This window comes from Nonomuraea sp. NPDC048892 (assembly GCF_040649735.1).
Classification (GTDB): domain Bacteria; phylum Actinomycetota; class Actinomycetes; order Streptosporangiales; family Streptosporangiaceae; genus Nonomuraea; species Nonomuraea maheshkhaliensis.
The window spans coordinates 169,812-219,904 of sequence record NZ_JBEZFZ010000017.1 but is presented as its reverse complement, the minus strand read 5'-3'; the positions used below and the strand labels follow the sequence as shown (position 1 = coordinate 219,904).

General features: G+C 70.3%; 50 protein-coding genes, 2 tRNA genes, 1 rRNA gene and 1 riboswitch (1 of these 54 only partly in view). Of the genes, 26 read left to right on the top strand and 27 right to left on the bottom strand.

The annotated features are described in order from the left end of the window. The 7 genes from AB0C28_RS39970 to AB0C28_RS39940 form a co-directional block, all read right to left on the bottom strand. A 16S ribosomal RNA gene (locus tag AB0C28_RS39970) occupies positions 1 to 97 on the bottom strand; the annotation flags it as partial. A 447-nt stretch (positions 98 to 544) separates the two neighbouring features. Then, positions 545 to 3,109 (bottom strand): valine--tRNA ligase, encoded by a 2,565-nt coding sequence (locus AB0C28_RS39965; RefSeq protein WP_357856366.1) that lies wholly within the window; start codon positions 3,107 to 3,109, stop codon positions 545 to 547. An 83-nt stretch (positions 3,110 to 3,192) separates the two neighbouring features. Further along, positions 3,193 to 4,476, bottom strand: a complete 1,284-nt coding sequence (clpX, locus tag AB0C28_RS39960) for an ATP-dependent Clp protease ATP-binding subunit ClpX (RefSeq protein ID WP_357856363.1) — start codon at positions 4,474 to 4,476, stop codon at positions 3,193 to 3,195. A 188-nt stretch (positions 4,477 to 4,664) separates the two neighbouring features. After that, positions 4,665 to 5,288 carry an ATP-dependent Clp protease proteolytic subunit gene (locus tag AB0C28_RS39955; protein WP_357856360.1) on the bottom strand — a complete coding sequence of 208 codons (624 nt, stop codon included), beginning with the start codon at positions 5,286 to 5,288 and terminating at the stop codon, positions 4,665 to 4,667. A gap of 12 nt (positions 5,289 to 5,300) precedes the next feature. Beyond that, on the bottom strand, positions 5,301 to 5,933 hold the full coding sequence (locus AB0C28_RS39950) for an ATP-dependent Clp protease proteolytic subunit (RefSeq protein WP_357856357.1): 633 nt from the start codon (positions 5,931 to 5,933) through the stop codon (positions 5,301 to 5,303). Positions 5,934 to 6,350: 417 nt separating this feature from the next. Continuing rightward, complete coding sequence (gene tig / locus AB0C28_RS39945; protein WP_358080512.1) at positions 6,351 to 7,751, bottom strand: trigger factor; 1,401 nt, start codon at positions 7,749 to 7,751, stop codon at positions 6,351 to 6,353. Between the two features lie 164 nt (positions 7,752 to 7,915). After that, a complete protein-coding gene (locus AB0C28_RS39940) occupies positions 7,916 to 8,782 on the bottom strand; it encodes a helix-turn-helix transcriptional regulator (protein WP_346108232.1) in 867 nt (288 codons plus the stop codon). Positions 8,783 to 9,015: 233 nt separating this feature from the next. Here AB0C28_RS39940 and AB0C28_RS39935 point away from each other — a divergent pair, with 233 nt between their 5' ends. After that, positions 9,016 to 9,492 (top strand): ATP-binding protein, encoded by a 477-nt coding sequence (locus AB0C28_RS39935; RefSeq protein ID WP_357856350.1) that lies wholly within the window; start codon positions 9,016 to 9,018, stop codon positions 9,490 to 9,492. A gap of 116 nt (positions 9,493 to 9,608) precedes the next feature. Here AB0C28_RS39935 and AB0C28_RS39930 read toward each other — a convergent pair whose 3' ends face one another. From AB0C28_RS39930 to AB0C28_RS39920, 3 genes are read right to left on the bottom strand one after another with little or no spacing between them, the layout of a single operon-like run. Next, positions 9,609 to 10,121 carry a DinB family protein gene (locus AB0C28_RS39930; protein ID WP_357856347.1) on the bottom strand — a complete coding sequence of 171 codons (513 nt, stop codon included), beginning with the start codon at positions 10,119 to 10,121 and terminating at the stop codon, positions 9,609 to 9,611. A gap of 16 nt (positions 10,122 to 10,137) precedes the next feature. Further along, positions 10,138 to 10,890, bottom strand: a complete 753-nt coding sequence (locus AB0C28_RS39925) for a hypothetical protein (RefSeq protein WP_358080511.1) — start codon at positions 10,888 to 10,890, stop codon at positions 10,138 to 10,140. 38 nt (positions 10,891 to 10,928) lie between these two features. Further along, the gene (locus AB0C28_RS39920; RefSeq protein ID WP_358080509.1) at positions 10,929 to 11,330 is read right to left on the bottom strand and encodes a DoxX family protein; all 402 of its coding nucleotides are present in this window, start codon (positions 11,328 to 11,330) and stop codon (positions 10,929 to 10,931) included. A 308-nt stretch (positions 11,331 to 11,638) separates the two neighbouring features. Here AB0C28_RS39920 and AB0C28_RS39915 point away from each other — a divergent pair, with 308 nt between their 5' ends. Further along, the gene (locus AB0C28_RS39915) at positions 11,639 to 11,920 is read left to right on the top strand and encodes a hypothetical protein (protein WP_357856338.1); all 282 of its coding nucleotides are present in this window, start codon (positions 11,639 to 11,641) and stop codon (positions 11,918 to 11,920) included. Positions 11,921 to 12,159: 239 nt separating this feature from the next. On the opposite strand, the gene AB0C28_RS39910 is transcribed toward AB0C28_RS39915, so the two are convergent. Continuing rightward, a tRNA-Pro gene (locus AB0C28_RS39910) sits at positions 12,160 to 12,233 on the bottom strand. A gap of 89 nt (positions 12,234 to 12,322) precedes the next feature. Between AB0C28_RS39910 and AB0C28_RS39905 the strand changes: the two genes are divergently transcribed. After that, positions 12,323 to 12,393, top strand: a tRNA-Gly gene (locus tag AB0C28_RS39905). 31 nt (positions 12,394 to 12,424) lie between these two features. On the opposite strand, the gene AB0C28_RS39900 is transcribed toward AB0C28_RS39905, so the two are convergent. Continuing rightward, on the bottom strand, positions 12,425 to 12,916 hold the full coding sequence (locus tag AB0C28_RS39900; RefSeq protein ID WP_357856336.1) for a DUF5946 family protein: 492 nt from the start codon (positions 12,914 to 12,916) through the stop codon (positions 12,425 to 12,427). 67 nt (positions 12,917 to 12,983) lie between these two features. On the opposite strand from AB0C28_RS39900, the gene AB0C28_RS39895 reads away from it, so the two are divergent. The 4 genes from AB0C28_RS39895 to AB0C28_RS39880 all read left to right on the top strand — a co-directional run bounded on the left by AB0C28_RS39895 (position 12,984) and on the right by AB0C28_RS39880 (position 17,011). Next, positions 12,984 to 13,625, top strand: a complete 642-nt coding sequence (locus AB0C28_RS39895) for a uridine kinase (RefSeq protein WP_358080507.1) — start codon at positions 12,984 to 12,986, stop codon at positions 13,623 to 13,625. A gap of 358 nt (positions 13,626 to 13,983) precedes the next feature. Next, positions 13,984 to 14,763, top strand: a complete 780-nt coding sequence (locus tag AB0C28_RS39890; RefSeq protein ID WP_357856330.1) for a DeoR/GlpR family DNA-binding transcription regulator — start codon at positions 13,984 to 13,986, stop codon at positions 14,761 to 14,763. After that, positions 14,760 to 15,839, top strand: a complete 1,080-nt coding sequence (galT, locus tag AB0C28_RS39885; RefSeq protein WP_357856327.1) for a galactose-1-phosphate uridylyltransferase — start codon at positions 14,760 to 14,762, stop codon at positions 15,837 to 15,839. Before AB0C28_RS39890 ends, galT begins: the two co-directional genes overlap by 4 nt. A gap of 68 nt (positions 15,840 to 15,907) precedes the next feature. Beyond that, a riboswitch (cyclic di-AMP (ydaO/yuaA leader) is annotated at positions 15,908 to 16,049 on the top strand. Positions 16,050 to 16,054: 5 nt separating this feature from the next. Beyond that, complete coding sequence (locus AB0C28_RS39880; RefSeq protein ID WP_357856324.1) at positions 16,055 to 17,011, top strand: hypothetical protein; 957 nt, start codon at positions 16,055 to 16,057, stop codon at positions 17,009 to 17,011. Between the two features lie 68 nt (positions 17,012 to 17,079). On the opposite strand, the gene AB0C28_RS39875 is transcribed toward AB0C28_RS39880, so the two are convergent. Further along, positions 17,080 to 18,384 (bottom strand): site-2 protease family protein, encoded by a 1,305-nt coding sequence (locus AB0C28_RS39875; RefSeq protein ID WP_357856321.1) that lies wholly within the window; start codon positions 18,382 to 18,384, stop codon positions 17,080 to 17,082. A 152-nt stretch (positions 18,385 to 18,536) separates the two neighbouring features. On the opposite strand from AB0C28_RS39875, the gene AB0C28_RS39870 reads away from it, so the two are divergent. Further along, complete coding sequence (locus tag AB0C28_RS39870; protein WP_358080505.1) at positions 18,537 to 19,136, top strand: response regulator transcription factor; 600 nt, start codon at positions 18,537 to 18,539, stop codon at positions 19,134 to 19,136. A 144-nt stretch (positions 19,137 to 19,280) separates the two neighbouring features. On the opposite strand, the gene AB0C28_RS39865 is transcribed toward AB0C28_RS39870, so the two are convergent. Beyond that, on the bottom strand, positions 19,281 to 20,396 hold the full coding sequence (locus AB0C28_RS39865; RefSeq protein ID WP_357856315.1) for a PP2C family protein-serine/threonine phosphatase: 1,116 nt from the start codon (positions 20,394 to 20,396) through the stop codon (positions 19,281 to 19,283). A 118-nt stretch (positions 20,397 to 20,514) separates the two neighbouring features. On the opposite strand from AB0C28_RS39865, the gene AB0C28_RS39860 reads away from it, so the two are divergent. Both AB0C28_RS39860 and AB0C28_RS39855 read left to right on the top strand, forming a co-directional pair. Continuing rightward, on the top strand, positions 20,515 to 21,744 hold the full coding sequence (locus AB0C28_RS39860; protein ID WP_358080503.1) for a GNAT family N-acetyltransferase: 1,230 nt from the start codon (positions 20,515 to 20,517) through the stop codon (positions 21,742 to 21,744). A 30-nt stretch (positions 21,745 to 21,774) separates the two neighbouring features. Further along, the gene (locus tag AB0C28_RS39855; RefSeq protein WP_357856309.1) at positions 21,775 to 21,921 is read left to right on the top strand and encodes a hypothetical protein; all 147 of its coding nucleotides are present in this window, start codon (positions 21,775 to 21,777) and stop codon (positions 21,919 to 21,921) included. Between the two features lie 52 nt (positions 21,922 to 21,973). Here AB0C28_RS39855 and AB0C28_RS39850 read toward each other — a convergent pair whose 3' ends face one another. Next, positions 21,974 to 22,441, bottom strand: coding sequence for a ribose-5-phosphate isomerase (locus tag AB0C28_RS39850; RefSeq protein ID WP_346108204.1), 468 nt, complete (start codon positions 22,439 to 22,441; stop codon positions 21,974 to 21,976). Between the two features lie 96 nt (positions 22,442 to 22,537). On the opposite strand from AB0C28_RS39850, the gene def reads away from it, so the two are divergent. Both def and AB0C28_RS39840 read left to right on the top strand, forming a co-directional pair. Next, entirely contained in the window at positions 22,538 to 23,023 is a 486-nt protein-coding gene (gene def / locus AB0C28_RS39845; protein WP_357856306.1) for a peptide deformylase, read from the top strand. A gap of 9 nt (positions 23,024 to 23,032) precedes the next feature. Next, positions 23,033 to 23,764 (top strand): SDR family oxidoreductase, encoded by a 732-nt coding sequence (locus AB0C28_RS39840; protein WP_357856303.1) that lies wholly within the window; start codon positions 23,033 to 23,035, stop codon positions 23,762 to 23,764. Positions 23,765 to 23,857: 93 nt separating this feature from the next. Here AB0C28_RS39840 and AB0C28_RS39835 read toward each other — a convergent pair whose 3' ends face one another. Both AB0C28_RS39835 and AB0C28_RS39830 read right to left on the bottom strand, forming a co-directional pair. Beyond that, positions 23,858 to 25,261 carry an aldehyde dehydrogenase family protein gene (locus AB0C28_RS39835; protein WP_357856300.1) on the bottom strand — a complete coding sequence of 468 codons (1,404 nt, stop codon included), beginning with the start codon at positions 25,259 to 25,261 and terminating at the stop codon, positions 23,858 to 23,860. A gap of 99 nt (positions 25,262 to 25,360) precedes the next feature. Next, positions 25,361 to 25,981 (bottom strand): DsbA family protein, encoded by a 621-nt coding sequence (locus tag AB0C28_RS39830; RefSeq protein ID WP_357856297.1) that lies wholly within the window; start codon positions 25,979 to 25,981, stop codon positions 25,361 to 25,363. A gap of 89 nt (positions 25,982 to 26,070) precedes the next feature. Here AB0C28_RS39830 and pepN point away from each other — a divergent pair, with 89 nt between their 5' ends. The 3 genes from pepN (at position 26,071) to AB0C28_RS39815 (ending at position 31,216) form a co-directional block, all read left to right on the top strand. Next, a complete protein-coding gene (gene pepN / locus AB0C28_RS39825; RefSeq protein WP_357856294.1) occupies positions 26,071 to 28,635 on the top strand; it encodes an aminopeptidase N in 2,565 nt (854 codons plus the stop codon). A 106-nt stretch (positions 28,636 to 28,741) separates the two neighbouring features. Next, positions 28,742 to 30,040, top strand: coding sequence for a serine/threonine-protein kinase (locus AB0C28_RS39820; protein WP_358080501.1), 1,299 nt, complete (start codon positions 28,742 to 28,744; stop codon positions 30,038 to 30,040). Between the two features lie 225 nt (positions 30,041 to 30,265). Then, positions 30,266 to 31,216, top strand: a complete 951-nt coding sequence (locus AB0C28_RS39815; RefSeq protein ID WP_357856288.1) for a hypothetical protein — start codon at positions 30,266 to 30,268, stop codon at positions 31,214 to 31,216. A 90-nt stretch (positions 31,217 to 31,306) separates the two neighbouring features. Here the strand turns inward: AB0C28_RS39815 and AB0C28_RS39810 are convergent, their stop codons facing one another. Together AB0C28_RS39810 and AB0C28_RS39805 are read right to left on the bottom strand one after the other, a co-directional pair. Continuing rightward, a complete protein-coding gene (locus tag AB0C28_RS39810) occupies positions 31,307 to 31,669 on the bottom strand; it encodes a DUF5130 family protein (RefSeq protein WP_346108189.1) in 363 nt (120 codons plus the stop codon). 7 nt (positions 31,670 to 31,676) lie between these two features. Continuing rightward, positions 31,677 to 31,967 (bottom strand): hypothetical protein, encoded by a 291-nt coding sequence (locus AB0C28_RS39805; protein WP_357856285.1) that lies wholly within the window; start codon positions 31,965 to 31,967, stop codon positions 31,677 to 31,679. A gap of 214 nt (positions 31,968 to 32,181) precedes the next feature. Between AB0C28_RS39805 and AB0C28_RS39800 the strand changes: the two genes are divergently transcribed. Continuing rightward, positions 32,182 to 33,009, top strand: coding sequence for a nuclease-related domain-containing protein (locus AB0C28_RS39800; protein ID WP_357856282.1), 828 nt, complete (start codon positions 32,182 to 32,184; stop codon positions 33,007 to 33,009). Here the strand turns inward: AB0C28_RS39800 and AB0C28_RS39795 are convergent. Continuing rightward, positions 32,994 to 33,713, bottom strand: a complete 720-nt coding sequence (locus tag AB0C28_RS39795; RefSeq protein ID WP_357856279.1) for a TetR/AcrR family transcriptional regulator — start codon at positions 33,711 to 33,713, stop codon at positions 32,994 to 32,996. The two genes, AB0C28_RS39800 and AB0C28_RS39795, sit on opposite strands and share 16 nt — an antisense overlap. Positions 33,714 to 33,808: 95 nt before the next feature. Here AB0C28_RS39795 and AB0C28_RS39790 point away from each other — a divergent pair, with 95 nt between their 5' ends. The 3 genes from AB0C28_RS39790 (at position 33,809) to AB0C28_RS39780 (ending at position 37,269) form a co-directional block, all read left to right on the top strand. Beyond that, positions 33,809 to 34,597, top strand: a complete 789-nt coding sequence (locus tag AB0C28_RS39790; protein ID WP_358080499.1) for a thioesterase family protein — start codon at positions 33,809 to 33,811, stop codon at positions 34,595 to 34,597. 124 nt (positions 34,598 to 34,721) lie between these two features. After that, on the top strand, positions 34,722 to 36,560 hold the full coding sequence (ilvD, locus tag AB0C28_RS39785) for a dihydroxy-acid dehydratase (RefSeq protein WP_357856273.1): 1,839 nt from the start codon (positions 34,722 to 34,724) through the stop codon (positions 36,558 to 36,560). Positions 36,561 to 36,768: 208 nt separating this feature from the next. After that, on the top strand, positions 36,769 to 37,269 hold the full coding sequence (locus AB0C28_RS39780) for a WYL domain-containing protein (RefSeq protein ID WP_357856270.1): 501 nt from the start codon (positions 36,769 to 36,771) through the stop codon (positions 37,267 to 37,269). A gap of 1,276 nt (positions 37,270 to 38,545) precedes the next feature. Here AB0C28_RS39780 and AB0C28_RS39775 read toward each other — a convergent pair. The 3 genes from AB0C28_RS39775 to AB0C28_RS39765 are packed head-to-tail and all read right to left on the bottom strand — an operon-like array spanning position 38,546 to position 40,125. Then, entirely contained in the window at positions 38,546 to 38,755 is a 210-nt protein-coding gene (locus tag AB0C28_RS39775; protein ID WP_346108176.1) for a zinc ribbon domain-containing protein, read from the bottom strand. An 18-nt stretch (positions 38,756 to 38,773) separates the two neighbouring features. Beyond that, positions 38,774 to 39,571, bottom strand: a complete 798-nt coding sequence (locus AB0C28_RS39770; RefSeq protein WP_358080497.1) for a GNAT family N-acetyltransferase — start codon at positions 39,569 to 39,571, stop codon at positions 38,774 to 38,776. A gap of 47 nt (positions 39,572 to 39,618) precedes the next feature. After that, entirely contained in the window at positions 39,619 to 40,125 is a 507-nt protein-coding gene (locus AB0C28_RS39765; RefSeq protein ID WP_139634404.1) for an HNH endonuclease, read from the bottom strand. Positions 40,126 to 40,408: 283 nt separating this feature from the next. On the opposite strand from AB0C28_RS39765, the gene AB0C28_RS39760 reads away from it, so the two are divergent. Genes AB0C28_RS39760 through AB0C28_RS39750 form a run of 3 tightly spaced genes read left to right on the top strand, consistent with a single transcriptional unit; the run spans position 40,409 to position 43,645 of the window. Then, positions 40,409 to 42,466 carry a prolyl oligopeptidase family serine peptidase gene (locus AB0C28_RS39760; RefSeq protein ID WP_357856262.1) on the top strand — a complete coding sequence of 686 codons (2,058 nt, stop codon included), beginning with the start codon at positions 40,409 to 40,411 and terminating at the stop codon, positions 42,464 to 42,466. Between the two features lie 31 nt (positions 42,467 to 42,497). Further along, positions 42,498 to 43,289: an AraC family transcriptional regulator gene (locus AB0C28_RS39755; RefSeq protein ID WP_358080495.1), complete on the top strand. Its 792-nt coding sequence runs from the start codon at positions 42,498 to 42,500 to the stop codon at positions 43,287 to 43,289. A 5-nt stretch (positions 43,290 to 43,294) separates the two neighbouring features. After that, positions 43,295 to 43,645, top strand: a complete 351-nt coding sequence (locus tag AB0C28_RS39750) for a VOC family protein (RefSeq protein ID WP_357856257.1) — start codon at positions 43,295 to 43,297, stop codon at positions 43,643 to 43,645. Here the strand turns inward: AB0C28_RS39750 and AB0C28_RS39745 are convergent, their stop codons facing one another. Further along, positions 43,646 to 44,263, bottom strand: a complete 618-nt coding sequence (locus tag AB0C28_RS39745) for a helix-turn-helix domain-containing protein (protein WP_358080517.1) — start codon at positions 44,261 to 44,263, stop codon at positions 43,646 to 43,648. Positions 44,264 to 44,360: 97 nt separating this feature from the next. Between AB0C28_RS39745 and AB0C28_RS39740 the strand changes: the two genes are divergently transcribed. Then, a complete protein-coding gene (locus AB0C28_RS39740) occupies positions 44,361 to 45,344 on the top strand; it encodes an NADP-dependent oxidoreductase (RefSeq protein WP_358080493.1) in 984 nt (327 codons plus the stop codon). Here the strand turns inward: AB0C28_RS39740 and purU are convergent. Continuing rightward, on the bottom strand, positions 45,341 to 46,195 hold the full coding sequence (purU, locus tag AB0C28_RS39735; RefSeq protein WP_358080491.1) for a formyltetrahydrofolate deformylase: 855 nt from the start codon (positions 46,193 to 46,195) through the stop codon (positions 45,341 to 45,343). The two genes, AB0C28_RS39740 and purU, sit on opposite strands and share 4 nt — an antisense overlap. Positions 46,196 to 46,385: 190 nt before the next feature. On the opposite strand from purU, the gene AB0C28_RS39730 reads away from it, so the two are divergent. Together AB0C28_RS39730 and AB0C28_RS39725 are read left to right on the top strand one after the other, a co-directional pair. Next, the gene (locus tag AB0C28_RS39730) at positions 46,386 to 47,336 is read left to right on the top strand and encodes an inorganic phosphate transporter (protein WP_357856247.1); all 951 of its coding nucleotides are present in this window, start codon (positions 46,386 to 46,388) and stop codon (positions 47,334 to 47,336) included. 13 nt (positions 47,337 to 47,349) lie between these two features. Continuing rightward, the gene (locus tag AB0C28_RS39725; RefSeq protein WP_357856244.1) at positions 47,350 to 47,982 is read left to right on the top strand and encodes a DUF47 family protein; all 633 of its coding nucleotides are present in this window, start codon (positions 47,350 to 47,352) and stop codon (positions 47,980 to 47,982) included. Positions 47,983 to 47,998: 16 nt separating this feature from the next. Here AB0C28_RS39725 and AB0C28_RS39720 read toward each other — a convergent pair whose 3' ends face one another. Both AB0C28_RS39720 and AB0C28_RS39715 read right to left on the bottom strand, forming a co-directional pair. Continuing rightward, a complete protein-coding gene (locus AB0C28_RS39720; protein WP_358080490.1) occupies positions 47,999 to 48,961 on the bottom strand; it encodes an SDR family NAD(P)-dependent oxidoreductase in 963 nt (320 codons plus the stop codon). Between the two features lie 52 nt (positions 48,962 to 49,013). Continuing rightward, entirely contained in the window at positions 49,014 to 49,895 is an 882-nt protein-coding gene (locus AB0C28_RS39715) for a TIGR03620 family F420-dependent LLM class oxidoreductase (protein WP_357856238.1), read from the bottom strand. A 170-nt stretch (positions 49,896 to 50,065) separates the two neighbouring features. On the opposite strand from AB0C28_RS39715, the gene AB0C28_RS39710 reads away from it, so the two are divergent. Next, positions 50,066 to 50,093: the beginning of a DUF523 and DUF1722 domain-containing protein gene (locus AB0C28_RS39710; RefSeq protein WP_357856235.1), read on the top strand. It continues 941 nt past the right edge of the window; 28 of the gene's 969 nt are visible here — the first part of the coding sequence; its start codon is at positions 50,066 to 50,068; the stop codon falls past the right edge of the window.

Here is a 50,093-nt window from a genome sequence, read left to right as displayed (position 1 = left end):
CGCCGCTCGAGTACCCCGAAGGGCCTTTCCGCTCGACTTGCATGTGTTAAGCACGCCGCCAGCGTTCGTCCTGAGCCAGGATCAAACTCTCCAAAAAATGTTTGGAAAAGTGGTTGAATCCCAACCAAAAAGGAATCCGTCTTGGTCCGAAGACCTGACGGGGTTATGCATGTGTTTCATGCACTGGCTTTTAACACACTGTTGAGTTCTCAAGAAACGGACGCGTACATCCGCACCAGAATCTCTTGGAGACCCTGGTGCGCGAGGCGCTCATTTCATTTCCTTCAGTCTACCAGATCTGGACGATCCTTGTCAAACCGCCCGATCCGGGAGCTTCCGGACTCGCCTCTCTTCGAGGCAACCCTGCTAACTTACTCGAACTTTCGGCTCTTGTCCAACCGCGCGGCTGGAGTCGCCCGAAAGTCGGGGTTCGTTCACTGGGATGTCAGGACCTGATCGGCCCCGCGTTGAAAACTCTAGCAGTCTCGCGGGCTTGGAAGGTCCATCTTCGGTAACGAATGGACCTTCCCCTCGTGCGGACTGTTCAAACCCCGAGCGCGGCGAGCTGGGCCTCAAGGCGCGCGATGTCCGCGCCGGCCTGGTCGGCCCTGCCCCTGACCTTGGCCACCACGTCCTGTGGCGCCTTGGCCATGAACTGCTCGTTGCCCAGCTTGGCGGTCGCCTGGGCGGCCTCCTTGCGGGCGGCGGCCAGATCCTTCTCCAGCCGCTTGCGCTCGGCCACGACGTCGATGGCGCCCGCGGTGTCGATCTCCACGGTCACCTCCCCCACCGTGAACCGCGCGGTCGCGTTGAACGACTCCTCCGGCTCCGTGAGCCGGAGCAGGGCCCTGATCGCGCTCTCCTGGCCGGCCAGCGGCGTGCCGCCCAGCCCGAGCCGCGCGGCCACCTTCTGGCCCGGCTTGAGCCCCTGGTCCGAGCGGAACCTGCGGACCTCGGTCACCAGCTCCTGCAGCGCCTCGATCTCCGCCTCGGCACCGGCGTCGGCGTAGCGCGGATCGGCCACCGGCCACGGGGCCACGACGAGCGACTCGCCCCCGGTGACGGCCCGCCACAGCTCCTCGGTCACGAACGGCACCAGCGGATGCAGCAGCCGCAGGATCGCGTCGAGCACGTGCCCGAGCACCAGCCTGGTGTGCTCACGCCCCTCGCCGAGCTGGATCTTCGCCAGCTCCAGATACCAGTCGCAGACCTCGTCCCACGCGAAGTGGTAGAGCAGGTCGGACGCCTTGGCGAACTCGAACTCCTCGAACGCCGCATCGGCCGCCGTGATGACGGTCTGCAGGCGGGACAGGATCCACCGGTCGGCCGCGGTCAGCTCGGCGTCGTCGAGCGCGCCGACGGCCGCGCCGTTCATCAGGGCGAAGCGGGTGGCGTTCCAGATCTTGTTGCAGAAGTTGCGTGAGCCGGCCGCCCATTCCTCGCTCACCGCCACGTCGGCGCCCGGGTTGGCGCCGCGCAGGAGGGTGAACCGGGTGGCGTCGGCGCCGAAGCGCTCGATCCAGTCGAGGGGGTCGACGACGTTGCCGAACGACTTCGACATCTTCTTGCCGTACTGGTCGCGGACCATGCCGTGCAGGGCGACCACGCGGAACGGCGGCTCGCCGTCCATGGCATAGAGCCCGAACATCATCATCCGCGCGACCCAGAAGAACAGGATGTCGTAGCCGGTGACCAGCACCGACGTCGGGTAGAAGCGCTCCAGCTCGGGGGTTCGGTCGGGCCAGCCCATCGTGGAGAACGGCCACAGCCCGGAGGAGAACCAGGTGTCGAGGACGTCGGAGTCCTGGGTGTAGCCCGCGGGCGGCTCCTCGTCGGGCCCCACGCACACGACCTCGCCGCCGGGCCCGTACCAGACCGGGATGCGGTGGCCCCACCACAGTTGCCGGGAGATGCACCAGTCGTGCATGTCGTCGACCCAGTCGAAGTAGCGCTTGGCCAGCTCCGGCGGGTGGATGCGGGTGCGCCCGTCGCGCACGGCGTCGCCCGCGGCCTTGGCCAGCGGCGCGACGTTCACGAACCACTGCAGCGAGAGCCGGGGCTCGACCACGGTCTTGCACCGCGAGCAGTGGCCGACCGAGTGCAGGTAGGGGCGCTTCTCCGCAACGATCCGGCCCTCGGCGCGCAGCGCGGCGACGACGGCGGGTCGGGCCTCGAAGCGGTCGAGCCCCTCGAACGGCCCGTGCGCGGTGATGACGCCGCGCTCGTCCATGACGGTCAGCGACGGCAGCGAATGACGCCGGCCGATCTCGAAGTCGTTGGGGTCGTGGGCGGGGGTGACCTTGACCGCGCCGGTGCCGAACGCCGGATCGACGTGCTCGTCGGCGACGACGGGGATCATGCGCCCGGTGAGCGGGACCTCGACCATCGTGCCGATGAGATGGGCGTAGCGCTCGTCCGAGGGGTGGACGGCCACGGCGGTGTCGCCGAGCATCGTCTCGGCGCGGGTGGTGGCCACCACGATGTCGTCGGAGTAGCGGATGGAGACGAGCTCGCCCTCGTCCTCGCTGTGCTCGACCTCGATGTCGGACAGCGCGGTCAGACACCGGGGGCACCAGTTGATGATCCGCTCGGCGCGGTAGATCAGGCCCTCGTCGAACAGCTTCTTGAAGATGGTCTGCACGGCGCGCGAGAGCCCGGTGTCCATGGTGAACCGCTCGCGCGACCAGTCGACGCCGTCGCCGAGCTTGCGCATCTGGCCGAGGATCCGGCCGCCGGACTCCTCCTTCCACTCCCAGACCCGCTCGACGAACGCTTCGCGCCCGAGGTCGTGCCGCGACTTGCCCTGCTTGGCCAGCTCGCGCTCGACGACGTTCTGCGTGGCGATGCCGGCGTGGTCCATGCCGGGCAGCCAGAGCGTCTCGTGGCCGCGCATGCGGGCGCGGCGGGTCAGGGCGTCCTGGATGGAGTGGTCGAGCGCGTGCCCGATGTGCAGCACGCCCGTCACGTTGGGCGGCGGCAGGACGATGCTGTACGGCTCGCGAGAGCTGCCCGGGTCGGCACGGAAGTAGCCTTCGGACACCCAGCGCTCGTAGCTACGGGTCTCGACGTCGGCCGGGGTGTACTGGGTAGGCAGCTCTGGCGTTGTCACAGTGACCAATTCTAGGGAGACAGGAAAGCGGAACGCCCCATGGTTGGTGACCACGGGGCGTCCGGATGAACAGGCGGGGCCGTTCAGGCCGACTTCTCGCGTGGTGCGCGCTGCTGCTTGGCGGCGAGCTGGTCACGCGGTACGAGCGTGGGGATCGCGTGCTCCAGGACCGACTCGCGGGTGATGACGACGCGGGCGACGTCCTGCCTGGAAGGCACCTCGTACATGACGGACTGGAGCACCTCCTCCAGGATGGCGCGCAGCCCGCGGGCGCCGGTGCCGCGCAGGATGGCCTGGTCGGCGATGGCCTCAAGGGCGCCGTCGGTGAACTCCAGCTCCACGCCGTCGAGCTCGAGCAGCTTGCGGTACTGCTTGACCAGCGCGTTGCGCGGCTCGGTGAGGATCTGGATGAGCGCCTCGCGGTCGAGGTTGTGCACCGAGGTGATGACCGGGAGCCGGCCGACGAACTCGGGGATCATGCCGAACTTGAGCAGGTCTTCCGGCATCACGTCGGAGAAGACGTCGGCCGTGTCGACCTCCTCCTTCGACCGGATGACGGCGTTGAAGCCGATGCCCTTCTTGCCGATGCGCGACTCGATGATCTTTTCCAGGCCGGCGAACGCACCGCCGCAGATGAACAGCACGTTGGTGGTGTCGATCTGGATGAACTCCTGGTGCGGGTGCTTGCGGCCGCCCTGCGGAGGCACCGATGCCGTGGTGCCCTCCAGTATCTTCAGCAGTGCCTGCTGCACGCCTTCGCCGGAGACGTCGCGCGTGATCGACGGGTTTTCACTCTTGCGAGCGATCTTGTCGACCTCGTCGATGTAGATGATGCCGGTCTCGGCCTTCTTGACGTCGTAGTCGGCGGCCTGGATGAGCTTGAGGAGGATGTTCTCGACATCCTCGCCGACGTAGCCGGCCTCGGTCAGCGCGGTGGCGTCGGCGATGGCGAAGGGCACGTTGAGCATCTTCGCCAGGGTCTGCGCCAGCAGCGTCTTGCCCGAGCCGGTCGGACCGAGCAGCAAAATGTTGCTCTTGGCCAGCTCCAGACCGTCGTCTCTGCCCCGGTCACCGGACTGCACCCGCTTGTAGTGGTTGTAGACCGCCACCGAGAGGGCCTTCTTCGCCTTGTCCTGACCGATGACATAGGCGTCGAGGAACTCGTAGATCTCCCTCGGCTTGGGCAGGTTGTCCCACTTGAGCTCGGAGGACTCGGAGAGCTCCTCCTCGATGATCTCGTTGCAGAGATCGATGCACTCATCGCAGATGTAGACGCCTGGACCGGCAATGAGCTTCTTGACTTGCTTCTGACTCTTTCCGCAGAAAGAGCACTTCAGCAGGTCTCCCCCGTCGCCGATGCGTGCCACCCCAGATACTCCTTTGCGTGGGACCGCCCTGCTTGCTCACGCGAGCAGTGTCTCCGGACATTCTCCGGACTAGGCCGAACCGCTCAGGTTTCGACGTTACCGTCTTCTGGGCCCTCAGTGAGCCCCCTAGCGGCGAGTCGCACCGGAACGTGCCCTATTGGGCAGCGCTCCGGCGCGTCACGTCTCGTCTAGGAAGCTACGGCCTGAGCTCGTTTCTTCCTGGACGGGATGATGTCATCGATCAGACCATACGCCTTCGCCTCGTCCGCGTTGAGAATTTTGTCGCGTTCGATGTCCTTGCGGACTTCGGCGGAGGGCTTGCCGGTGTGCCTGGCCACGATGTCCTCCAGCAGCGTGCGCATGCGCAAGATCTCGCGGGCCTGGATCTCGATGTCGCTTCCCTGGCCGCCACCCTCGGTGGACGGCTGGTGGATCAGCACCCGGGCGTTGGGCAGCGCGAAGCGCTTGCCCGGGGTGCCGCCCGACAGCAGCACGGCCGCGGCCGAGGCGGCCTGGCCGAGGCAGACGGTCTGGATCTCCGGCCGGACGAACTGCATCGTGTCGTAGATCGCCGTCATGGCGGTGAAGGAGCCACCCGGCGAGTTGATGTAGATGCTGATGTCACGGTCGGGATCGAGCGACTCCAGCGTGAGCAGCTGGGCCATCACGTCGTTGGCCGACGCGTCGTCGATCTGCACCCCGAGGAAGATGATGCGGTCCTCGAAGAGCTTGTTGTACGGGTTCATCTCCTTCACGCCGTAAGACGTGCGCTCGACGAAGGAGGGGAGAACGTAACGGCTCTGGATGTTCATGTCAGCTCCCCCTTAGGAGACCGGGCCCGCGGAGGGCACCTGCCGCGCGCTGCGCACGACGTGGTCGATGAAGCCGTAGTCCTTGGCCTCCTCGGCCGTGAACCAGCGGTCACGGTCGGAATCGGCCTCGATCTGGTCCAGCGACTGCCCCGTGTGGAAGGCGATCCGCTCGGCCAGCGTCTTCTTCACGTAGAGCATCTGCTCGGCCTGGATGGCGATGTCGGCGGCGGTGCCACCGATGCCACCCGACGGCTGGTGCATCATCACCCGGGCATGCGGCAGGCCGTAACGCTTGCCCGGCGCCCCGGCGGTCAGCAGGAACTGCCCCATGGAGGCGGCCATGCCCATCACCACCGTGGACACGTCGTTGGGCACATATTCCATCATGTCGTAAATCGCCATGCCCGCACTCACCGAGCCCCCCGGCGAGTTGATGTAGAGCGTGATGTCACGCTCTGGATCGTCGGCGGCGAGCAGGAGGAGCTCGGCGCAGATGCGGTTGGCGATCTCGTCGTTGACCTCCTGCCCGAGCACGATGATGCGCTCGCGGAGCAGGCGCTGGTAAAGCTGGTCCTCAAGCCGGAAGGACGAGCCGTTCTCACGGCCTCGCGACTCAGGCTGATAGAAGGTCGGCGGGCTGGTCACAGCGTCACCTTCCGATGCGTCGTAATCGATTGGCTTTGCTTGTGACCTTAACGCGCGCCGCCTACAGCTCATGCCCGCTCACCCGGGCTGTTCGCTGACGGCGCAGGTTCGGGCGAACGTACGGCCGCTGCTCTTTGCGGGGTTTATCCGGCTTTCGTCCTGGGAAGCGCGCCCGCCCTGGGGCGCTCAAGGGGCGGTCCCGCGCACGCGGACGCCGGTCGGCCCCATGGGCCGCCGCCAGGCCCCCGATCCCCTCAGAAGCCGCCTGAGCGCCCCCAGCGCCCTCGCCAGCGCGAGCCGGCTGCGGGGGGTGGCTGCCGGGGTAGCTGCCGGGGTGGCGGAGCGGAGGCGTGCGCGGGAACGACGAAGCCCCCGGACACCGGATCCGGGGGCTCGCGGTGATTTCGGGGCCGGAGGTTACGCCTCGGCCTTGCCGTCGGCGTCGTCGGCCTTCTCCGCGGAGGACTCGTCCTCCTCCTCGACGGGCTCGGCACCGTTGATCTCGGTGTAGATGGCCTTGAGGTCGACCTCGTTGCCGTCGCTGTCGACCACCTTGGCGGCGTCGCCCAGCACCGACTTGGCCTTGTCGCGGACGATCTCGACCATGGCCAGCGTGAGCTGGTCGTTGTCGGCGAGGTGCTTGGCCAGCTCGTTGGGCTGGACGCCCATCTCCATCGCGCGGCGGACCACGAAGTTGGTCAGCTCCTGCTCGGAGACGCCCAGCTCCTCGGCCTTGACGATCTTGTCGAGCACGAAGCCGACCTTGATCGCGCGGGCGGAGTTGGTCTCGAACTCGGCGAAGCGCTCCTCCTCCGTCGTCTGGTAGAGACGGAAGAAGGCGTCACGGCTGAGGCCGCTCTCGGCCACCTGGTGGTCGAGGTTGTGCTTGCGGGCGTCGACCTCGGCCTTGAGCGCGCTGTCGGGCAGCGGGATGTCGATCTTCTCGAGCACCGCGTCGAGCGCGTTTTCGCGGGCCTGGACGACCTGGTCGATCAGCTTGTTGCGGCGGGCCTGCTCGCGGATGCTGTTCTTCAGCTCATCGAGTGTGTCGAACTCGCTGGCCAGCTGGGCGAACTCGTCGTCGAGCTCGGGCAGGACCTTCTCCTTGACCGACTTGACGCTGATGATCACGTCGGCCTCCTCGCCGGCGTTCTCGCCGCCGACGAGCTCGGTCTTGAAGCTCTTCTCCTCGCCCGCGGACATGCCCTCGAGGGCGTCGTCGAGGCCCTGCAGCACGGAGCCGGCGCCGACCTCGTAGGAGACCTCGTTGGCCTGCTGCTCCTCGATGTTCTCGCCGTTGATCTCGGCGCGCAGGTCCATGACGACGAAGTCGCCGCTGGCCGCGGCGCGCTCCACGCCGGTCAGCGTGGCGAAACGCTGGCGCAGGGCGTCGAGCTGGCTGTCCACGTCCTCGTCGGAGACCTCGGCGGAGTCGACCGTGACCTCGAGGCCCGCGTAGTCGGGCACCTCGAAGTTGGGCCGGATGTCGACCTCGGCGGTGAACTCGATCTGCTCGCCGTCGTCGATCCTCGTGACCTCGATGTCGGGCTGGCTGACCGGGAAGACGTCGACCTCGTCGACAGCCTGGCCGTACAGCTTGGGCACGGCGTCGTTGAGGGTCTCCTCCAGCACTACCGCCCGGCCGAAGCGCTGCTCGATGATGCGGGCCGGAACCTTGCCAGGCCGGAACCCGGGGACGCGCACCTGCTGCGCGACCTTCTTGTACGCCGCATCCATGCTCGGGCGCAGCTCGTCGAACGGCACCTCGACAGTGAGCTTGACCCGGGTCGGGCTGAGCTCCTCGACAGCGGTCTTCACGGGAATGGTCTCCTTGATCAAGCTACGAGTGATCGCGGGCGCGTCCATCGGTACGGCTCACGCGCCGCGCCCACATAAAGCGCTGGGCATGCTCCGCCACGGCGGGTTCCAACGCCGATGGCCAGTCTAGGGCAGATGCGTACCCAACCACGACGCCGCCGCGTTCAGAACTCGTCCGCGATCGTCCTCAGCAGCTCGATCGTCTCATCCGGAGTGGTGCTCACGGCGCACAGCCGCTCCATCACCTCGGTGTATCGGTCCACGTCCTCACGCTTGTCCAGGTAGAGCGCGCTCGCGAGCTGTTCCACGTACACCACGTCGGGCAGATCGTTGTCGGGGAAGCGCAGGATGCTGAACGCGCCGCCCTCCGCACTGTGCCCGCCGAAGCTGAACGGCATGATCTGGATCGTGATGCTGGGCTGGCGCATCAGGTCGATGAGGTGCTCCAGCTGGGCCCTCATCACTTCGGCGCCGCCGATGGGCCGCCGCAGCGCGGCCTCGTCGATCACCGCCCAGAAGATCGGCCCGTCCGGCCTGTCCAGCATCCTCTGGCGCTCCAGCCGGAGATCCACCCTTCTGGCGATCTCCTCCGCCGCGATCCCGGCCGAACCGGCGGTCACGACAGCCCTTGCGTACTCCTTGGTCTGCAACAGTCCTGGCACGAACTGGACCTCGTAGGTCCTGATCCTGGCGGCGGCCTCCTCAAGGCCGACGTACGCCTGGAACCACGTGGGCAGGACGTCGTTGAACCGGTGCCACCAGCCAGGCTCGTTGGCGGTGGTCACCAGGTCGAGCACGGCGGAGCGGGCCTGGTCGTCGACGACCCCGTACAGGGTCAGCAGGTCCGCAACGTCGCGTTCTTTGAACCCCACCCGGCCGAGTTCCATTCGGCTGATCTTGGATTCCGACCCCCGGATGAGATGGCCGGCCTCCTCACGAGTGACGTTCTTCGCTTCCCTGAGCTTGCGCAGCTGGGAGCCCAGGAGGATGCGCAGCGCCGTCGGCCCGGAACCCGGCTGGTTCTGCGTCACTTTGCCTCCTATCAAGGTCCGCACACACAGTGACACCACATTGCCGGGTATGACAAGGTCTCAACCTCGTGTCCGATTCGGATACCTATGCGCCAAAACGCCGCTTGCTCCTGCACATTGCAACTGCACGTGCATTTGGGTCTTGCAGGTGCCGCGTTCGTGACCCATGATGGCTTAGTGCATATTGGGCCAAACATGCACTAACCAAGGTTGAACGGGGAGGTATCGGCGGCATGGTGGAGGATCCTCTGGCCACTGCCGACTGCCTCCAGATCACGCGTGACGTGGGCTTCGACCGTCTGCTCATGGGCGGCAAACCCGGTACGACCGCGTGTCCGCTCCCCTTTCAGGCCGACTCGGTCAAGACCGCCAGGGACGTGACCCGCTCGACGCTGCGCGCGTGGGGCCTGCACGACCTGAGCGACGACGCCGCGCTGGTGGTGTCGGAGCTGGTGACGAACGCGGTCAGGTACGCGATGTACGCCGCGGGGCGCCGTGAGATCGAATTGTTGCTGATGCGGGCCGCCCCCCACGTGCTGCTCGCGGTGGCCGACCCCAGCGACGAGGTGCCGCGGCCCAAGGAGCCCGACTTCATCTCCGAGAACGGGCGCGGCCTCTACATCGTCGAGACCTACAGCCAGTGCTGGGGATGGGACCCGCTGGCCCGCGGCGGCAAGGCCGTCTGGGCGCTGTTCCGCGCCGACGGCTGAGGGCTGCTGTTCCGCGCCGACCACTGAAGGCGCTGTTTTGCGCCGACGGCTGAGGCTTGTGCGCTTCGCCGCCGTCGTCCGCACTCGCATCAGCCGCCCTCGCCCTCACCTTCGCATCAGTCGCCCGTCGCGCCGTCGATCCGCTCGCGCAGCAGATCCGCGTGGCCGTTGTGGCGCGCGTACTCCTCGATCACGTGCACCAGGACGTAGCGGTGCGAGCACTCCCGCCCGTTGCGGTCGCCCACCGCGTCCAGCGGCTTGGCCGCCGAGATGGCCCGTGCGCGCTCGATCTCCTCCTGCCACACCTCGAACGCCTCTTTGACCGAGGCGGTGTCCACGTCGTTGAAGTCGGCGTCGTTGTCGCGGTCCTTGTTCCAGAGCTTGGGCAGGTCCTCGCCGTCGAGCACGCGGCGGAACCAGACCTGTTCGACGTGGGCCATGTGCCTGACCAGGCCCAGCAGCGAAAGGGACGAGGGCGGCGCCGAACGCTCGCGCAGTTGCTCGTCCGACAGGCCCGCGCACTTGAAGGCCAGGGTCGCGCGGTGCCATTCGAGCCAGTTGCCGAGCACGGTGCGCTCGTCACCGGTGAGGGGAGGGGGAATCCGGGTGTCGTTCACGGAGTCATTCACGGGATCATTCACGAGGTCATTCACGGGGCCCGACCCTACCGGCGCCGGTCCGGTGATCCGCCTGGAGGATGCGGGTGGCCTCGGCGCGTACGGTGTCGTCCCTGACGTTGTCCACGAAGTCCTCCGGGGTGTCGCCGCATACGTGGCGCAGGGACGGGGAAGCGTCCAGGAGGGACCGGACGAGGGCTCTCTGGGACGTGAGGCGGCGGGGGCGGCCGTTTCCGTCGGCTACGCAGCCGTGCCTGCCCTCGTACACGAAGACTCCTTTCAAGGGCGCGCCCACGACGACCTGAGCGGCCAGGCGGCGGCGTACATAGTTGGGCTCGGTGAGGTCGAGCGCGGCGAGCTGCTCCTCGTCGAGCCAGAGCACGAAGAGCCTGGAGGTCTCGCCGGGCGCCGCGATCGGCGCGGCCGGCACGTAGCCCCATCTGCTCACGTGCGCGGAGACGCCCGGGGCGACGCCGGTCACGTCCGCGGCCGTCATGGGGACGAGCGGGCGTACGCCGTGATCGCGGAATTTCGCGCGCAGCTGACCGGGGGCGGCGTTGGAGCCGACCGCGACGACGCGGTGGCGGCCGCGCATCGGCGCGCCTCCCTCACGCGCGAGCAGCGCGCCGACACTCTCGCCGTCCGCCCGCCACCGGTCCTGCTCGCCGCCCTCCACGCGCAGCGGTACGTACGCGTGGTCCACCAGGACGCCGGAGCCGGCGGGGAGGCGGCCGGGGTAGGTGAGCGGTCGGGCCATCGGATCATCGGCGAAGAGGTCCACGGGCTCCACCTTGCCTCAGGTGGACCGCGCCGGCCGGCTCACCGCCTGGAGAGCGCCGCCCACAGACGCGCCGTACCGTCCCTGCGTCCCCAGGCGATGACGGCGCACAGCACGAGCACGGCCAGCGGCAGGAAGACGCCTCCCCCGGACACGAACGCCTCGACCAGCGCCGCGCACGCCGTCAGCCCCACGAACGCCAGCCCCGCCACCCCGGCCAGCCGCGGTACCAGCAGCCCCACCGCCCCGGCCACCTCCAGCGCCCCGGTCAGGTTCCTGAACCAGTCACCCCACCCGATCGCCGCGAACGTGGACGCGGCCGGCTCGGCGTTGCCGAACTTGCCCATGGCCGACATCAGAAAGAACCCGGCCAGGACGATCTGCAGCCCCCACAGGGCGACGTTGCCGACCCGGGTGGTGCCGCGTCGCGTTGGAGTAGTCATGCTCTGCCGCCTCCTAGATGATCGAACGATGCCTCCGACGCTAGGAAAACGGCCCCTTCCCCCACCATCGGGCCAGCTGCCGAGCCGACCTGTACCTAGGTGCACCCTCACGCTCGCCTTCCTGGTCGTCGCGCTGGTCGCCTCATAGGCATGCACCTAGGGCCGAGTGGATCAAATGTCCCTATTGATGAACCTTTCCGATATGAAGACACATTGGACCGATTGACTACTTTGTGTAGCAGGAATATCACTTTCTGTGACTTCCGGTCGATCCTGATCGGGGCTCAAGAGACATAGAGGAGCACAAGATGAAGGCACGTCAGATGAGCGGGGCACTCGCCGTGGCCGTCGCCCTGCTCGCGGCCGGGGCGATCACGGGTCCCGGCGCGGCGATGGCCGAGGACCGTCAGTCGCCGAACGTGTTCACGGTGTGCGGCACCGGCCCGGTGTACCGTTCCGCCCACGTCCACATCGACACCAAGTGCGACATCAAGGTCAACGTCGAACGGCCCAGGCTCATGCAGCACAGCACCGACTACGTCGCCGAGGACCTCGAGCTGGAGAACGCGGAAGCACTGGCCGACGAGTGAGCCTCTCCTGCCAAGGGGGACGCCTCAGCGGGCCGGCAGTGCACCAGGCCCGCGGCTCGTCGCCTTGCAGGTAACCCCCAGAAACACGAAACGGGCCGCCTTCGGTCGTACACCGGGAAGAGGTGTACGACCGGGGGCGGCCCCAGCCGCGTTGCCCGACGAGGTAGCGGCCCTGGGCGGGGTAACGGTAAGGCCCCGTCTCACCGAAGTGAAACAGGGCCTTGACCTACATCCCTCAGTCGGGGCGACAGGATTTGAACCTGCGACTTCTTGCTCCCAAAGCAAGCGCGCTGCCAAGCTGCGCCACGCCCCGTCTCGTCGAGTGCGCATGCGGTCCGCGACTCCGGTACGCTTTTGCCCTGACGACCGGATGAAGTCTAGACCAGAGTTCGACCGGTTCGCGCGGACGTAGCTCAATGGTAGAGCCCTAGTCTTCCAAACTAGCTACGCGGGTTCGATTCCCGTCGTCCGCTCTCAGGGCGTGAAAGGCCAGGTCGGCTTCGGCTACCTGGCCTTTGTCGTCTCTCCGTGTCGCGGGGCTCCGTAGGTTTCCAATGTCGCCCGGGCGATGGCGTCGATGCGGTGGCCGTACGCCGCGTGTCCGTCCGCGAGGAAGGTGCCGTCCTGGAACGGCAGGTCGCTGAACGTGGTGCGGAATCCCCCCGTGGGCCGCGTCGCGGGAAGCGGGGCGTACGGGGTCAGTGGGCGGATGTCGGTGGCGGCGCGGACTCGGTGGTTGTTGCGGGCCACGCGGTGGGCCTGGAGGCGGGTCAGGGCGTCGAGGCCCTTGTCGGCGTAGAACTGCAGCAGGCGGTACTGGCCGTCGAGGTACGCGTCGGGGCCGCCGGGCGGGTGTTGCAGGAGGTAGGCGCAGACCACGACCGCGTGCCAGCGGTACATCTCCGGGTCGCGCTGCTCCTCGGACAGGACCTCGTGGTAGTAGTCCGCGCAGACGCCGAGCGGGCCGGCGTTCGCGCCGCAGTCGCAGTGGCTCATCACGGCAATCTAGGCGGCGCCCGGCCGCGTTGTCGAAGGCATTAGGCCCGCTCGTAAGCTGAGGGCGATGCGTGCGCGACCGATCTCCCGTGAGGCCCTCGTCGAGGAGCTGGCCGAGCTGATCTCCGGCAGACCGCCGGGCTCGTGGGTGCGGGTGGCCGTCGACGGCGCCCCCTCCGCACGCCCGGAGTCGCTCGCCGACGAGCTGGTCGCGCCGCTGCGGCTACGCGGGCGGCCGGTGCTGCGGGTGTCGGCCGGCGACTTCCTGCGGCCCGCCTCGTTGCGGCTGGAGTACGGGAGGACGGATCCCGACGCCTTCTACGACGACTGGCTGGACGCGGGGGCGCTGCGCAGGGAGGTGCTGGAGCCGCTGAACCCCGGAGGGTCGGGGCGGGTGCTGCCTGCGCTGTGGGACAGCGCGATCGACCGGGCCTACCGGGTGCCGTACGAGGAGCTGGCTCCCGGCGGGGTGGTCCTGGTGGACGGGACGCTGCTGCTGGGGCGGGGGCTGGCGTTCGAGGTGAGCGTGCACCTGTGGCTGTCGCCCGGCGCGCTCGAACGCGGCACGCCCGAGGACGAGAGGTGGCGGCTGCCTGCCTACCGGCGCTACGAGCGGGAGGTCAGGCCGCAGGAGGCGGCGGATGTGGTCGTACGGGCCGATCATCCGCGGCGGCCGGCCGTCCTCGTCAGGGACGGGGCCGACGCCTGAGTCATGGTGTCCGGGTCGAAGACGGGGCCGACGCCTGAGCGACAGTGGCCGGGTCGATGACGAGGCCTGGAGCTGAGCCGTGGTGGCCGCCTCGGAAGGGGAAGGGCGGCGGCCACCCGGCCGTCATCGCGCGGTAGGGCGCTTGCCGTGGTTCGCCTTCTTCTTCCTGCGTGCCTTGCCCTTGCGTGCGCGCCTGGCCATGGAGCTCGCCTCCCACTGATCGGGTACAGGGTGATCGGGTACGGCATGAGTTCCCAACGTCTCTCCCCACGCTGACCAGCGCAAGCATCCCCGGCGAACTAACATTCCCCAACAATTCCGTGTCATAATTTGGTGGAATCTGTTGGAAGGAGCGGGCGTGCTCGCACAGCAGCGTCAGCAGGCGATTCTCGAACGCGTGCGCAGCCACGGCGGCGTCCGGGTGGCCGACCTCGTACGCGAGCTCGGCGTCTCCGACATGACGATCCGCCGCGACCTGGAGGTGCTCGCCGAGCGCGGGCTGCTGGAGAAGGTGCACGGCGGCGCGACCGCGCTCGGCCCCGGGTCGACCGAGGAGCCGGGCTTCACCGCCAAGTCCGCCCGCCAGCAGCAGGAGAAGGAGGCCATCGCGCGGCAGGCGGCGGGGCTGGTCCGGCCTGGCACGGCCGTGGCGCTGTCGGCGGGGACGACCACGTGGGCGCTGGCCCATCATCTGATCGGCGTGCCCGACCTGACCGTGATCACCAATTCGATCCCGGTCGCGGAGGTCTTCCACCGCAACCCGCGCACCGACCGCACCGTGGTGCTGACCGGCGGGATGCGCACGCCGTCCGACGCGCTGGTGGGGCCGGTCGCGGTGGCGGCGATCCGCCGTCTGCACGTCGACACGCTCTTCCTCGGCGTGCACGGGATGAGCGTGCGGGCCGGGTTCACCACGCCCAACCTGCTGGAGTCGGAGACCGACAGAGAGCTCGTGACGGCCGCGACCAGGCTGGTCGTCCCGGCCGACCACACGAAGTGGAACACGGTCGGCATCAGCACCATCGCCGAGCTGAGCGAGGCCCACGTGGTCATCAGCGACGCGGGGCTGCCCGAGGACGCACGCACCGACCTGGCCGAAAGGGCCGGGCAATTGATCATCGCGGAGGGCTCGCAGTGAAGCGCACCATCACCCATCTGGCCGACGGCCGGGAGCTGATCTACTTCGACCGGCGGGACGACGCCGACAGGAGCGCGATCGACCGGCGGACGCTCGACCCCCGGCCGGTGGCCTCAGAGCTGCGCTACGACCCGCTGACCGAGGAGTGGATCGCGGTCGCGGGGCACCGGCAGACGCGTACGTTCCTGCCGACCGGCGGCACGTCGGAGTGCCCGCTGTGCCCGTCGTCGGACGAGCGGTCGACGGAGATCCCGGCCTACGACTACGACGTGGTGGTGTTCGAGAACCGCTTTCCCTCTTTCTCCACAAATTTCGGGACGTATCAGGAGGTGGGCGGGCTGAGTGAGGTCCGTCCGGGCGTGGGGAGGTGTGAGGTGGTGTGCTTCACCTCCGACCACTCCTCCTCCTTCTCCAGGCTCTCCGACGCCCAGGTGGAGCTGGTCATGGAGGCGTGGGCCGACCGTACGGCCGAGCTCTCCGGGATCGAGGGCGTGGAGCAGGTCTTCTGCTTCGAGAACCGGGGCGAGGAGATCGGCATCACGCTCGCCCATCCGCACGGCCAGATCTACGCCTACCCGTACGTCACGCCCAAGACCAAGCTGCAGCTCGGCGCGGCTGCCCGCCATCGGGGGCCGGGCAACCTGTTCGCCGACGTGCTGGCCACCGAGCGGGCGGCGGGGACGCGGGTGGTGGCCGCCAACGAGTTGTGGACGGCGTTCGTGCCGGCCGCCGCGCGCTGGCCGTTCGAGGTGCACGTGTATCCGCACCGGCAGGTGCCGGACCTGGCGGCGCTCACGGAGGAGGAGCGGGCGGCGTTCGCCCCCCTCTACACCTCGGTGCTGCGGGCCTTCGACGGGCTGTTCGGCGTGGTGATGCCGTACATCTCGGCCTGGCATCAGGCGCCCGTACGCCAGGACAGGGAGCTGGCCTACCTGCACCTGGAGCTGTTCAGCATCCGGCGGGCGCCGAACAAGCTGAAGTTCCTGGCCGGCTCGGAGTCGGCGATGGGCGCCTTCGTCAACGACGTGCTGCCGGAGGAGGCGGCGCGCATGCTTCGATCACAAGTAGATCACTAATTGATTTCCACTTAAGGTCGCATGACTCGGGATCTACCACTAATATCCCCATAAGCACCGGCCATAACAGCCGTCGCTTGCCTAATCCCGGGCGCGTGGCCCGGGAGCCGGGGACCCGAAACCGCACCTGGGGTGAATCCGCTTCTGTGGTAGGGCGCACTCCCATGCCCGAACCCGTCAGCTAACCCGGCCGGCAGAGGGAGAGGAACACCTACGTGGCGGCTTCGTCCCCCGCGACTCTTGCCATCGGTCTGATCACCGCCGCCGCCGTCGCCGTCCTTCCGGCGATACCGGCGTCCGCGGCCCCCAAACCCTCGGAGGCGAAGCTCCGGGCGCAGCTCAAACAGCTCAACACCAAGGTCGACAAGCTCATCGAGAAGTACAACCTCAAGCGCGTCGAGCTGGCCAAGGCCCAGCAGGCCGCCGAGGCGGCCAAGGCCAGGCTGGCCACCGCCGAGCAGGCGCTGGCCACGGCCGAGCAGCGGGTCGCCGAGATCGCCCGCCTGCGTTACCAGAACGCCGATCCTTCGCTCCCCTTCCTCATGACCCCCGAGCGCGGCAGCAGCGCCGCCCTGCTCGAACAGCTGACGGCTGAGCAGCAGGCGGTCGTGCAGAGCGTGGCCAAGGCCAAGGACGACAAGGAGAAGGCCAGCAAGGAGGCCGCCGCCCTGACGACCAGGATCAAGGCCGACGCGGCCGAGGTGGACAGTCAGCGCGACGACGCCGAGAAGGTCATCGACGACATCGAGGACAAGCTCAAGGACCTGGTGCCGTTCGCGACGGGCCGCAACTCCGACGGTTCGTGGGCACCGCAGCTGCCGTCAGGCCCCGACCACATCACCCCGCGGACACGGCTGATGAAGGCCCAGGTGGCCAAGAACTTCGCGCTGCCGTTCTCCGTGGGCTGCTTCCGCGCGGGCGCGAGCGGCGAGCACCCGCTGGGCCGGGCCTGCGACTTCATGATGAGCACGGGCGGCTCGATGCCGTCGGCGGCCAACAACGTCCTCGGCGACCGGCTGGCGGACTGGGCGCTGGCGAACAAGGGCAAGCTGGGCGTCAAGTACGTGATCTGGAAGCAGCGGATCAACCACGGGTCGGGCTGGCGGACGATGTCGAACCGCGGCAGCATCACCGAGAACCACTTCGACCACGTGCACATCTCGATGAACTGACGCCGAGAAAGCCGAACGGGGCCCCTGCCGAGGAGACGGCACGGGCCCCGCGTCATGTTCAGGGGGCGTCAGTTGGTCAGCGTGAGCGGGTTGACCAGGTCGGCGTAGACGAGCAGACCTGCCATGATCATCATCACGATCGCGAGCGCGTACGTCAGCGGCAGCACCTTGGCGATGTCGACGTAGGCCGGCTCCGGCCGCTTCATGACCTTGGCGTACGCCCGCTTGATGCCCTCCCACAGGCCCCCGGCGACGTGACCGCCGTCGAGCGGCAGCAGCGGGATGAGGTTGAACATGCCGATCGCCAGGTTGAAGCCGGCCAGCAGGTTGACGAAGATGGCGATCTTCTTCTCGGTGGACAGGTCGGAGGCGAGGATCTCGCCGCCCATGCGGCCCGCGCCGACCACGCCCACCGGGCCCTCGGGGTCGCGCTCGTCGCCGGAGAAGGCCGCGTGCCAGACGCCGACCATCTTCTCCGGCAGGTTGAGCAGCGAGCCCGCCACCCGGGCGGTCAGCTCGCCCATGTAGCCGACGACCTGGCCGAGGCTCTGCTTCTCCATGACCTCGGTGGGCAGCACGCCGAGGAAGCCGACGTTCTTGTCGATCTTCTCGGGGTCTTCGAGGTTGGGCCGGTCCTGCGCGATGAGCGTGACGCTGAGCGTCATCGGCTTGCCGTCGCGCTCGATGCCGAGCTGCACCGGGCCGGGGCCGTGGGAGCGGATCAGGCGGGTGGCGTCGTCCCAGGAGCCGATCTTCTGGCCGTCGAAGGAGACCATGCGGTCACCGGGCTTCATGCCGGCCTGGGCGGCGGGCGTCAGCTTGTCGCCGGGCGCGCACTGGGCGCGCTGCTCGGAGATCGGGATCACGCAGGTGTGGGTCTCGGGCGAGACGACCGGGGCCCAGGCGGGCAGGCCGATGCCGACCAGCAGGATGCTGAAGAAGACGAACGCGAGCACGAAGTTCATGGCCGGGCCGCCGGACATGATGATGACCTTCTGCCACCACTTCTTGCGGTAGAAGACGCGATCTTCGTCGCCCGGCCGCACCTCTTCCTGCGCGGCGTCGCGGGCCGACTCGATCAGGCCCTGCCAAGGGCCTGTGGCGGTGCTCCTGAGCTTGCCCGGCTCGTCGCCGGGGCGCGGCGGGAGCATGCCGATCATGCGGATGTAGCCGCCGAACGGGATCCACTTGATGCCGTATTCGGTCTCGCCCTTGCGCCGCGACCACGCCGTGGAGCCGAAACCCACCATGTACTGGGTCACCCTCACGCCGAAGATCTTGGCCGGCACCAGGTGGCCGAGCTCGTGCAGCGCGATGGAGACCATCAGCCCGAGGAGGAAGAGGATGATCCCCACGACGTAGAGCCAGTTCATCGAGGTGTGCTCCCGGCAGACGACAGGACAGACGAAGGGTCCGACAGCCCCAGAGTAGTCGAACTCGCCACACCGTACGGCTTACCGGTTCCGACGGGCATTGACAGTGCGCGATCAAGCGATCACGCTGGGAGACGACGGAGGGGGACGTCTTGATCCGCATACTGATCGCCGAGCACCTGCCCTTGGTGCGCCGTGGCCTGCTCGTCACCCTGGCGGCCGAGCCTGGCCTGCGGGTCGTCGCCGAGGCCGGGCACGCTCAGGAGGTGGTGAACGCGGCGCGGGCCGCCGCGGCCGACGTGGCCGTGGTCGATCTCGACCTGCCCGGGGAGCCCGCGGCGGCGGATTCGCTGGCCGAGCAGGTGCCGGGGTGCGGGGTGCTGCTGCTGTCGGCCGCGCCCAATCCCGCGCAGGTGCGTGAGGCCCTGGCCGGCGCCGCATTGGGCTTCATGAGCCTGTGTGTGCCGCCTGAGCGGCTGGCCGAGGGCATCCGGCAGGTGGCGGCCGGGCGGCGGGCCATCGAGGCCGAGCTCGCCGTGGCCGCCCTCCAGTGCGCGACCAACCCGCTGACCCGGCGGGAGCTCGACGTGCTGCGGGCCGCCGCGGGCGGGGCTCGTTCGACGGAGATCGCCGACGAGCTGTTCCTGTCGGTGGGGACCGTACGCAATCATCTGTCGCGCATCATGTGCAAGACGGGAGCACGAAACCGGCTCGACGCGGTACGCATCGCCAGCGACTCCGGCTGGCTGTAGACGGGAGCTCAAGCCTGTGACGGGACCCGGTGGAGCCGCGCCGCTCCGCCGGGACCCGAACACGTAGAGCCTGCCAGCCGCACGCACCCGCTGCCAGTGAACGCCGTCACGACCGCACCGTGTAAAAGGTCATGGGTCGGCGGCTCAGGGACGCCAGATGAGCACCAGCGCGCAGTCGTCGTTGTGCCCCGAGGCCATGGCGTTGACCAGCGCCCTGGCGCCGTCGCGGAAGCCCGAGGGCAGCAGCCGCTCGGCCTCGCCGAGCAGCCGGTCGAGCCCGGCGTCGATGTCGCGCCCGGGCTGCTCGATCAGCCCGTCGGTGTAGAGCAGCAGCGCGTCGCCCCGGCGCAAGGTGCCGCTGTCGGGCTCGCAGTGCAGGTCGGGCACCACGCCGAGCACCACGCCCTTGGCCGTGGCGACCTGCCAGTTGCCCGTGCCCGCGTCGAACTTGACCACCGGCGGATGCCCGGCCGAGGTGATCGTGTAGTCGCCGGTGTCGAGGTCGAGGCGTACGTGCACCGCGGTCACGAAGCCCTCGTCGCCGCGCTGCCTGTGCAGGTAGGCGTTGCACGCGGGCAGGAAGTCCTCGACCGAGCCGAGCAGCCCGCCGAACGTGCCGGACAGCAGCAGCGCTCTCGTGCCCGCGTCGACGCCCTTGCCCGAGACGTCGACCAGCGCGATCTCGACGGAGTTGCCGTCGCGCATGGAGACCAGGAAGTCGCCGCCGAACGACGAGCCGCCCGCCTGCTTGAGCACGACCTTGCCGCCCCAGTCCTTCGGCAGCTGGGGCAGCTCGCCCTGGCTCCTGAGCCGGTCGCGCAGCTCCAGCAGCATCGCGTCGCCGCGCAGCCCCTGCACGCCCAGCTTGCCCCTGGTGCGGGCCATCAGCACGGCGAGCACGGTGGTGAACACGATCGTCACGGTGAGCCCGAGACCGACCCGGCCCGCGCCCAGGTTGACCGCGATGTAGCCGAGCGCCGCCCCCACCCCGACGAGCAGCTTCACCAGGCTGCCCAGCCGGAGCTGGAGCCCGCCGATGAGGGTGACCAGGATGAGCAGGGCGGGCGAGAACCACTCGGTCGAGACCTCGGCCGCGAGGACCCCGATGACGAGCGCGAGCACGATCAGGGTGATGAGCAGGTTGCGGTCGCGGGCCAGCAGCACCCTCCGGACGAACCGGACGACAGGCACCAGGAAGGGCACCCGTATCAGGGCCGCACGGACCCGTGGCGGGATCAGCGGCGCTGGTCGGGAACTCATGATGCGCCTGACTGTATCGGTCTGACCCGTGTTTGGGCAGCCCACTTGACCAACGCCTTGATCATTAAGCACGGATATTGGGTGGCCGTCCCCCTTTGCCCGCTCCTACCTTGGACGGATGACGTATCCGATCCGTCCGATTGACGAGTCAGAGTGGCCGGCCTACACCCGGGTGCTCGAGGAGGGGTTCGGCTGGACGCCACACCCCGCACAGACCGAGCGGTGGAAGGCCGAGACCGAGTTCGACCGTACGCTGGCCGTCTTCGACGGCGATCAGATCGTCGGTGTCACCGGCATCTACAGCTTCACGATGACCGTTCCCGGCGGACAGCTGCCCGTGGCGGGGGTGACTGCGGTCAGCGTGCTTCCCTCGCATCGCCGCCGCGGCGTGCTGTCCTCGATGATGCGCAGGCAGCTCGACGACATCCGGGCGCGCGGCGAGTTCGTGGCCGCCCTCTACGCCTCCGAGTCGCTCATCTACGGCCGGTACGGCTACGGCAGGGCCTCCAGCGAGCTGTTCTTCCAGATCGACACCCATAAGTCGGCGTTCGTCCCCGGCGCCCCTTCCGACCCGTCGCTCAGGCTCAGGGTGGTCAAGCCCGCCGACGTACGGTCCGAGCTGGAGAAACTGTTCGCCTCCGTCGTCCCGCGGCGCCCCGGCCGGTACGAGCGCAACAGCCACTTCTGGGACAGCCTCCTGGCCGACGAGGAGGCCGACCAGCAGGGCGCGGGCCCGTGGCGCTCGATTCTGGCCGAGGACGACCGGGGCGTGCGCGGCTACGCGCTGTTCCGCGTCAAGTCCGCCTGGGACGACAACGGCATCCCGAACGGCACTGTGAAGCTCCAGGAGCTGGAGGCGACCGACCCCGCCGCCTACGCCCTGCTCTGGCGCAGCGTCCTGGACCGCGACCTGGTCGCCAAGGTGCAGTCCGGCGGCCGGCCGGTCGACGACCCGCTCATCGCGCTGCTCGCCGACTCCCGGCAACTGCGCGCGAGCTGGACGGACGAGCTCTACGTACGCCTGGTCGAGGTCGGCCCCGCGCTGTCCGCGCGCTCCTACAGCACGCCGGTCGACCTGGTGATCGAGGTCGAGGACGAGGTGTGCCCGTGGAACGCCCGGCGCTGGCGCCTCACCGCCGGCTCCTCGGGCGCCGAGTGCGTGCCGGTCGAGGATGAGCCGGACGTGACGCTGCCGGTGGTCGCGCTGGGCTCGGCGTACCTCGGAGACGGCCTGCTCGGCCAGCAGTTCGACGCGGGCCTGCTGCGCGAGCACTCGGCGGGCGCCGTACGCCGGCTCGCCACCGCCATGGCGTGGAGCCCGAAACCCTGGGCGGGACTGACCTTCTGACGTCGCGGGCGGTGACGTAGGCTCGACGGCATGGCGTTGCAAAGCCTGCAGATCACGGCCGTCGTGGCCATGCGTGCCCGCGATGTCTCCAAGCCGTCGAAAGAGCAGCAGGAGGCCGCCGACCGGCGGCCCCTGCGCGACGAGATGCCCAGGCGCGACTCCAAGCGCAAGGGCTAGACAGGCGGGGACGGCCGCTCATGTGGTGGCCGCCCCGCTCTGGGCGCTCTCGCTAGGGAAGCGAGGGAAGCTGGCCGATCGTCTCGTAGGCGGCCAGTTGCGCGATGCGCCTGCTGTGACGCTCGCTGCCGGAGAACGACGTGGCCAGGAAGACCTCCACGAACCGGGTGGCCTCCTCGGTGGAGTGCATGCGGGCGCCGACGCTGACGACGTTGGCGTTGTTGTGCTCACGCGCCAGCTTGGCCGTCTCCTCGCTCCAGGCCAGGGCGGCGCGGATGCCGCGCACCTTGTTGGCGCCGATCTGCTCGCCGTTGCCCGACCCGCCGATGACCACCCCCAGGCTGCCGGGGTCGCCGGCGACGCCCTCGGCCGCGCGCAGGATGAACGCCGGATAGTCGTCCTCGGCGTCGTAGACGAAGGGACCGCAGTCGGTCACCTCGTGCCCGTGATCCTTCAGCCAGGACACGAGGTGGTTCTTGAGCTCATAGCCGGCATGGTCGGCACCGATGTAGACACGCACCCGTCCAGTCTTCCACAGCGCCGTGGATCGGGCTCGCCGACTGGAGTAAGGACCGCTAACCTTGTCGAGTCCTTACGCAAGCGAAAGCAGAGATTCATGCGAGAGATCCGCGTCGTCGGCGACCCGGTCCTGCGCACGCCCGCCGAGCCGGTGACGGACTTCGACCGCGAGCTGCGCCGGCTGATCGACGAGATGTTCCAGGTCATGTACGCGGCCGACGGCGTCGGTCTGGCCGGCCCGCAGATCGGCGTCTCCCGGCGGCTGTTCGTCTACGACATCGCGGGACGCAAGGGGCACCTGGTCAATCCGCTGCTGACCGTCGACGACGCCGAGGAGGTGCCCGACCAGGAGGGCTGCCTGTCCGTGCCCGACCGCCGGACGGGCACGCCGATCTACGCACCGTTGGCGCGGGCGGCGGGCGTGACCGTCGAGGGGCTGGACCGGTTGCAGCGCCCCGTGCGCGTCAAGGCCCGGGGTTCGCTCGCGCGCTGCTTCCAGCACGAGACCGATCACCTCGACGGCAAGCTCTTCGTCGATCGCCTGCCGCGAAACGAGGCCCGCTCCATCCTGCTGCGGGCATAACGTGGCCGCATGAGCGTGCTTTCCGGCAAGGGCGCGTTGGTCACCGGCGGTTCCAGGGGCATCGGCAAGGCCATCGTGGAGCGGCTGACCGGCGACGGCGCGGACGTGGTCTTCTGTTACCGGCATGAGGCGGAGGCGGCCGAGCGGGTCGCCAAGGCGACGGGCGCGCACGCCGTGCGGGCCGACCTCGGCAGCAGGCAGGATCTCGATCGGCTGTTCGCCGAGGCGGAGGCGCGGCTGCCCGGGGTCGACATCGTGGTCAACAACGCCGCCACCGTCGAGGGGCAGAAGACCTTCGACGCGATCACCGACGACGACTACGAGCGGGTGTTCGCGGTCAACGCGCGTTCCGTCTTCCTGTCCATCCAGTGGGCGGCGCGGGTGATGCGCGACGGCGGGCGCATCGTCAACGTCTCCTCGCTCAACACCGTGGTGCCGGCGCCGGCCCTGGCCCTCTACTGCGGCAGCAAGGGGGCGATGGAGCAGTTCAGCAAGGTCGCCTCGCGGGAGCTGGGCGGGCGCGGCATCACGGTCAACGTGGTCTCGTCCGGGGCCACCGACACCGACATGCTGAGGGCCGCCAACCCGCCAGAGGCGCTGGAGGCGACGCCCGCCTACACGGCGCTGGGGCGGCTCGGCCGGCCCGACGACATCGCGGCGGTGGTCGCGTTCCTCGCCGGGCCCGACGGGCGGTGGGTGACCGGGCAGAACGTGCTGGCCACCGGCGGGCTGTACGTCTGAGCCGTCCGGCCGGGGGCGCGGCGGGCGGCCGCTCAGGGGCCGTTCGAGGGCCGTTCCGGGGCCCCCGCGGGCCCCGGTGGCCGCTCGGCGCGGCTACAGCTGGAGCGACTTGACCTCGAGGTACTCCTCCAGCCCGTGCTCGCCGAGCTCGCGCCCCACACCCGACTGCTTGTAGCCGCCGAACGGCGCCAGCGGGTTGAACCGGCCGCCGTTGACCGCCACCTGGCCCGTGCGCAGCCGCCTGGCCACGTCGAGCGCGCGTTCCTCGGTGCCCGCCCAGACGGCTCCGGCCAGGCCGTACTTGGTGTCGTTGGCGATCTCGACCGCCTTGTCCTCGCTCGTATACGGGATCAGCGACAGCACCGGCCCGAAGATCTCCTCCTGCTCGATCGTCATGCCGGGTTCCACGGCGGCGAACACCGTCGGCTCGACGTAGTAGCCGCGCTCGTACGGCCGGTCGGTGCCGCCGGCCACCAGCCGGGCCCCTTCCTCCTGGCCCCGGTTGATGTAGTGGATCACCCGCTCGCGCTGGGTCGCCGACACCAGCGGGCCGATCTTGGTGGAGTCGTCGAACGGGTCGCCGACCCGGTAGCCGCGGGCCGTCTCGACGGCCAGGTGGACCGCCTCGTCGTACTGGTCGCGCTGGACGAGCATGCGGGTCTGCGCCGAGCAGGTCTGGCCGGCGTTGACGAAGCAGTTGGCCACGCCGACCTTGACGGCCAGGGCGAGGTCCGCGTCGGGCAGGATGACGTTGGCCGACTTGCCGCCGAGTTCGAGCGCGACCCGCTTGACCGACTCCGCGGCCAGCGCGGCCACCCGGCGGCCCGCGGCGGTGGAGCCGGTGAAGGAGACCATGTCCACCGCGGGATGGGCCGCCATCGCCTCGCCGACGACCGGCCCCCGGCCGCTGACCAGGTTGAACACGCCCGGCGGCAGGCCCACCTCGTGGAAGATCTCCGCCAGCGCGTACGCGGCCAGCGGCGCCACCTCGCTCGGCTTGAGCACCACCGTGCACCCGGCGGCCAGGGCGGGCGCCACCTTGCAGACGATCTGGTGCAGCGGGTAGTTCCACGGCGTGATCGCGGCCACCACCCCGATCGGCTCCTTGACCACCAGTGAGTTGCCCACGCGGGTCTCGCGCGGATAGTCGGCGGCGAGCGTGGCGTAGGAGGCGAGGACGCTCACCGGCATGAGCGTCTGCACTCTGAGCGCGAAGGCCAGCGGCGCGCCCATGTCGGTGGCGATGATCTCCGCCACCTGCTCTGATCGCTGTTTCAGCAGCTCGGCGGCGTCGGCGAGGAGTTTGCCACGCTCGGCGTGGGCCGCCCGGGACCATTCGGGGAAGGCTCGCGCGGCGGCGCCGGCCGCCGCTTCGACATCGTCGGGGACACCCGCGGGCACCCGGTCGATGATCTCTTCGGTGGCCGGGTTGACGACGTCGATGGAGTCGTCCGATGCCGAAGCGGTCCAGGAGCCGTCGATATACAGCTGACGCATGGCCCCATCTTTACAGTGCGTCAGGCCCGAGGGCGAGGGCTCATCCTGAGTCGGGGATAAGCCCTTTCCACCGCGGCCTGGTTTTCTTCCCCTCGGGGATCAGTCGAACTGCGGGCGCCGGGTGCGGGTGCGCTTCAGTTCGAAGAAGTCGTCGTACTGGGTCACGGCCAGGACGCCGTCCCAGAGCTTGCCCGCGTCGTCGCCGCGCAGGATCTTCGTGATGACCGGCCCGAAGAAGGCGTTGTCGCCGACGCGGATGATCGGGGTGCCGACCTCCTGGCCGACCAGGCCGATGCCCTCGTCGTGGGAGGCGCGGATGGTGGCGTCGTACTCCTCGGAGTGCATGGCATCGGCCAGGCTCCGTTCGAGGCCGGCGTCGTCGAGCGCGCCCTCGATGACCTCGCGCAGGCGCTCGGGCTGCTTGCTCAGGCCCTGGTTGTGCAGGCGGGTGCCGAGCCCGGTGTAGAGCTCGCCGATGACGTGCTCGCCGTGCTTGGCCGCGGCCGCCGCGATGACCCTGACCGAGCCCATGGCCTTGGCGGCGCGTTCGAGGTAGTCGGCGGGTACGTCTTTCTCCTCGTTGAGGAAGTAGAGCGACATCTGCCGCCAGCGGGGCTGGATCGGCCGGACCTGCTCCACCTCCAGCAACCAGCGCGAGGTCACCCACGCGAACGGACAGGAGGGGTCGAACCACAGGTCCACGGGAATCTTCTCTGTCATGTCTGCCCGTAACCTGAGGTGGTTCGGGTCCTATTCCCGGCATGGCAGGATACGGACAACCCCGACGAAGTGGTGAAAAGGAGCGCAACTTGGCAGGCAACCTGACCCGGGACGAGGCTCGTGAGCGCGCCCGGCTGTTGAAGGTCGAGTCTTACGAGGTCGCACTCGACCTGACCGAGGGAGAGGAGCGCTTCGAGAGCGTCACGACGGTCCGCTTCACCAGCACCCGGCCGGGCGAGTCCACCTTCGTCGACCTGCACGGGGCCACCGTCCGCAAGGTCACGCTGAACGGCGCCGACCTCGACGTGTCGGCCTACGACGCCGAGCGGGGCCGCTTCCCCCTCCCCTCGCTCGCCGAGTCCAACGTGCTGGTCGTCGACGCCGACTGCTCCTACATGCGCACGGGCGAGGGCCTGCACCGCTTCGTCGACCCGGTCGACCAGCAGGTCTACCTGCACAGCCAGTTCGAGACGGCCGACGCCCACCGCATGTACGCCTGCTTCGACCAGCCCGACCTCAAGGCCACGTTCCAGCTCACGGTGCTGGCCCCGGCCGGCTGGGAGGTCGTCTCCAACGCCGCCGCCTCCGTGGTGACCGAGCTGCCCGAGCAGGCCGGCCGGCACGGCACGGTGCAGGCGGCCAGGCGCTGGGAGTTCCCGGCCACGCCTGTGCTGTCCACGTACATCACCGCGCTGGTCGCCGGGCCCTTCCACAAGGTGACCTCCGAGCACGACGGCATCCCCCTGGGGGTCTACTGCCGCGCGTCGCTGGCCGAGCACCTCGACGCCGACAACATCCTTGAAGTCACCCGTCAGGGCTTCGACTTCTTCCACCGCGTCTTCGGCGTGCGTTACCCGTTCGGCAAGTACGACCAGCTCTTCGTGCCCGAGTTCAACGCGGGCGCGATGGAGAACGCCGGCTGCGTGACGTTCCTTGAGGACTACGTCTTCCGCTCCAGGGTCACCGACGCGGTCGTCGAGCGGCGCGCGGAGACGATCCTGCACGAGATGGCCCACATGTGGTTCGGCGACCTCGTCACCATGCGCTGGTGGGACGACCTGTGGCTGAACGAGTCGTTCGCCACCTACATGTCCGTGCTGGCTCAGGCCGAGGCGACGCGGTGGGGCAAGGGCGCGTGGACCACGTTCGCGAACGTGGAGAAGTCCTGGGCCTACCGCCAGGACCAGCTCCCCTCCACCCACCCCATCGCCGCCGACATCCCGGACATGCAGGCGGTCGAGGTCAACTTCGACGGCATCACGTACGCCAAGGGCGCCTCGGTGCTCAAGCAGCTCGTCGCCTACGTCGGCCTGGACAACTTCCTGGCCGGGGTGCGCGACTACTTCGCCGAGCACGCCTGGGGCAACACCGAGCTGAAGGACCTGCTCACCGCCCTTGAGCGCACCTCCGGCCGCGACCTGTCCTCCTGGTCGAAGGAGTGGCTGGAGACCTCCTGGGTCAACACGCTGCGGCCGGCGTTCGAGGTGTCCGGCGGGCGCTTCACCAAGTTCGAGGTGCTCCAGGAGGCGCCCGCGGACTATCCGACGCTGCGCTCCCACCGGGTGGCGATCGGCCTCTACTCGCTGGCCGACGGCAAGCTGACCCGGACCAAGCGGGTCGAGCTGGACGTGGTCGGCGCCCGTACGGACGTGGTCCAGCTCGTCGGCGAGGAGCAGCCCGACCTGGTGCTGCTCAACGACGACGACCTGACGTACGCCAAGATCCGGCTCGACGAGGACTCGATGCGGACGCTGGTCGAGGGCGGCATCGCCGCGTTCACCGAGTCGCTGCCGCGCGCCCTGTGCTGGTCGGCGGCCTGGGACATGACCCGCGACGGCGAGATGTCCACGCGCGACTACGTCAAGCTGGTCGTCTCCGGGGCGGGCACGGTCAGCGACATCACCGTGCTGCAGGCGGTGCTGCGCCAGGCGCGCATGGCGGTGCAGCAGTACGCCGACCCGGCCTGGCGGCCCGAAGGGCTGGCGCTGCTGGCCGCCGAGCTGCGCTCGCTGCTCGCCTCGGCCCAGCCGGGCTCCGACCAGCAGCTCGCCTACATCCAGGCGTTCGCCCCCGTGGCCAGTGCCGACGAGGACCTGACCCTGCTGGAGCACATCCTCGACGGCACCTCGGTGCCCGAAGGGCTGAGCGTCGACACCGACCTGCGCTGGAGCCTCGTGCACGCGCTGGTCTCCGGCGGCCGGCTGGCCGAGGCCGACATCGACGCCGAGCTCGAACGGGACCCTACGGCGACGGGTGAGCGCCAGGCCGCGCTCTGCCGGGCCGCGATCCCGTCCGCCGAGGCCAAGGCGGCGGCGTGGGAGCGGATCGTGGGCGGCAAGCTGGCCAACCACATCGCCCGTACGACGATCGGCGGCTTCCAGGACCCGCACCACCCCGAGCTGCTGGCGCCGTACCGCGAGAAGTACTTCGCGGAGGTGGGCCGGATCTACCGCGAGTGGACGTTCGACCAGGCCTCGACGTTCGCCGTCGGGTGCTTCCCCTCGCTGCTGATCGAGCCGGAGACGGTGCGGGCGGCGCAGGACTTCCTGGCGCGAGAGAAGCCGCCGCAGGCGCTGCGCCGGCTCATCCTGGAGGGCGCCGACGGTGTCAGCCGCGCTCTGCGCAACAGGGAGAAGGACGCCGCTTCCGGCTGATCTCCTTCCTGATCATGCGGCTGATCGGCCCTCGCGGGAACGCGGGGGCCGATCAGCCGCGCGGACATGACGTGGGCATCCTGGGCGCGGTGTTAGCCTCGAAACCGTGCTAGGCCAGGGGACCACCCTCAACGACCGCTACGTGCTCGGCGACCGCCTCGGCGGCGGGGGCATGGGCGAGGTCTGGCGTGCCGACGACACGGTTCTCGGGCGCTCGGTCGCGGTCAAGGTGCTGATGCCCGCGCTCTCCGAGGACCCGAGGTTCACCCAGCGCTTCCACAATGAGGCCAGGGCCATGGCCACGCTCAGGCATCCGGGCGTGGTCGACGTCTACGACTACGGCACCTGTGACGTCGCCGGCCGCCAGGTGAGCTTCCTCGTCATGGAATACGTGCAGGGCGAGTCGCTCGACCGCGTACTGCGGCGCGGCCCGCTGCCGGTCGAGACGACCATGCGCCTGGTGGCGGAGGTCGGCGACGCGCTGGCCGCCGCGCACGCGCAGGGCATCGTGCACCGCGACGTCAAACCGGCCAACCTCATGGTCAGGCCCGACGGCGGGGTGGTGCTCACCGACTTCGGCATCGCCCACTCGGCCTCGGCCGGCCAGCTCACGGCCACGGGGACGATGTTGTGCTCGGCCGGCTACTGCGCTCCCGAGATGGCCACGGCCAGCGACGTGACGCCGGCGGTCGACATCTACGCGCTGGGCGTGGTGGCGTACGAGTGCCTGAGCGGGCATCTGCCGTTCCAGGGCGACACTCCCGTACAGATCATCTTCAAGCACCTCAACTCCCCCATCCCGCGGCTGCCCGGCGACGTGCCGCCGGGGCCGCGGCAGGTGGTGGAGCGGGCGTTGGAGAAGGCGCCCGACGCGCGCTGGCAGACGGCGCCGCAGATGGCCCAGGCCGCGCGCCAGGCACTGACCGCTCCCGAGACGCTGCCCATGCCGCCCAGGCGGCGCGTGACCCGGGCGGCGCTGACCATCACGGCCGCCGTGGCGGTGTCGCTGGCCGTGGCGGGCTTCGTCTGGCTGCGGCCCTCGGGGCCCGCCGCCAGCGAGGAGGTACCGCCGCCGGTGATCGGCAGCACCACGATCGAGTTCACCCCCTCCTCACCGCCGGCCACCGGCCGGGATCTGACCTCGCCGCCCCCGGTCAAGCGCACGGCGGCGCCCAGGCCTACGCGCTCCGCGCCCGTGGCGACGACGTCGCCGCCCGCCGTGACGGCCGAGCCCACCACCACGCGCCCGGGCACGACGACGCCGCCCACCACGCCGGCCACGACGGAGCCCGAGGAGCCGACGCCCGACCCGACCACGCCTGGGCCTGAGGAGCCGACGGCCGAGCCCACGATCACCCGGCCGCCCGGGGAGATCCAGTGCATCCGCGCGCCCTGCCCCGGTTGATGAGCACGAGTTGACGTGCCCGAGTTGACGAGCTTGAGTCACCGGGCGCGAGTTGCTGTGTCTGAGTTGCTGGGCCCGGGACGCGTCGTGGACGACCGGCGGCGTGCCCTGGCTGGTGGCAGGGGTGATGCCGGTCGGGTTGGCGCTCCGGGAGGAGCGCGCCCAGCCCCGACCTGCCTGGGTTCCATGTCCTTGTCCGGCCGCTGATCGTGAGAAAGTCGTCGCGTGGACTCGACTCGTGACCTGTTCATCGCCCTCGCCCGCCGCTACGCCTTCGCCGACCTGGGCGCGCTCGCGCCTGACGAGGAGATCGCGGAGGTGTGCGAGTTCGGGCAGCGGTTGCTCTCGCTCGACGCGGAGGACTTCGCGGCCGAGGCCCGGGTGGTCCCCGCCGACCTGCGGCGGCGGGCACGGGCCTGCCACATGCCGCAGACGCCGCGCGAGCAGCCGCGCGGGGCGCTGGAGTCGCTGCGTCCCGCGTACGGGCTGCTGCTGGAGGTCATCGCCGTACGGTGGCACCGGCGCGAGCTGAGCCCGATGATCGCCGCCGTGCACATCGCCAGCGAATACCTGCCGCTGCTGGCCTTCGAGCCGCAGCTCGGGCACGCCGGCGATCCCGCCAGGTGGCCCGCGGGGCTGAGCGCGTCAGGGAGCAGGTTCGGCGTGATCGGCGACCGGGAGTGCGACCACACCAAGTCCGAGCAGTCGGCCACGAACCGGACCCTGCGCGTGTCCGGGGAGCCGGCGGAGGGCTGGCGAGCGTACTTCGACCGGCAGCACAGCCAGGTCTCCGGGGCGGTGGCCGTGTGCGTGGCGACCTGCCGCAACCCGTGCTCGGCCATGGACTGGATCGATCCCGAGCCGCGCGCCGACCTGCAGTCGCGGGCGCGCACGGCGCTGGCCTTCGCCGAGACGCCGCTCGTCCGGCTGCGTCACGCCGCGCCCGTGGGCCACGGGTTCGGGGTGCCCTCGCCCGAGGAGGTGCTCGACGCCTGGGAGCGCAGCCGGGCGGTGCTGGACAAGAACGCCGTCGGCTCGGCGGCGCTGAAGGACGACGGGTTTCCGCTGCCCGGGCTGCCGTCGCTGTTCTCGGCCGTGGCCGAGGCCCCGATCGAGCCGGCGTCGCTGCTGGCCGGGGTCAGCGAGCACGTCGTACGCCTGCTCGAACGGCACTGACGCCCGGCGGTGCGGCACGCCGGAGCCGCCGGGCGGCCGCTTGATCGCCGGGGCCGGTAGGGCCGGCGGAAGGCGCCTGGAACGGCGGCGCTAGCGGCGGGCGGTCGCCTGTTCGCCCAGGGCGGCGATGCCGTACAGCAGGCCGCCGATCAGGTCGCCCACGCTGAAGGCGGTGGCCATCGACATCGCGGTCAGCCGGCACGCGCTGTCGCTCAGCCGCCGCCGCGCGTCCTCGCCCGTGACGATCTCCAGCCCCCGGCCGGCGAGGTCCACGAAGATCACCACGGCGCGGTCGGCCTCATCACCCAGGGCGGCGTGCAGGCGTTCGGCGAAGTGGCGGCGCCCGCCCACCGGCTCGCCGATGAAGACGCCGAACCGCAGCCCGCTGCGGCGCTCGGCGGTGTGCAGGGCCTTCCTGACGTCGTCGGCCTGAGCGGCGGTCAGTCCCTTCATGCGCACCTCACCATCCCGCGGAGGCGCCGCCGACGCGCCTGCCGGGCTCGGCGGTCTCGGCTGCGGCCACCCAGTCGTGCTCGGGCACGTCCGCCCACGGGGGCACGCGGTCGGCCAGCACCAGCCCCGAGGTGCTCACGCCGCGCTCGCTCCTGGAGGGGCCGCCCAGCCACACCGGGCCCGCTTCGATCCGGCGGCGCGCGCCGCGCCCCGGCACCATGACGAGCAGGCTGATCAGCACGAACAGCCCCATGGACACCCCGATGAGAAAGAGCAGGATCTCTGCCGCGCTGTTCACAACAAGACCGTAATCCTCGTGAGCGGGTCCGGCCAGACCCGATGCCGGCCGCGGCCCCGCGTCTTTTCCCGGTAAGATCGTTTGCCGGGGCTTCTCTAGAGAAGAACAGTAGACATACCCCGAAATCAGGCGTGGAACACGATGAGCTGGGCCATAAAACTATGGACGCGGCAACACTAGGAATCGATCGAATCCCCGGGCTACGGTGAGTGACGTGGACTCCGACAACCAGCGAGAAGACGGTCTCAACGCGTCTCCCATCTGGGTGAGCGACCGACCAGAAAGCGAGCAGACCGCCGCCGCCAAGCCTTCGGCGCCCACCTCCACGTACGCGCCGCTCCAGCGCGCGTCCGTGCGCGACCTGCTGCAACAACCCCGTTTCCGCCGCCTGCGCAACCGGCTGATCGTGGCGGTCGCCGCGGGTCTGGTGGTGGGGTTCCTCGTGCACGACTGGCGGGTGGGCGTGACCGCGGGCGTGATCGCGGCCGTTCTCGAGGCGGTCTGGCGGGCACGCTCCAACTCCTCCGTTCCGGCGTGGCGGCGGTCGTCCGTGGCTGAGCGGCGCACCGAGGCGCAACTGCGCAAGCTCGAACGCAGCGGCTATCGCACGCTGCACGCGCGGGCGATCCCGGGCAGCGAGGCTCAGATCGACCACCTCGTGGTGGGCCCGACGGGCGTCTACGCGGTCGACTCCGAGAAGTGGGACCGCCGGCTGCCCGTACGCGTGCAGATGGGCAAAAAGCTCTTTCACGGCCCGTTCGACATGAAACCCCGCCTCACCGAGGCCAAGTGGGAGGCGTCGCAGGCCAGCACGCTGATCAGCGAGTCGTTCGGCCGCGAGATCGCCGTGGTGCCGTCGCTGGCCATCTACGGCCCGCCCGTGCCCTGGAAGATCATGACCATTCGCGGCGTGGACGTCTACCAGGGCGACCGCGCGCGTAAGTGGATCACCAAGCGGGAGCGGGCGCTGACGACCACCGAGATCGACCGCATCTACGACATCGCCGCCCAGGCGCTGCCCGCTCGCTACGGCGAGGACTGACCGGGCTCGTCCGCTTCAGGTTCATCCGCTCCGGCCGCCAGTCTCGCGCCGAACTCGTCGAGACGGGCGGCCAGTTCCTTGCTCGGCGGCAGCGTGGCGGGCAGCCGTGAATACACCGCCGCGCCGAAACCGGCCTGGCGCACGATGTGGTCGAGCAGCGCCTCCCTGTCGCGCGGCCAGGGGAACGCCGGCTGGGCGATGAGCAGGGAGACGCAGCCGTGCACGGCCGACCAGAGGCCGAGCGCGAGCTTCTCCGGGTCGCCTTCGAACACCCGCGTCTCCACGCAGGCCGCGACGGCGGCCACCATGTGGCGGAAGGCCGTCTCGGCGGCCGGTGGCACGCCCGGCGCCGCTGACGGGCGCAGCATCAGCACCCGGTACTGCACGGGGTGGTCGAGGGCGAAACGGGCGTAGGCGCGGGCGCATTTGCCGAGCGCGAGGAACGGGTCGCCGCCGAGGTTGCCGGTGAACACGCGGCCCAGCTCGTCCCAGACCCGCATGCAGACGGCCTCGACGAGCGCGTCCTTGTCGGCGAAGTGCAGGTAGACCGAGGGTGTGGAGACGCCCGCGCGTTCGGCCACGGCGCGCAGGGTGAGCGCGTCCTCGGTGCCCGCCTCGGCCAGCAGATCCTCGGCCGCGCGCAGGATCTCCTCGCGCAGCAGGGCCCCTTCTCCGCGTCTGGCGCGTACGCGTCTGGTGCTCACGCATCTCACATTGACGTCGTCAAGTTAACGATGTCAATCTGAGGTTCTGCGGAAGGGGCGTACTCCATATGGGGATTTTTCAGGAAGCGACCGCTGTGACGGCGCACGGGGATGGCGCGTTCGGCGCCACCCTGGACGCGCAGTGGAGCGTGGGCAGCCGGCTGCACGGGGGCTATCTCCTGGCCATACTGGGCCGGGCCGCCTGCGAGAGCGCGGCCGGCGGCGGGCATCCGCACGTGACGGCCGTCAGCGGCACGTTCATCGAGCCGCCCGAGCCGGGCGCGGCCGTCGCACGGGTCGAGACGCTGCGCGTCGGCAGGACCGTGGCCCAGGTCAGGGCCGCTCTCGTGCAGGAAGACCGCATCCGGGTCGAGGCGCACATCACGCTGGGCCTGCTGGACGACGCGGACCCGTGGTGGTCGGCGCACGAGCCGGTTCAGCTCCCGCCCGAGCAGGACTGCTTCCGCATGACCGTCGACCCCCCTGGCGCGAGCTTCAGCGTGCCGCTGATGGGCGTGATCGAGGAGCGGCTGGACCCCGCGCACCTGGCCTTCGCCGCCGGCGCCCCCTCCGGGCGCGGGGTGATGGCGAGCTGGCAGCGGCTGGCCGACGGCTCCGACTGGGACCCGCTGAGCCTGCTGGTGGCGCTGGACCCGGTGCCGCCGGTCTCGTTCGACCTGGGGCTGTCGGGGTGGGTGCCGACGATCCAGCTGTCGGCCTATCTGCGCAGGCTGCCCGCCCCCGGGCCGGTCAGGGTGCGGCTGGCGGCCACGGACATCTCGGGTGAGAGGATGGACGAGGTGGCGCATGTCTGGGACGACAAGGGCCGCCTCGTGGCCCAGGCCACCCAGCTCGCCGCCGTCCGCCTGCCGGACCGGCGGTAGTCGCTCGGGCGTGCGCGGGGCCGGGGCACGATCCGGTAACGGCCGTCCGACACGTGGACAGTTGTCTCAGTTACCGGGCGGCGGCCGTAACATGTGAGGACTCGCTAGCGATGGGAGAAGCCCAATGCCCGCCCTCAGGTCACGCACAGTCACCCACGGCAGGAATATGGCCGGTGCCCGGGCCCTGCTCCGGGCGACCGGCGTAGCCGGGAGCGATTTCGGCAAGCCCATCATCGCGGTGGCCAACAGCTTCACCCAGTTCGTCCCGGGCCATGTGCATCTGCGCGAGGTCGGCGACGTGGTGTCCGCGGCGATCAGGGAAGCGGGGGCGATCCCCCGCGAGTTCAACACGATCGCGGTCGACGACGGCATCGCGATGGGCCACGGCGGCATGCTCTACTCGCTGCCGTCGCGCGAGCTCATCGCCGACGCGGTCGAGTACATGGTCGAGGCCCACTGCGCGGACGCGCTGATCTGCGTCTCCAACTGCGACAAGATCACCCCCGGCATGCTGCTCGCCGCGTTCCGGCTGAACATCCCGACGATCTTCGTCTCCGGCGGGCCCATGGAGGCCGGCAAGACGCCCGGCAAGAAGCTCGACCTGATCGACCCGATGATCGCCTCCGCTGACGACTCGGTCTCCGACGCCGACCTGCTGACCATGGAGGAGAACGCCTGCCCGACCTGCGGCTCGTGCTCCGGCATGTTCACAGCCAACTCGATGAACTGCCTGGTCGAGGCCATCGGCCTGGGGCTGCCCGGCAACGGCACGATCCTGGCCACGCACAAAGCGCGCAAGCAGCTGTTCGAGGACGCGGGCCGCCAGCTCGTCGAGATCACCCGCCGCTACTACGAGGACGGCGACGAGTCGGTGCTGCCGCGCTCGATCGCCACCCGCGAGGCGTTCGAGAACGCGATGACCCTCGACGTGGCCATGGGCGGCTCCACCAACACGATCCTGCACATCCTGGCCGCCGCCCGCGAGGCCCAGGTCGACTTCGGGCTCAAGGAGATCAACGAGATCTCGCTGCGGGTGCCGTGCCTGTGCAAGGTCGCCCCGGCCACGGACAAATACCACGTCGAGGACGTCCACCGCGCCGGCGGCATCCCCGCCATCCTGGGCGAGCTCGACCGGGCCGGGCTGCTGCACCGCGACGTGACCACGGTCAACGGCGGCACGCTCGCCGACCTGCTGACCACGTGGGACGTGCGCTCGCCTTCGGTGAAGCCCGAGGCCGTCGAGCTGTGGCACGCCGCGCCCGGCAACGTGCGCACGGTCAAGGCGTACTCCCAGGACAACCGCTGGGACGAGCTCGACCTCGACCGCGAGGCCGGGTGCATCCGCGACCGCGAGCACGCCTACACCGCCGACGGCGGCCTGGCCGTGCTCTACGGCAACATCTCGCGCGACGGTTCCGTGGTGAAGACGGCCGGGGTCGACGAGTCGATCTGGACGTTCAGCGGGCCGGCGGTGGTGTTCGAGTCGCAGGAGCAGGCGGTCGAAGGCATCCTCGGCGGGCGGGTCAAGGCCGGCGACGTGGTCGTCATCCGCTACGAGGGCCCCAAGGGCGGGCCCGGCATGCAGGAGATGCTCTACCCGACGTCCTTCCTGAAGGGCAGGGGCCTGGGCAAGGTGTGCGCGTTGATCACCGACGGGCGCTTCTCCGGCGGCACCTCCGGGCTGTCGATCGGTCACACCTCACCCGAGGCGGCCGAGGGCGGCTCCATCGCGCTGGTCGAAGACGGCGACATCATCGACATCGACATCCCCAACCGGCTGCTGGAGCTGCGCGTGCCCGAGGCCGAGCTGGCCGCCCGGCGCGAGAAGCTGCTGGCCGAGCTGGGCGGATACCGGCCGCGTGACCGCGACAGGAAGGTCAGCGTGGCGCTGCAGGCGTACGCGGCGATGACGACGTCGGCCTCGACGGGTGCCTCCCGCGACCTGTCCCAGCTCTCCCGGTGACGCGCGGCCCGCTCAGGTTGCTCGCGGCGCCGCGCGACCCGTCCGGGTCCTCGCGGCCGTGTGCGACCTGATCGGGTTTTCGTCGTGATTCGCGGCCTGTTCTGGGGCTCTCGCGGTGGTTCGTGATCTGTGCGGCAGGTGACAGGAATGTCGCCGTCTGCCGCACAGGTTTTCGAAAATTGTCGGTGGGCGCCCGTATTCTTTGGGTATGACGACAGTCGTGAAGCACGATACTCGCCCGCTGACGACCGCCGAGATCGCCGCACTCGCACTCTCCCTCGCCCACCTCGGCGCGGGGCCGCAGGCCGTCACCGCCCGGCGTGGCCTGCAACACGCGTTCGAGCACCTGGAGCTCGACGACGACGTCATCGCCACCACGCTCGCGACCCTCACCGAGCCGCTGCCCACCGACGTGGCCTCCCGGGCCAGGCTCATGGCCGACGCCATCACCAGCCGGCTCAACATCCGCCTGCACTACCGTGACGCCTCGGGCCACGTCACCGCCCGCGACGTCGAGCCGGTGACGTGCCTGGTCCACCGCGAATACTGGTATCTGGTCGGGGTGTGCAGGACGCGCCGGGCGATCAGGGCGTTCAGGTTCGACCGGATCATCGCCGTCGAGCCGACGCTCACCCCGTCCCGCCCGCACCTGGCCGACCGCTTCCTGCCCTTCCAGCGCCGCAAGCGGCGCGCGATCACGGCCGCCTGACCCGGTCCGGCCCCCTGGTCGCACCCGCCGACCAGGGGTTGGACGACGCGTCCGGGTTCGGGCCTCCTCCTGGCCGCACCCGCCGGTCGGGGATCGGATGACAGATCCCGTTTCGGGCGTCCCTCCGGCCGGGCGGACGTCCTTCGGGCTGCTCCCGCCGGTCGGGGTCGGGCGGCAGATCTGGGTGAAGTTTGACCCGGTGGTCTCCGGTCGTTGGGATGGCGGGTGGCAGGCTCCCGGGCATGCGCGTTCGGCAACTCTTGCTCTTCGCCGCCCTGCTCGTCACCTACGCCCGCTCTCCCGTGCCGCCGCACAGGCCGCCGGACACGGTGACGGGCACGACGGGCACCACGACGGGCACCACGACGGGCACCACGACGGGCACCACGACGGGCACGGCATCGGACCTGGCGCCGGGTCCGGTGGCCGTGGCGCGGCGGGTGCCGGGGACGGATGCCGCAAGGGCGCTGCCGCCGGCCGAGCGGCGGGCGCTCGATCGGGCTCTGGGGCGCTACCTGCGCGAGCGTCCAGGGCGTGCGGCCCTGGCCGTCTACGACCGCACGACCGGCATCAGGTACGCCTTCCGCGAGCGGGTCCCGTTCCTGCTGGCCAGCGTGGCCAAGGTGGACATCCTGCTGGCGTTCCTGCTGGGCAAGGGCGGCGAGCCCCTGAGCGGTCACGAGCGGGAACTGGCCTCGCGGATGATCCGCCACAGTGACAACGACTGCGCCCGCGACCTCTACCTGACCATAGGCGGCCGGGAGGGGCTGGACCGGATGCTGCGTCAGGTCGGCGCCCGGCACACCCGTCCTGGCGCCGGAACGTCATGGGGGATCACCCACAGCCGGCCGTCGGACCAGGTCAGGGTCCTGGAGCAGCTAACGGACCCCGAAGGGCCGCTGACCGCCCGCAGCCGGCACTACGCCATGGAGCTCATGTCATCGGTGGAGCCCGCGCAGGCCTGGGGAGTCAGCGCCGCCGCCCCCGAGGGTGAGACGGCGCTCAAGAACGGCTGGCTGCCCGCCGACGCCCACGACGGGTTGTGGACGGTCAACAGCGTGGGACGGCTCCAGGTGCACGGGCACGAACTGCTGCTCGCCGTACTGTCAGAGCGCAGCCCCGACCTGGAGACCGGCGTCACCACCGTCGAAGGGCTGGCCCGGCTGACGGTGGACGCGCTGACGCGGCCGGGCGACGCGGCCGTCCTCGGCCGGTGGCCGATAGCGGCCGGCGCCCTGACCGCCGAGCCCGGGCTTCCCGGGGGACCGCCGGCGGGTCAGGAGGCGCAGCAACCGCCGCCGCAGCAGCCACCGCCACCGCCGGCCTTCGGGGCCGCGGCGCCGCCGGTCATGGCGACCGTGGACAGCAGTTTGACCGTGTCGCCGTGGCCTTCCGGGCACGTCGCCGGATCGTCGGAGGCGGACATGGGGCGGGACACCTCGAACGTGGAGCCGCAGGCGCGGCAGCGGAAGTCGTAACGCGGCATGCGCCAAGCTTAGCCCGGTCAGCGATAGGTGAGGTGGGCGTAGTCGGCCACCGGTTCGTAGCCGATCGCCTGGTAGATGGCGTTGCTAGTGGGGTTGTCCAGGTCGGTGAAGAGCACGACCTGCTCGCAGCGCTCCGCCAGGCCGGTCCGGCTGGCGAAGGCGGTGACGGCGGCCCCGTAGCCGCGCCGGCGGCGGGACGGCGGCGTGTAGACGGGGCCGATGCGGCAGACGCCGCCGGCCGCCGGGGAGAGGGCGGCGAGCGAGACGGGCCCCTCGTCGGACTCCCAGACGAACAGCTCGCGCCCGGCCAGCCGGCGCGCGACCCGTTCGACGACGTCGCCCTCGCCCATGGCGACCTCCTCCCCGAACGCCTGGTACCAGCTCACCAGCAGCGGGAAGTCGGCCGGCACCGCGGGCCTGCCCCGGCCGGGCACGTCAGGGACCGTGAGCGTGCCGAGCCGGTAGAGGCGTTCCGAGACCACCCGGTCGGGCGGTCCGAGCAGCCGGGTGACCTCGGCGGTCACGTCGAGCGGGCCCACGAGCGCGGGCAGGTCGCCGTGACGCGCCCGCACGAACGCGCCGACCGCCTCGACGGGCACCGCGAAGAGCCCGACGGGGTGCGGCGGCGTATGGAAGACCGCCCCGAGAACCTCACCGTCCACCGTCCACCAGCCGAACAGCAGGTCCTTCGCCGGCATGCCGGCCCGCAGGTTGGCCAGGATGGTCAGCGGCACGGTGTTGCGCACCGGGTCGCCGAGCAGGAACGGCTCGGCGACCGCGGCGTACTCCTCGACGTCTGAGGTGAAGGTCCACATGCCTGGCATGGTGTCAGGCGGTGGCACTCCGGCTCAATGCGGTTGTGTCAGGCCGCGGCCTCGAGGTAGGGCGCCCATTGCGGGTCACCGACGAGCGAGGCGCCGATGAGCCGCCAGTGGGCGCCCCGTGGCACCGCGGGGCTGACGCGCAGCGTCCACCCCAGCTCCTCAAGGTATTTGTCGGCCTTCCTGTGGTTGCAGGTGGTGCAGGAGGCGACGCAGTTTTCCCAGGTGTGGGTGCCGCCCCTGGACCGGGGGATCACGTGGTCGATGGTCTCGGCCCGCTGCCCGCAGTAGGCGCAGCGGTAGTCGTCGCGCCGCATGAGGGCGGCCCTGGTCAGCGGGATGCGGGACCGGTAGGGAATGCGGACATATCTTCGAAGTCTGATCACCGACGGCACGTCGAGCGTGCGGCTCGCGGAGCGCAGCACCGCGCCCCTGCCGTCACGGTGGACGACGTCGGCCTTCTCCCGCAGCACGAGCACCACGGCGCGGTGCAGCGAGAGGGTGGTCAGTGGCTCGTAGGTGGCATTGAGCAGCAGGACTTGGCGCATCATCGGGCCTCTTCCTGCTGCGCGCGTATCAAAGGGGACATGCCACGGCATGTCCCGACTGTCGGCCCCTCCTGGGGCACTAGTGCTTCCGTCACGTGGACCTCCGCCGGACGGTCCAGCGGATGGTCACCACGGCACCGTCCTGTCACCAAGTCTGGCGTTTGCACCGTGGTCCCCGCCACCCCAAAAACCTCCTGCCGGAATGACCAAAGGGACTCACGGTACGTTTTATGCCCGCTCGACCAGCGCTTTACGCATGCCCGTTGGCAGTAGGGTTCGAGACATGACCCGAGAGCCGTACCCGACCGCGCGCCGCGACGACGTGGTCGACATCCTGCACGAAACGCCTGTTCCCGACCCGTATCGGTGGTTGGAGGATCCGGACAGCCCGGAGACGAAGGGCTGGCTGCTCGGGCAGGCCGACCTGTTCGCGAAGGAGCGGGGGCCGCAGCGGTTCAAGAGCCGCATCGCCGAGCTGCTGCGGTCCGGCTCGGTCGGGGTGCCGGCCTGGCGGGGCGGGCGCCACTTCTTCTCGCGCCGCACCCCCGACCAGGAGCACGCGGTCTACTACGTGGCCGAGCCCGACGGGACCGAGCGGGCGCTCGTCGACCCGATGGCGATCGACCCCTCCGGGCTCACCACGCTCGACGCGGTGCAGCCCGACAAGGAGGGCAGGCTGCTGGCGTACCAGATCTCGGTGGGCGGTGACGAGGAGTCGGTGCTCTACGTCGTCGACGTCACCACCGGCGCGCGCGTCGAGGGCCCGATCGACCGGTGCCGCTACTCCCCCATCGCCTGGTTGCCGGGCGGTGCGGCGTTCTATTACGTGCGCAGGCTGCCGAGCACCGAGGTGCCGGAGAACGAGACGCAGTTCCACCGCCGCGTCTACCTGCACCGCGTCGGCACCTCCACCGAGGACGACGTGATGATCTTCGGCCAGGGCCTGAAGATGACCAACTACTACGGCGTGTCCGTCTCGCGCGACGGCCGCTGGCTGCAGGTGTCCGCCCACGAGGGCACCGCGCCGCGCAACGACCTGTGGGTGGCCGACCTGACCGAGTCGCCGATCGACCGGCCGGAGCTGCGGGTCGTGCAGGAGGGCGTGGACGCGCAGACGGGGCTCGTCTTCGGGCGCGACGGCAGGCTCTACGTCCACACCGACCGCGACGCGAGCAGGGGCCGGGTGTGCGTGAGCGACCCGGCGGCGCCGGAGTTCGACCACTGGCGCGACCTGATCCCCGAGGACCCCGAGGCGGTGCTGTCCGACTTCGCGATCCTCGACGACCTGGAGCGGCCGGTCATGCTGGTGGGCTGGACCCGCCACGCCATCAGCGAGATCAGCGTGCACGACCTGGCGACCGGCGAGCGCCTGGGCGAGGTGCCCACGCCGGGGCTCGGCACGATCGGCGGCATCTCCGAGCGGCCCGAGGGCGGCCACGAGGCGTGGTTCGGCTACACCGACAACACCACGCCGCCCACCATCCAGCGCTACGACGCCGGCACGGGCGAGACCACGCTGTGGGCGGCCTCCCCCGGCGCGGTCGAGGTGCCCGACGTCCGCACCGAGCAGGTGGTCTACCGCTCGAAGGACGGCACCGACGTCCGCATGCTGGTCATCTCCCCGAACGGCGCGGCCGAGGGCCCGCGGCCCACCATCCTGTACGGCTACGGCGGCTTCGGCCTGTCCATGTCCCCCGGCTACTCGGCCTCGATCCTGGCCTGGGTGGAGGCGGGCGGCGTCTACGCCATCGCCAACCTGCGCGGCGGCGGCGAGGAGGGCGAGGAGTGGCACCGCGCCGGCATGCTGGCCCATAAGCAGAACGTGTTCGACGACTTCCACGCGGCGGCCGAGCACCTCATCGCCACCGGCGTCACCACGCCCGAGCAGCTCGGCATCTCCGGCGGCTCCAACGGCGGCCTGCTGGTGGGCGCCGCGCTGACGCAGCGTCCTGAGCTGTACGCGGCCGTGGTCTGCTCCGCGCCGCTGCTCGACATGATCCGCTACGAGAAGTTCGGGCTCGGCGCCACCTGGAACGTCGAGTACGGCTCGGCCGAGGATCCCGAGCAGTTCGGCTGGCTGTGGGGCTACTCGCCCTACCACCACGTCCGCGAGTCGGTGGCCTACCCGGCGACGCTGTTCACCGTCTTCCAGTCCGACACGCGCGTGCATCCGCTGCACGCGTGGAAGACGTGCGCGGCGCTGCAGCACGCCTCGACCTCCGACCGGCCCGTGCTGCTGCGCAACGAGACGGAGGTCGGGCACGGGGCGCGCTCGGTGAGCAGGAGCGTCGATCTGTCCGCCGACACGCTGACCTTCCTGGCCCGGCACACGGGCCTGTAAGGTTCGCCGGCCGGTCGGTAGCCTGGCAGGCATGGAGTCACCGGGGCTCGCCATGATCGAGGCCGTGCCCAGTGCCGCGCTGCGACCATACGTGACCAGGCTGTGCGCCTATCGCGAACAGTACGCCGCGCCGGTGACCCGGTCGGAGATGGCGATGCCCGGAGCCGTGCTGATCCTCGCCTTCGGCAGCCCGATGGAGGCCGACGGGCAGCGCGTGACGGCGTTCGGCGGCGGGCTGGGCGACCGGTTCACCGTCACGCGCACGGCGGGCCCGACGGAGGGCGTGGAGGTCTTCCTGACGCCGTTCGGGGCCCGCCGCCTGTACGGGCTGCCGATGCGGCAGCTGCGTAACCAGGTGCTCCCCGCCCGCGACCTGCTCGGGCCGTGGGCGGAGCTGATGGTGGAGCGGCTGGCCGCGACGCCGTCGTGGCGCGCGCGGCTGGCGCTGGCCGACCGGCTGCTGTGCGAGCGGATCGCGGCGGGCCCCGCTCTGGGGCCGGAGCTGCCGTGGGCGTGGGCGCGGCTGCTGGAGTCGGGCGGGCGCCTCGGGGTGTCGTCGCTGGCCGAGTCGCTGGGGTGGAGCCATCGCCATCTCGTGGCCCGCTTCCAGGACCAGATCGGGCTGCCGCCGAAGACGGCGGCCCGGGTGATCAGGTTCGGCCGGGCGGTGCGCCGGCTGCGTTCGGGGGCGGCTCCGGCCGAGGTGGCGGCCGACTGCGGCTTCTACGACCAGGCGCACATGAACCGCGAGTTCAGGGTGCTGGGCGACACGACGCCCGGTCAGATTTTTCCAAGACCCGCAGCCGGCGGCCGGGCATCGTGAGGCTCATGACACGAACCGTTTACGCACTCGCCCGCTACCAGGACTGCCAGGCCGCGATCGACTTCCTGACCGGCGCGTTCGGCTTCCGGGTGCGGGAGAGCTCGAAGGACGACGCCGGCGTCGTCAACCACGCCGAGCTGCTGGTCGGCGACGACATCATCATGATCGGACAGGGCCGGCCCGGCGGTCCCGGGATCTACGTGGCCGTCGAGGACGTGGACGCCCACCATGATCGGGCCAGGGCCGCGGGGGCCTCGATCACGATGGAGCTGGTCGAGCAGCCGTACGGGTCGCGCGAGTACGCGTGCGCCGACCCCGAGGGCAACCCCTGGTTCTTCGGCACCTATCGCCCCTGATCACAGCGCTCGGCCCGGAGCCAGGGCCGGAGCAAGGGACTGTGGGGCCGGAACGGGGAGCGGGCGGGCGGCCTCGGGGCGCAGGCCGTCGAAGATCATGCTCAGGTAGCGGCGCCACAGGCCGGGAACCGTGTCGCTCACGGGGGCCGTGCCCTGCATGACGGCGTTGATCAGCAGCACGATGTCCGCCCCCGTCACGTCGTCGCGCACCTCGCCCGCCTGCCTGGCGCGGGCCGTCAGCGCCTCGGCGACCGCGACCAGCCGGTCACCGGCCGCCCGCACCACCGGCTCCCTGCGCATGGCGGCGGTGACCGCCTGGCACAGGGACCGGTCGGCGAGCTGCAGCTCGACGGCGGCGGCCATGAACTCCAGCAGCGCGTCCGCCGGAACGGGCCGCTGAAGCAGCGCCTCGCCCGTGGCCGAGAGGCCGTCGAGCTGATCGCTGAAGATCGCGAGCAGTAGCTGCTCCTTGGTGGCGAAGTGGCGGAAGACCGTACCCTTGCCGATCCCGGCGCGCGCCGCGATGCGCGCGATGGAGACCTCGGTGCCGTGTTCGGCCAGCTCGGCCGCCGCCGCGTCCAGCAGCAGCCGCCGGTTGCGTACGGCGTCGGCTCTCATCGCTCCCACGACAGGGACCCTACCGTAACCGGACCGCGCGGTCATACTATGCTGCCCGACAGCAACATGACCGCACGGTCCGTTTAGTGGAGGTCTCATGAAGGCATTGACGGCGACCCGGTACGGCGGGGCGGAAACCCTGCGCCTGGCGGACCTGCCCATCCCGGAACCCGGCCCTGGCCAGGTCCAGGTACGCATCGCGGCGGCCGGGCTCAACCCCGCCGACCTGCGGCTGGTGAGCGGCGTGTTCAAGGAGCGGGTGCCGCTGACCTTCCCGCATGTGCTCGGCAGCGACTTCGCCGGCACGGTGACGGCCATCGGCGCGGGCGTGGACCGGTTCGTCCCCGGCGACGAGATCTTCGGGCTCGGCCTCTCGCGGTCGGCGGGCGCCCTGGCGCGCCTGCTCTGCGATCCCCCGCCCTTCACGACGGGGACGATGGCCGAGTACGCCGTCTTCGAGGCCACCACCCCGGCGCTCGCCCCGCGCCCCTCCGGCCTGCCCGCCGAGCACGCCGCCACCCTGCCCATGGCCGCACTGACCGCGTTTCCGCTGCTGCGCGCCTGGGACTTCACCCCCGGGACGAAGGTCCTGGTCATCGGCGCCACCGGCGGGGTGGGCGGCGCCGTGGTGCCGCTACTGGCGGCGCGCGGCGTCCATGTGATCGCCACCGCGATCCCGGCGGACGAGACGTACGTGAAGGGCCTCGGCGCGGCGGAGACCATCGACCGTTCGGCCGACGTCGGCGCCGAGACCCTGCGCCGCCATCCCGGCGGCGTCGACGCGCTGGTCAACCTGGCTCTGCCGGGCGGAGACCTGCCGGCGCTGACCCCGGTCGTGCGGCCCGGCGGCGGCCTGTTCACCGTCGCGTTCCCGAGCCCCGCCCCTGGGACGGGGTTCGAGACCCTGTACGCGACGGCCAGGCCCGGCGACCTGGAGGAGGTGGCCGAACTGGCGATGCGGGGAGTGCTGCCCCCGACCGCCGGGCGCCGCTACCGGCTGGAGGACGCCACGCGGGCCTACACCGACTGGGAGCGGGAGCACGTGCGCGGCAAGCTGGTGGTGACCGTCCAGCAGACCTAGCGCGGGAAGATGATGGTCTTGTGCCCGTCGAGCAGCACCCGCTGCTCGGCGTGCCACCTGACCGCCCTGGCCAGCGCCACGCACTCCACGTCGCGCCCCATCGCCACCAGGTCCTCAGGGGAGTGGCTGTGGTTGACCCTGGCCACCTCCTGCTCGATGATCGGCCCTTCGTCCAGGTCGGCGGTCACGTAGTGGGCCGTCGCGCCGATGAGCTTGACCCCGCGGCTGTGGGCCTGGTGGTACGGCTTGGCGCCCTTGAACGACGGCAGGAACGAGTGGTGGATGTTGATCGCCCGGCCGGCCAGCTTCGCGCAGAGGTCCTCGGAGAGCACCTGCATGTAGCGGGCCAGCACCACGAGGTCGACCTGGTAGTGATCCACCAGCGCGAGGACCTCGGCCTCCTGCTTCGGCTTGGTCTCGGGGGTGACCGGCAGGTGGTGGTAGTCGATCCCGTTGGACTGGGTGAGCGGGCGCAGGTCGGGGTGGTTGGAGACGACGGCGACGATCTCGATGTCGAGCGCCTTCGACCGGACACGGTAGAGCAGGTCGTTCAGGCAGTGGTCGAACCTGCTCACCATGATCAGCACGCGCGGCTTCCTGGCCACGTCACGCAGCTTGAACTCCATGGCGAAGTCGGGCGCGAGGGCGGCGAAGGCCGCGTTGAGTTCGTCCTCGCCCAGCGGCGCCGCGAACTGCACCCGCATGAAGAAGCGCTGCCCGACCCGGTCGCCGAACTGCTGGCTCTCGATGATGTTGCATCCGCGCCCGGCGAGCAGGCCGGAGACGGCGGCGACCACACCGGGCCGGTCGGGGCAGGACAGCGTCAGGATGTATTCGGCGGGGCTGGTCATGGCTTTCACTCTCGCGGGCTCGGACGTGGCGGCGTCGTGCGACTGCCGGGCAGAGTACCGGTCTGCGGCCACGGTCGAGCGTACCGGGAGCGGGGGGTAAGCGAGTCCTCGTCCCCCCGTTGTCCATCATTGAGCAGATCTAGGGTACTTATTAGTCATAACGCGGTGTCGTAACGTATTCGGGGGGCCTTTGGACGCGGTCATACTCGTGGTGGTCGCCGGTCTGTTCGCCGTCGTCTCCGGGGTCAACGACGGTGGTGCGCTCCTCGTGACGGGGCTCAAGCTGCCCACGGTCCGCCCGGCCACCGGCATTCTCACTCTGGTCACGCTGGTGGCGGTGGTCCCGCTCTTCACCCACCAGGTGGCGCTGACGTTCGTGACGCGGCTGGCCTCCTTCGACGAGCCGGGCGGGCGGATCGCGATGACGATCGCGGTGGTCTCGTCGCTCTCCGTGGTGACGGTGCTCAGCGCGAAGGGCCGCCCGACCAGCCTCACCCTGGCCGTCGTGGGCGGCCTCACCGGCGCCGGGCTGGGGTGGGGGCTGCCGGTCTCGCCCGGTTCCGTGGCGCTGGTGCTCGCGTTCGGCGTGGCCGCGCCGTTCGTGGGCGGGCTGGCCGCGTGGATGATCATCCGGCTGCTGGTGAAGACGACGACGGCACGCAGGCTGTGGCGCTGGCACTGGGTCGGGTTCCTGCTGCAGACCGTCGCGTACGCCGCCAACGACGGGCAGAAGATGCTGGCCGTGTTCATGATCGCGGTCGGGTTCACCGGCGCGCCGCTCCCGTACACGGTGCTGGTGGCCGTGCTGTTCGGGCTCGGCACCCTCTACGGCCTGCCCAGGGCGGGCCGCACGCTGGGGCGCGAGATCATCGTCTCCCGGCCTCCGCACGGGGTCGCGGCCGAGCTGGCCGCGGGCGCGGCGGTGATCGGCTGCGCCGTCGCGAGCATGCCGGTGAGCATGACGCAGGCCATCGCCGGCGGTCTCATCGGCGCGGGCGTCTCCCAGGGCGGCGGCCGGGTCCGCTGGTACGCCGCCGTCAAGATCGCCACGGCCTGGGTGCTGACGCTTCCCGCCAGCGGGCTGCTGGGCTGGGCCCTGGCCCTGCTGGTGAAGGGATTCGCTAGCGTGAGACTCTCGTGAAAGGGGCCAGGTGGTGAAGCGGCTGCGGCGGATCAAAGACCTGATGACCGGTCGCATGGACAGTGCGCTCACTGAGGCGCTGCTCGGGCAGCTCGAAGCGACCAAGGAAGGCGCCTGGCTGGCCATGGCCATGATCGGCGGCGAGGTGGGCAGGACGGGCGCGCACGAGCAGATGCGGACGATCGAACATCTCGGCGACGAGGAGCGGAGTCGCCTGATCGACGAGCTCAAGACCGCCCTCGTCACGCCCATCGACCGGGAGGACCTGTTCCGGCTCTCCCGCTCGATCGACGACGTGCTCGACTCGCTGCGCGACTTCGTCCGCGAGTCGCACCTCTACCGGGTGCCCGACCAGATCCGCTTCACCCCGCTGCTCGACCAGGTCATCGTGGGCATCGACGCGCTGGAGAACGCCGTGCGCGACCTCGCCTCCCGCCCGTCCGTGGTGGCCCAGGACGCGCTGGAGGCGAAGAAGGCGGGCGGCGCCATCCGGCGGATGTACCAGTACGAAATCTCGCGGATCTTCTCCGGGGAGATCACGCCCGAGGCGATGAAGGAGCGGGAGCTCGTCCGCCGCCTGGAGATCGTCGGCGTGGCCATCGGCGACGCGGCGGACGCCATCGCCGACGGCGCGATGAAGCGCTGAGCCGAGAAGGACGCCGCTAGCTGGACGCGAACGCGTCGACGCCCGTGAGCTCCGCCGACAGCGCCCACAGGCGGGCGGCCTGGCCGGGGTCGGTCGCGTAGGGGCGCACGCCGGACGGCGCGTCCGGCTCGGTGGTCGGCTCGGCGATGTCGCAGTCCTCGCAGTAGACGCCGCCCATGCCGCCCAGCTGCGGTGACGTCGCCGCCCACACCTGGGTGGCGGCGCCCTGCTCGGGCGTCTTGAGGCTGGCCGGCAGCGCGTTGCCCTCCTCGTCGATCCAGCCCAGCGCGACCATCTCCTCCTTGGGCAGGTGGCGCTGGAGCGGGGTGAGGATGCCGCCCGGGTGCACGGCGAACGCGCGTACGCCAGAAGCCTGGGCGAGCGCGTCGAGGTGCACGGCGAACAGCACGTTCGCGGTCTTGGCCTGCCCGTACGCCTGCCACTTGTCGTAGCCGCGCTCGAACATGACATCGTCCCAGCGCATGCCGGAGCGGCGGTGGCCGGCGGACGAGACGGCCACCACCCGGCCGCGGCCTCTGGCGATGGCCGGCCAGAGCAGGTTGACCAGCGCGTAGTGGCCGAGGTGGTTGGTGGCGAACTGCGCCTCCCAGCCGGGGCCGACGCGCGTCTCCGGGCAGGCCATGATCGCCGCGTTGCCGATGACGAGGTCGGCGTCGCGGCCGGTGGCCAGGAAACGCTCGGCGAAGCCGCGGACACTGGCGAGGTCGCCGAGGTCCAGCTCGTCCACCTCGACCCCGTCGATGTCGCCGAGCGCCTGCCTGGCGGCCTCGGGGCGCCGGGCGGGCACGACGACGTGGGCGCCGGCGCCGGCGAGCGCGCGCGTGGTCTCCAGGCCGAGGCCGGAGTAGCCGCCGGTGACGATCGCCAGCTTCCCGGACAGGTCGATCCCGCGCAGGACCTCCTCAGCGGTGCTCCTGGCGCCGAACCCGGACCCGATCTTGTGCTGTGGTGTGGTCATGCCTCCACGGTACGAATTGGAGCGCACTCCAGGTCAAACCCCATCCGGACGGTCAAAGGCCCAGCTCGGGAGCCAGCCGGGTGAGCTGGGCGACGGCGTCGGCGAGGTCGGGCCCCTGCGGCGAGAGCGGCTGGAGCAGGACGTGGTCGGCGCCCGCGTCGAGGTGGGCGCGCACGCGCTCGACGACGGCCTCCGTGCCGCCCCAGGCCACGATCGCGTCCACCAGGCGGTCGGAGCCCGCGTCCGCGAGGTCGTCGTCGGTGAAGCCGAGCGTGCGCAGGTTGTTGAGGTAGTTCGGCAGCTTGAGGTACGTGTCCATGTGGGCGCGGGCTGTCGCGCGGGCGCGGGCCGGATCGCTCTCCAGGACGATCGCCTGCTCCGGGATGAGCAGCCGGTCCGTGCCGAGGATTCGGCGGGCCTGCGCGGTGTGCTCGGGCGGCACGAAGTAGGTGTGGGCGCCGTCCGCCCGCTCTCTCGAAAGCTCCAGCATCCGCGGCCGCAGCGCGGCCAGGAGCCGGGGGCAGTCGCCCTTGGGCAGCATGCGCTCGGCCTCGTCCATGGCGTCCAGGTAGGTGCGCATGGCGGTCAGCGGCTTGCCGTAGTCGTGGCCGCGGCGGGAGACCAGCGCGCCGTGGCTGACGCCGACGCCCAGCAGGAACCGGCCGGGGAAGGCGTCGGCCAGCGTCACCGCGCCGCCCGCCATGGCCATGGCGTCCCTGGCCCACAGGTTGGCGATGCCGGTACCGACGGTGACGCGCTCGGTGGCGGCCAGCAGCACGGCGGCGCTCGCGAACGGCTCCTTGCCGGCGTAGCCCTCGTTGACCCAGATCGAGCCGTATCCCAGCGCCTCGATCTCGGCCGCCGCCCGCCGCCCCTCCGCCGCGGGCGCCTGCCCGACCATGGGATGCCACACTCCGACGCGCCCGATCTCCACGACCGCCCCCTTCGCCTGTGCTGTCCGCGTACGTGATCGCGATGGGACCGTACCCAGGAGCCTCGGCCGTGTCCCCGGCGGGGGCGAGAATTGGCGTGATCTCCCTGAACTTGGTCGCCCGCTGCCCCGCTTCGGGGCAGGAAGAGTGCGCTTCGGGGCAGGAAGAGAGAGTGAGCACCACGTCAGGAGCGAGCGGGC

Bases quoted from the DNA above. Each gene is read 5' to 3' on its own strand.
- ilvD (WP_357856273.1), top strand. From the start codon at position 34,722: ATGCCCGCCCTCAGGTCACGCACAGTCACCCACGGCAGGAATATGGCC.
- AB0C28_RS39855 (WP_357856309.1), top strand. From the start codon at position 21,775: ATGGCGTTGCAAAGCCTGCAGATCACGGCCGTCGTGGCCATGCGTGCC.
- AB0C28_RS39900 (WP_357856336.1), bottom strand. From the start codon at position 12,916: ATGAGCCACTGCGACTGCGGCGCGAACGCCGGCCCGCTCGGCGTCTGC.
- AB0C28_RS39780 (WP_357856270.1), top strand. From the start codon at position 36,769: ATGACGACAGTCGTGAAGCACGATACTCGCCCGCTGACGACCGCCGAG.
- AB0C28_RS39955 (WP_357856360.1), bottom strand. From the start codon at position 5,288: ATGAACATCCAGAGCCGTTACGTTCTCCCCTCCTTCGTCGAGCGCACG.
- AB0C28_RS39765 (WP_139634404.1), bottom strand. From the start codon at position 40,125: ATGCGCCAAGTCCTGCTGCTCAATGCCACCTACGAGCCACTGACCACC.
- AB0C28_RS39840 (WP_357856303.1), top strand. From the start codon at position 23,033: ATGAGCGTGCTTTCCGGCAAGGGCGCGTTGGTCACCGGCGGTTCCAGG.
- AB0C28_RS39760 (WP_357856262.1), top strand. From the start codon at position 40,409: ATGACCCGAGAGCCGTACCCGACCGCGCGCCGCGACGACGTGGTCGAC.
- purU (WP_358080491.1), bottom strand. From the start codon at position 46,195: ATGACCAGCCCCGCCGAATACATCCTGACGCTGTCCTGCCCCGACCGG.
- AB0C28_RS39875 (WP_357856321.1), bottom strand. From the start codon at position 18,384: ATGAACTGGCTCTACGTCGTGGGGATCATCCTCTTCCTCCTCGGGCTG.
- AB0C28_RS39740 (WP_358080493.1), top strand. From the start codon at position 44,361: ATGAAGGCATTGACGGCGACCCGGTACGGCGGGGCGGAAACCCTGCGC.
- AB0C28_RS39915 (WP_357856338.1), top strand. From the start codon at position 11,639: ATGAAGGCACGTCAGATGAGCGGGGCACTCGCCGTGGCCGTCGCCCTG.
- AB0C28_RS39775 (WP_346108176.1), bottom strand. From the start codon at position 38,755: ATGCCGCGTTACGACTTCCGCTGCCGCGCCTGCGGCTCCACGTTCGAG.
- AB0C28_RS39860 (WP_358080503.1), top strand. From the start codon at position 20,515: ATGACGTATCCGATCCGTCCGATTGACGAGTCAGAGTGGCCGGCCTAC.
- AB0C28_RS39720 (WP_358080490.1), bottom strand. From the start codon at position 48,961: ATGACCACACCACAGCACAAGATCGGGTCCGGGTTCGGCGCCAGGAGC.
- AB0C28_RS39935 (WP_357856350.1), top strand. From the start codon at position 9,016: ATGGTGGAGGATCCTCTGGCCACTGCCGACTGCCTCCAGATCACGCGT.
- def (WP_357856306.1), top strand. From the start codon at position 22,538: ATGCGAGAGATCCGCGTCGTCGGCGACCCGGTCCTGCGCACGCCCGCC.
- AB0C28_RS39895 (WP_358080507.1), top strand. From the start codon at position 12,984: ATGCGTGCGCGACCGATCTCCCGTGAGGCCCTCGTCGAGGAGCTGGCC.
- AB0C28_RS39770 (WP_358080497.1), bottom strand. From the start codon at position 39,571: ATGTGGACCTTCACCTCAGACGTCGAGGAGTACGCCGCGGTCGCCGAG.
- AB0C28_RS39920 (WP_358080509.1), bottom strand. From the start codon at position 11,330: ATGACTACTCCAACGCGACGCGGCACCACCCGGGTCGGCAACGTCGCC.
- AB0C28_RS39830 (WP_357856297.1), bottom strand. From the start codon at position 25,981: ATGACAGAGAAGATTCCCGTGGACCTGTGGTTCGACCCCTCCTGTCCG.
- AB0C28_RS39750 (WP_357856257.1), top strand. From the start codon at position 43,295: ATGACACGAACCGTTTACGCACTCGCCCGCTACCAGGACTGCCAGGCC.
- AB0C28_RS39865 (WP_357856315.1), bottom strand. From the start codon at position 20,396: ATGAGTTCCCGACCAGCGCCGCTGATCCCGCCACGGGTCCGTGCGGCC.
- AB0C28_RS39745 (WP_358080517.1), bottom strand. From the start codon at position 44,263: ATGAGAGCCGACGCCGTACGCAACCGGCGGCTGCTGCTGGACGCGGCG.
- AB0C28_RS39755 (WP_358080495.1), top strand. From the start codon at position 42,498: ATGGAGTCACCGGGGCTCGCCATGATCGAGGCCGTGCCCAGTGCCGCG.
- AB0C28_RS39835 (WP_357856300.1), bottom strand. From the start codon at position 25,261: ATGCGTCAGCTGTATATCGACGGCTCCTGGACCGCTTCGGCATCGGAC.
- AB0C28_RS39810 (WP_346108189.1), bottom strand. From the start codon at position 31,669: ATGAAGGGACTGACCGCCGCTCAGGCCGACGACGTCAGGAAGGCCCTG.